Annotated in this window: 58 protein-coding genes and 1 pseudogene (2 of these 59 running past the window's edge); 40 read left to right on the forward strand and 19 right to left on the reverse strand. The window is 64.9% G+C overall.

Annotation, left to right across the window (positions count from 1 at the left end; all coding sequences use genetic code 11):
* Nucleotides 1-338, forward strand: the 3' end of a protein-coding gene (carA, locus tag FNA67_RS15630) for a glutamine-hydrolyzing carbamoyl-phosphate synthase small subunit (RefSeq protein ID WP_049706031.1). It extends 868 nt beyond the left edge of the window; only the last 338 of its 1,206 coding nucleotides appear in the window; the start codon falls outside the window, past its left edge; it ends in the stop codon at nt 336-338.
* 36 nt (nt 339-374) lie between these two features.
* On the opposite strand, the gene FNA67_RS15635 is transcribed toward carA, so the two are convergent.
* Nucleotides 375-1,916, reverse strand: a complete 1,542-nt coding sequence (locus FNA67_RS15635; protein WP_147656808.1) for a glycosyltransferase family 32 protein — start codon at nt 1,914-1,916, stop codon at nt 375-377.
* A 127-nt stretch (nt 1,917-2,043) separates the two neighbouring features.
* Nucleotides 2,044-2,955 (reverse strand): KPN_02809 family neutral zinc metallopeptidase, encoded by a 912-nt coding sequence (gene ypfJ / locus FNA67_RS15640; protein ID WP_049706033.1) that lies wholly within the window; start codon nt 2,953-2,955, stop codon nt 2,044-2,046.
* A 216-nt stretch (nt 2,956-3,171) separates the two neighbouring features.
* Here ypfJ and FNA67_RS15645 point away from each other — a divergent pair, with 216 nt between their 5' ends.
* A complete protein-coding gene (locus FNA67_RS15645; protein ID WP_147656810.1) occupies nt 3,172-5,148 on the forward strand; it encodes a bifunctional 2',3'-cyclic-nucleotide 2'-phosphodiesterase/3'-nucleotidase in 1,977 nt (658 codons plus the stop codon).
* Nucleotides 5,149-5,197: 49 nt separating this feature from the next.
* Here FNA67_RS15645 and FNA67_RS15650 read toward each other — a convergent pair whose 3' ends face one another.
* Nucleotides 5,198-5,638, reverse strand: a complete 441-nt coding sequence (locus tag FNA67_RS15650; RefSeq protein WP_049706035.1) for a MarR family winged helix-turn-helix transcriptional regulator — start codon at nt 5,636-5,638, stop codon at nt 5,198-5,200.
* Nucleotides 5,639-5,766: 128 nt separating this feature from the next.
* Here FNA67_RS15650 and FNA67_RS15655 point away from each other — a divergent pair, with 128 nt between their 5' ends.
* The 3 genes from FNA67_RS15655 (at nt 5,767) to FNA67_RS15665 (ending at nt 8,218) form a co-directional block, all read left to right on the forward strand.
* Entirely contained in the window at nt 5,767-6,198 is a 432-nt protein-coding gene (locus FNA67_RS15655) for an organic hydroperoxide resistance protein (protein ID WP_147656812.1), read from the forward strand.
* A 166-nt stretch (nt 6,199-6,364) separates the two neighbouring features.
* Nucleotides 6,365-7,477 carry a cyclopropane fatty acyl phospholipid synthase gene (gene cfa, locus FNA67_RS15660; protein WP_147656814.1) on the forward strand — a complete coding sequence of 371 codons (1,113 nt, stop codon included), beginning with the start codon at nt 6,365-6,367 and terminating at the stop codon, nt 7,475-7,477.
* A gap of 9 nt (nt 7,478-7,486) precedes the next feature.
* On the forward strand, nt 7,487-8,218 hold the full coding sequence (locus tag FNA67_RS15665) for a ribonuclease T2 family protein (protein WP_053167963.1): 732 nt from the start codon (nt 7,487-7,489) through the stop codon (nt 8,216-8,218).
* 32 nt (nt 8,219-8,250) lie between these two features.
* Here FNA67_RS15665 and FNA67_RS15670 read toward each other — a convergent pair whose 3' ends face one another.
* Nucleotides 8,251-9,429: an MFS transporter gene (locus FNA67_RS15670; protein ID WP_147656816.1), complete on the reverse strand. Its 1,179-nt coding sequence runs from the start codon at nt 9,427-9,429 to the stop codon at nt 8,251-8,253.
* Nucleotides 9,430-9,550: 121 nt separating this feature from the next.
* Between FNA67_RS15670 and FNA67_RS15675 the strand changes: the two genes are divergently transcribed.
* Together FNA67_RS15675 and FNA67_RS15680 are read left to right on the forward strand one after the other, a co-directional pair.
* Nucleotides 9,551-9,934 (forward strand): ArsR/SmtB family transcription factor, encoded by a 384-nt coding sequence (locus FNA67_RS15675; RefSeq protein ID WP_147656818.1) that lies wholly within the window; start codon nt 9,551-9,553, stop codon nt 9,932-9,934.
* A 74-nt stretch (nt 9,935-10,008) separates the two neighbouring features.
* Entirely contained in the window at nt 10,009-10,470 is a 462-nt protein-coding gene (locus FNA67_RS15680; protein WP_049706040.1) for a GNAT family N-acetyltransferase, read from the forward strand.
* Between the two features lie 82 nt (nt 10,471-10,552).
* Here the strand turns inward: FNA67_RS15680 and FNA67_RS15685 are convergent, their stop codons facing one another.
* The gene (locus tag FNA67_RS15685; RefSeq protein ID WP_147656820.1) at nt 10,553-11,389 is read right to left on the reverse strand and encodes an aldo/keto reductase; all 837 of its coding nucleotides are present in this window, start codon (nt 11,387-11,389) and stop codon (nt 10,553-10,555) included.
* Nucleotides 11,390-11,916: 527 nt separating this feature from the next.
* Between FNA67_RS15685 and FNA67_RS22495 the strand changes: the two genes are divergently transcribed.
* Both FNA67_RS22495 and carB read left to right on the forward strand, forming a co-directional pair.
* Nucleotides 11,917-12,258, forward strand: coding sequence for a DUF6968 family protein (locus FNA67_RS22495; RefSeq protein WP_145976771.1), 342 nt, complete (start codon nt 11,917-11,919; stop codon nt 12,256-12,258).
* 147 nt (nt 12,259-12,405) lie between these two features.
* The gene (carB, locus tag FNA67_RS15695; protein WP_049706042.1) at nt 12,406-15,717 is read left to right on the forward strand and encodes a carbamoyl-phosphate synthase large subunit; all 3,312 of its coding nucleotides are present in this window, start codon (nt 12,406-12,408) and stop codon (nt 15,715-15,717) included.
* 49 nt (nt 15,718-15,766) lie between these two features.
* On the opposite strand, the gene FNA67_RS15700 is transcribed toward carB, so the two are convergent.
* Entirely contained in the window at nt 15,767-16,165 is a 399-nt protein-coding gene (locus tag FNA67_RS15700; RefSeq protein WP_147656822.1) for a DUF2442 domain-containing protein, read from the reverse strand.
* Complete coding sequence (locus FNA67_RS15705) at nt 16,152-16,385, reverse strand: DUF4160 domain-containing protein (protein ID WP_147656824.1); 234 nt, start codon at nt 16,383-16,385, stop codon at nt 16,152-16,154. Before FNA67_RS15705 ends, FNA67_RS15700 begins: the two co-directional genes overlap by 14 nt.
* Before the next feature lie 303 nt (nt 16,386-16,688).
* On the opposite strand from FNA67_RS15705, the pseudogene FNA67_RS15710 reads away from it, so the two are divergent.
* Nucleotides 16,689-17,179 (forward strand): annotated as a pseudogene (locus FNA67_RS15710) (CatB-related O-acetyltransferase).
* A gap of 30 nt (nt 17,180-17,209) precedes the next feature.
* Here FNA67_RS15710 and FNA67_RS15715 read toward each other — a convergent pair.
* Nucleotides 17,210-18,826, reverse strand: coding sequence for a GGDEF domain-containing protein (locus FNA67_RS15715; protein WP_147656826.1), 1,617 nt, complete (start codon nt 18,824-18,826; stop codon nt 17,210-17,212).
* Nucleotides 18,827-18,909: 83 nt separating this feature from the next.
* Nucleotides 18,910-19,932, reverse strand: coding sequence for a low-specificity L-threonine aldolase (ltaE, locus tag FNA67_RS15720; RefSeq protein WP_147656828.1), 1,023 nt, complete (start codon nt 19,930-19,932; stop codon nt 18,910-18,912).
* Between the two features lie 478 nt (nt 19,933-20,410).
* On the opposite strand from ltaE, the gene FNA67_RS15725 reads away from it, so the two are divergent.
* The 6 genes from FNA67_RS15725 (at nt 20,411) to corA (ending at nt 25,148) form a co-directional block, all read left to right on the forward strand.
* Nucleotides 20,411-20,623, forward strand: a complete 213-nt coding sequence (locus FNA67_RS15725; protein ID WP_147656831.1) for a cold-shock protein — start codon at nt 20,411-20,413, stop codon at nt 20,621-20,623.
* Between the two features lie 338 nt (nt 20,624-20,961).
* Nucleotides 20,962-21,435, forward strand: coding sequence for a transcription elongation factor GreA (gene greA / locus FNA67_RS15730; protein WP_049706049.1), 474 nt, complete (start codon nt 20,962-20,964; stop codon nt 21,433-21,435).
* A 156-nt stretch (nt 21,436-21,591) separates the two neighbouring features.
* On the forward strand, nt 21,592-22,542 hold the full coding sequence (gene trxB / locus FNA67_RS15735; RefSeq protein ID WP_049706050.1) for a thioredoxin-disulfide reductase: 951 nt from the start codon (nt 21,592-21,594) through the stop codon (nt 22,540-22,542).
* A gap of 12 nt (nt 22,543-22,554) precedes the next feature.
* Nucleotides 22,555-23,448: a LysR family transcriptional regulator gene (locus FNA67_RS15740; protein WP_049706051.1), complete on the forward strand. Its 894-nt coding sequence runs from the start codon at nt 22,555-22,557 to the stop codon at nt 23,446-23,448.
* A complete protein-coding gene (locus tag FNA67_RS15745; RefSeq protein WP_147656833.1) occupies nt 23,448-23,921 on the forward strand; it encodes a hypothetical protein in 474 nt (157 codons plus the stop codon). Before FNA67_RS15740 ends, FNA67_RS15745 begins: the two co-directional genes overlap by 1 nt.
* Nucleotides 23,922-24,155: 234 nt before the next feature.
* Complete coding sequence (gene corA / locus FNA67_RS15750) at nt 24,156-25,148, forward strand: magnesium/cobalt transporter CorA (RefSeq protein ID WP_147656835.1); 993 nt, start codon at nt 24,156-24,158, stop codon at nt 25,146-25,148.
* Here corA and FNA67_RS15755 read toward each other — a convergent pair.
* Nucleotides 25,145-25,783: an outer membrane protein gene (locus FNA67_RS15755; protein ID WP_170267331.1), complete on the reverse strand. Its 639-nt coding sequence runs from the start codon at nt 25,781-25,783 to the stop codon at nt 25,145-25,147. The genes corA and FNA67_RS15755 overlap by 4 nt on opposite strands.
* Before the next feature lie 1,274 nt (nt 25,784-27,057).
* Here FNA67_RS15755 and FNA67_RS15760 point away from each other — a divergent pair.
* Entirely contained in the window at nt 27,058-28,185 is a 1,128-nt protein-coding gene (locus FNA67_RS15760) for a hypothetical protein (RefSeq protein ID WP_147656839.1), read from the forward strand.
* A 34-nt stretch (nt 28,186-28,219) separates the two neighbouring features.
* Here FNA67_RS15760 and FNA67_RS15765 read toward each other — a convergent pair whose 3' ends face one another.
* Entirely contained in the window at nt 28,220-29,422 is a 1,203-nt protein-coding gene (locus FNA67_RS15765) for a pyridoxal phosphate-dependent aminotransferase (RefSeq protein ID WP_147656841.1), read from the reverse strand.
* Nucleotides 29,423-29,515: 93 nt separating this feature from the next.
* A complete protein-coding gene (locus FNA67_RS15770) occupies nt 29,516-29,956 on the reverse strand; it encodes a DUF4864 domain-containing protein (RefSeq protein WP_147656843.1) in 441 nt (146 codons plus the stop codon).
* 205 nt (nt 29,957-30,161) lie between these two features.
* On the opposite strand from FNA67_RS15770, the gene FNA67_RS15775 reads away from it, so the two are divergent.
* From FNA67_RS15775 to FNA67_RS15810, 8 genes are all read left to right on the forward strand, one after another.
* Complete coding sequence (locus FNA67_RS15775; RefSeq protein ID WP_145976772.1) at nt 30,162-30,383, forward strand: hypothetical protein; 222 nt, start codon at nt 30,162-30,164, stop codon at nt 30,381-30,383.
* Between the two features lie 154 nt (nt 30,384-30,537).
* A complete protein-coding gene (locus FNA67_RS15780) occupies nt 30,538-30,975 on the forward strand; it encodes a CBS domain-containing protein (RefSeq protein ID WP_049706059.1) in 438 nt (145 codons plus the stop codon).
* A gap of 205 nt (nt 30,976-31,180) precedes the next feature.
* Nucleotides 31,181-31,867 carry a Spy/CpxP family protein refolding chaperone gene (locus FNA67_RS15785; RefSeq protein ID WP_049706060.1) on the forward strand — a complete coding sequence of 229 codons (687 nt, stop codon included), beginning with the start codon at nt 31,181-31,183 and terminating at the stop codon, nt 31,865-31,867.
* Nucleotides 31,868-32,058: 191 nt separating this feature from the next.
* Nucleotides 32,059-32,955, forward strand: a complete 897-nt coding sequence (locus FNA67_RS15790; protein WP_049706061.1) for a DMT family transporter — start codon at nt 32,059-32,061, stop codon at nt 32,953-32,955.
* Between the two features lie 49 nt (nt 32,956-33,004).
* Nucleotides 33,005-33,718: a response regulator gene (locus FNA67_RS15795; protein ID WP_049706062.1), complete on the forward strand. Its 714-nt coding sequence runs from the start codon at nt 33,005-33,007 to the stop codon at nt 33,716-33,718.
* Complete coding sequence (locus FNA67_RS15800; RefSeq protein WP_049706063.1) at nt 33,715-35,031, forward strand: ATP-binding protein; 1,317 nt, start codon at nt 33,715-33,717, stop codon at nt 35,029-35,031. Before FNA67_RS15795 ends, FNA67_RS15800 begins: the two co-directional genes overlap by 4 nt.
* A gap of 310 nt (nt 35,032-35,341) precedes the next feature.
* Complete coding sequence (locus tag FNA67_RS15805) at nt 35,342-35,947, forward strand: thymidine kinase (protein WP_049706064.1); 606 nt, start codon at nt 35,342-35,344, stop codon at nt 35,945-35,947.
* The gene (locus FNA67_RS15810) at nt 35,937-36,335 is read left to right on the forward strand and encodes an acyl-CoA thioesterase (RefSeq protein WP_147656845.1); all 399 of its coding nucleotides are present in this window, start codon (nt 35,937-35,939) and stop codon (nt 36,333-36,335) included. The genes FNA67_RS15805 and FNA67_RS15810 overlap by 11 nt, the downstream gene beginning before the upstream one ends.
* 110 nt (nt 36,336-36,445) lie before the next feature.
* Here the strand turns inward: FNA67_RS15810 and FNA67_RS22410 are convergent, their stop codons facing one another.
* Together FNA67_RS22410 and FNA67_RS15820 are read right to left on the reverse strand one after the other, a co-directional pair.
* The gene (locus FNA67_RS22410; protein ID WP_147656847.1) at nt 36,446-37,645 is read right to left on the reverse strand and encodes an RNA polymerase sigma factor; all 1,200 of its coding nucleotides are present in this window, start codon (nt 37,643-37,645) and stop codon (nt 36,446-36,448) included.
* Complete coding sequence (locus FNA67_RS15820; RefSeq protein ID WP_049706067.1) at nt 37,645-37,986, reverse strand: YciI family protein; 342 nt, start codon at nt 37,984-37,986, stop codon at nt 37,645-37,647. The genes FNA67_RS22410 and FNA67_RS15820 overlap by 1 nt, the downstream gene beginning before the upstream one ends.
* Nucleotides 37,987-38,219: 233 nt before the next feature.
* Between FNA67_RS15820 and FNA67_RS15825 the strand changes: the two genes are divergently transcribed.
* From FNA67_RS15825 to FNA67_RS15860, 8 genes are all read left to right on the forward strand, one after another.
* Nucleotides 38,220-38,897 carry an SH3 domain-containing protein gene (locus FNA67_RS15825; protein ID WP_053167971.1) on the forward strand — a complete coding sequence of 226 codons (678 nt, stop codon included), beginning with the start codon at nt 38,220-38,222 and terminating at the stop codon, nt 38,895-38,897.
* Nucleotides 38,898-39,037: 140 nt separating this feature from the next.
* A complete protein-coding gene (locus FNA67_RS15830) occupies nt 39,038-39,640 on the forward strand; it encodes a peptidase inhibitor family I36 protein (RefSeq protein ID WP_147656849.1) in 603 nt (200 codons plus the stop codon).
* Between the two features lie 165 nt (nt 39,641-39,805).
* The gene (locus FNA67_RS15835; RefSeq protein WP_147656851.1) at nt 39,806-40,420 is read left to right on the forward strand and encodes an SH3 domain-containing protein; all 615 of its coding nucleotides are present in this window, start codon (nt 39,806-39,808) and stop codon (nt 40,418-40,420) included.
* Between the two features lie 138 nt (nt 40,421-40,558).
* Nucleotides 40,559-41,290: a DUF4328 domain-containing protein gene (locus FNA67_RS15840; RefSeq protein WP_147656853.1), complete on the forward strand. Its 732-nt coding sequence runs from the start codon at nt 40,559-40,561 to the stop codon at nt 41,288-41,290.
* Between the two features lie 120 nt (nt 41,291-41,410).
* Entirely contained in the window at nt 41,411-41,782 is a 372-nt protein-coding gene (locus FNA67_RS15845; protein WP_053167974.1) for an SH3 domain-containing protein, read from the forward strand.
* Between the two features lie 156 nt (nt 41,783-41,938).
* Nucleotides 41,939-42,814, forward strand: coding sequence for an alpha/beta fold hydrolase (locus tag FNA67_RS15850; RefSeq protein ID WP_244616366.1), 876 nt, complete (start codon nt 41,939-41,941; stop codon nt 42,812-42,814).
* Nucleotides 42,815-42,942: 128 nt separating this feature from the next.
* Nucleotides 42,943-43,794, forward strand: coding sequence for an AraC family transcriptional regulator (locus tag FNA67_RS15855; protein ID WP_147656855.1), 852 nt, complete (start codon nt 42,943-42,945; stop codon nt 43,792-43,794).
* Nucleotides 43,791-44,198 (forward strand): DUF1801 domain-containing protein, encoded by a 408-nt coding sequence (locus tag FNA67_RS15860; RefSeq protein ID WP_147656857.1) that lies wholly within the window; start codon nt 43,791-43,793, stop codon nt 44,196-44,198. The genes FNA67_RS15855 and FNA67_RS15860 overlap by 4 nt, the downstream gene beginning before the upstream one ends.
* A gap of 14 nt (nt 44,199-44,212) precedes the next feature.
* Here the strand turns inward: FNA67_RS15860 and FNA67_RS15865 are convergent, their stop codons facing one another.
* Nucleotides 44,213-44,554 carry a DUF2568 domain-containing protein gene (locus FNA67_RS15865; RefSeq protein ID WP_170267332.1) on the reverse strand — a complete coding sequence of 114 codons (342 nt, stop codon included), beginning with the start codon at nt 44,552-44,554 and terminating at the stop codon, nt 44,213-44,215.
* 241 nt (nt 44,555-44,795) lie between these two features.
* Between FNA67_RS15865 and uvrB the strand changes: the two genes are divergently transcribed.
* The 4 genes from uvrB to FNA67_RS15885 all read left to right on the forward strand — a co-directional run bounded on the left by uvrB (nt 44,796) and on the right by FNA67_RS15885 (nt 50,107).
* Nucleotides 44,796-47,432 carry an excinuclease ABC subunit UvrB gene (uvrB, locus tag FNA67_RS15870; RefSeq protein WP_244616367.1) on the forward strand — a complete coding sequence of 879 codons (2,637 nt, stop codon included), beginning with the start codon at nt 44,796-44,798 and terminating at the stop codon, nt 47,430-47,432.
* 731 nt (nt 47,433-48,163) lie between these two features.
* A complete protein-coding gene (locus FNA67_RS15875) occupies nt 48,164-48,577 on the forward strand; it encodes an SH3 domain-containing protein (protein WP_170267333.1) in 414 nt (137 codons plus the stop codon).
* Between the two features lie 95 nt (nt 48,578-48,672).
* A complete protein-coding gene (locus FNA67_RS15880; protein WP_147656864.1) occupies nt 48,673-49,065 on the forward strand; it encodes a hypothetical protein in 393 nt (130 codons plus the stop codon).
* Nucleotides 49,066-49,642: 577 nt separating this feature from the next.
* A complete protein-coding gene (locus FNA67_RS15885) occupies nt 49,643-50,107 on the forward strand; it encodes an SH3 domain-containing protein (RefSeq protein WP_049706077.1) in 465 nt (154 codons plus the stop codon).
* A 3-nt stretch (nt 50,108-50,110) separates the two neighbouring features.
* On the opposite strand, the gene FNA67_RS15890 is transcribed toward FNA67_RS15885, so the two are convergent.
* On the reverse strand, nt 50,111-50,551 hold the full coding sequence (locus FNA67_RS15890) for a hypothetical protein (RefSeq protein WP_049706078.1): 441 nt from the start codon (nt 50,549-50,551) through the stop codon (nt 50,111-50,113).
* 54 nt (nt 50,552-50,605) lie between these two features.
* The gene (locus tag FNA67_RS15895) at nt 50,606-51,493 is read right to left on the reverse strand and encodes a hypothetical protein (protein WP_147656866.1); all 888 of its coding nucleotides are present in this window, start codon (nt 51,491-51,493) and stop codon (nt 50,606-50,608) included.
* Between the two features lie 73 nt (nt 51,494-51,566).
* Here FNA67_RS15895 and FNA67_RS15900 point away from each other — a divergent pair, with 73 nt between their 5' ends.
* Entirely contained in the window at nt 51,567-51,776 is a 210-nt protein-coding gene (locus FNA67_RS15900; protein WP_049706080.1) for a hypothetical protein, read from the forward strand.
* Here the strand turns inward: FNA67_RS15900 and FNA67_RS15905 are convergent.
* A complete protein-coding gene (locus FNA67_RS15905; RefSeq protein WP_170267334.1) occupies nt 51,736-52,674 on the reverse strand; it encodes a DMT family transporter in 939 nt (312 codons plus the stop codon). The two genes, FNA67_RS15900 and FNA67_RS15905, sit on opposite strands and share 41 nt — an antisense overlap.
* A 90-nt stretch (nt 52,675-52,764) precedes the next feature.
* Nucleotides 52,765-53,091, reverse strand: coding sequence for a hypothetical protein (locus FNA67_RS15910; protein WP_049706082.1), 327 nt, complete (start codon nt 53,089-53,091; stop codon nt 52,765-52,767).
* Nucleotides 53,092-53,278: 187 nt separating this feature from the next.
* Here FNA67_RS15910 and FNA67_RS15915 point away from each other — a divergent pair, with 187 nt between their 5' ends.
* Together FNA67_RS15915 and FNA67_RS15920 are read left to right on the forward strand one after the other, a co-directional pair.
* Nucleotides 53,279-54,328 carry a DUF1176 domain-containing protein gene (locus FNA67_RS15915; protein ID WP_147656870.1) on the forward strand — a complete coding sequence of 350 codons (1,050 nt, stop codon included), beginning with the start codon at nt 53,279-53,281 and terminating at the stop codon, nt 54,326-54,328.
* An 87-nt stretch (nt 54,329-54,415) separates the two neighbouring features.
* On the forward strand, nt 54,416-55,063 hold the 5' portion of the coding sequence (locus tag FNA67_RS15920) for an SDR family oxidoreductase (RefSeq protein ID WP_147656872.1). Its footprint extends 126 nt past the window's final position; 648 of the gene's 774 nt are visible here — the first part of the coding sequence; the start codon lies at nt 54,416-54,418; its stop codon lies beyond the right edge, outside the window.

Genomic DNA, 55,063 nt, shown 5'->3' on the forward strand with positions numbered 1-55,063 from the left:
GCGGCAAGACCTCCAAGATGCACCAGGGCCACCACGGCGCCAATCACCCGGTCAAGGACCTGACCACCGGCAAGGTCGAGATCACCTCTATGAACCACGGCTTCGCTGTCGATTCGGACACCCTGCCCGCCGGCGTCTCGCAGACCCATATCTCGCTCTTCGACGGCTCCAATGCCGGTCTAGCGGTCGAAGGCAAGCCGATCTTCTCGGTCCAGTATCACCCCGAGTCGAGCCCCGGCCCGCATGACAGCCACTACCTCTTCACGCGCTTCCTCAATCACGTGCGCGCGCAGAAGGGCATGGAGCAGAAGCCCGAGCATCCCAAAGTCGAAGCCTGATCCAGGCCAACCACGACACCGCCGCCGCCCGAACCCTCACCTGTCGGGCGGCGCCACCTTCACCACGACCTCCGGCATGCCGGCTGCCTCGAAGCCGCAATCGCGCGCCTTGATCGCGAACGCCGCCCCGCCCCGGTGCTTCTTGTAGTCGGCAGCGTAGCGGACACCCGCCGCGACAACCTTGCTGTCCACCATCACGAACGTGTCGCCGATGCCATCCACCGGCACGACGCGGAACACTGCCTGCTCGCTCAGCCGCGTCCGCAGTTCCGGCGTCGATTGCGCCATTCCCCAGGCCGCTCCGGCCTTGTAGAGGAACCGGAAGCCGCCGCCATATCTGTAGCGGAACAGCTCGTCATCTCCCGCGTCCCCCGATGCGGTCACGGCATTGGCCGCAACGATCGGTTGCGGGGCGCCCAGCAGGCGCTCGATCGCGTCGCCTGGAACTTCGGTGACGTTGCCTCCGACAAGCAGCACCTTGTCCGCCGCCTGCGCGCCCGCCTCGAGCAGCCTGTTTTCCGCGTCCTCCCGCGCGCCTCCGAAGATGACCTCGCCGCCGAATTCCGCCACAGAACGCTCGACCTCGGCACGCGCCGCTTTCCCCTGCGCCTCCGACCAGAACCCGAATTCCATGAGGTCACGGGGGTAGCTCAGCGCCTTGAGCGCCGCGGCCAGCGCCGGGCGCAGACCTTCATCGCCATCGAGACGCACGCCGACGAACACCTTGGGCCCGGGCGCAGCCGGTCCGAAGTCCTGCCTGTCATAGATCTCGAGCGGATCGGGAATGGTGGTGGCGGCCAGCTCGGGATAGCGCCGCTTGCGCAGCCACCATTTGATATGCGTGGGGATCTGCAGAGGCGCGGCCAGGTGCGAGGAACGCTTGTGCCAGGGCACCCAGGTCGTCAGCCAGAGGTGCGAGACCAGGGCCTCGCCTTGCTTGCCCTCGACGATCGGCGCCAGATGGCGCACCATCCCGGCGACCTTGGCGTCCTTCCGGGTCTTGAGCCCGCCGTCGCGCAGCGGCGACCAGACGAGCGGCATCAGCAGTACCGGACGCTGCTCCCTGGGCAACCGCAATATCGAGGCCGTCACCAGCGACGGTCCGGTGGAATAGAAGGTCTGCAGCTTGGCGACCTTGGGCATCAAGCCCAGCACCTCGCCCCACCAGGGATGCTCCGGCACCGAACCCATGAAGGCGTTGGTGAAGAGATAGGGCACACCGGCATGCGTGCGATCCGTGCCCATGTGTTCGTCCGGCTCGACGCCTGTGAACGCCTCGTACCGGAGCAGTTCGTCAACCGGCTTGAACGGCTCGACGTCGAGATCCGAATAGATGCCGCCCAGCCGGTTGAGCACCATGTAGCGAAAACTGTCGGCGCGCTGGATGTTGCGCGGATACCCGTCGTAGATCGCCAGCAGTTCCGAATATTCCCGGGCCACGAACTCGCGCATCGTCGCATCGGTCCACAGGCGTATGTCCCAGCCCGGATGCAACGCCTTCCACCGTTCGAAAAACCGACCCATGACCTTGGGCAGGTCTTCCGTCTTCCAGGTGAAATGCACGATTTTGGGGATCATCCGGTCCGTCCGCTCGCTGGTCGCAGCCGCTCCATCACCCGCCACGGACTTCAAATCAACCGGGAAATCGTCACGCAGCCTCAAGCCGCCGCGCCCGAAAGCGTGGCGGCCGGGACTTTAAATATCCTCAGATGCTGCCTGAGAACGTGTCGCAATCGGCCGGGTTGCCCGACTGGATGCCGCGCTTGAGCCATGCCATGCGCTGGGCCGACGTGCCGTGGGTGAAGTTGCGCGACGAAACCGTGCCGCGCGTCAGCGTGTCATCGCCAATGGCGTTAGCCGCGGTGATGGCTTCTTCCACGTCCCCTTGGTCGAGCAGGTTTTCCTGACCGATCCGGTTGGCCCAGACGCCCGCATAGCAGTCCGCCTGCAGTTCGACCCGCACCGAATAGGCATTGGCCTGCGTCTCGGTCATGGTCTGGCGACGCTTGTTGAACTCGGGCAGCACGCCCGTCAGGTTCTGCACGTGGTGCCCCACTTCGTGGGCCAGCACATAGGCTTGCGCGAAATCCCCCGGCGCCCCGAACTGCTGGCGCAACTGGTTGTAGAACGACAGGTCGATATAGACCTTCTGGTCGTTCGGGCAATAGAACGGCCCGCTATTGGCGTCGGCCACCCCGCACCCGGACTGCGTCTGGCTGGTGAACAGCACCACCTTGGGCGGAGTATAGGTGAGGCCGTTGGCCTTGAAGATGTCAGTCCACACCGTCTCGGTGTCCTTGACCACCACCCCCACGAAATCGGCGAGCTGGTCCTGCCCCGCGTCGGGCAGCGGCCGCGACTGCTGGAACGAGGAGCCACCGGTCGACATCGAGCCGTCGATAAGGCTGAGCGGATTGATACCGAGCGCGAGGCATATGATGCCGATCACGATGATCAGGCCGATGCCGCCGACCCCGCCGCCGGCCCGGCCGCTGGTCGGGATCCGGAAGCCTCCGCCCGAACCCAGCCCGCCACCGAATCCGCCTCCCAGGCCACCGCCACCCTGCGATCTGCGGTCCTCGATATTGGAGCTGCGCTCGCGTCCCTGCCACTTCATCCCGTTCTCCTTGTCGAGGCCGGCCGCGATGTTAGCACCTTGCTCGCGCGGCGGTCACGAATTTCCCTTGGACACTCTTGACCATTTGGTCAAAGTGTCGTGGTCTCGTCATGTAAGAACGTCAGAACTCCAAAAAAGTAGCACCGCCTCCCCGTAATACCGGTTGGCGGCGCAATCGTAAGCTTTGCCCGATTTTCAGGGATAGGGAGCATTTCTATGAAGTTTGGAAGCAGTATTTCCCGCCGCGCTTTCCTCGCCGGAACCGCCGCGACGGGTGCCGTCGTCGTCATGCATCCGTTTGCCGCGCTGGCGCAGGCCAACGAGGCGCACCTGCGCCTGATCGAGACGACCGACATCCACGTCGCCGTTTTCCCCTACGATTATTTCGCCGACGCCCCGAACGACACCATGGGCCTGGCGCGCACCGCCACGCTGATCGACGGCATCCGTGCCGAGGCCGGCAACTCCATCCTCATCGACAATGGCGATCTCATCCAGGGCAATCCGCTCGGTGACTATGTCGCCTACGAGCGCGGCCTCGCCGGTGACAAGCTGCACCCCACCATCGCCGCCATGAACACCCTGGGCTACGAGGTCGCCACCTTCGGCAACCACGAGTTCAACTACGGCCTCGAATATCTCGATGCCGCGCGCAAGGGCGCCAACTTCCCGTTCGTGTCCGCCAACCTCGTCAGGGGCGAACTCGGTGCCGATCCGCTGAGCGACACCACCTATATCGATCCCTACCGCATCGTCGAAAAGGACATCGTCGACGGCGCCGGCAACAGCCACAAGATCAAGATCGGCTTCATCGGCTTCCTGCCGCCCCAGATCATGACCTGGGACGCCGGGCACCTGGAAGGCAAGGTCAACACCCGCGACATCGTCGAGACCGCCAAGGCCTACGTGCCCAGGATGAAGGCCGAAGGCGCCGACATCATCGTCGCCCTCTCCCACTCCGGCATCGCCGCCGACGGTGGCCCCAAGGCTGAAAACGCCTCGCTCCAGCTCGCCGCCGTCGATGGCATCGACGTGGTCCTTACCGGCCACCAGCACCTGGTCTTCCCCGGTCCGGACTTCAAGGATCTCGAAGGCGCCGACATCGAAAAGGGCACCCTCGCCGGCAAGCCCGCCGTCATGGCCGGTTTCTGGGGCTCGCACATGGGCCTGATCGACCTGCTGCTGCAGGCCGATGCCGACGGCAAGTGGAAGATCGCCTCCTTCACCTCCGAAGCCCGTCCGATCTACGAGCGCAAGGACGGCAAGGTCGCCGCTCTCGTCGAGAGCGAACAGAAGGTCATCGACTCGGTCCAGTCCGAGCATGACGCCACGCTCGAATATGTCCGCCGTCCGGTCGGCGAGACCGCCGCTCCGCTGCATTCCTACTTCGCGCTGGTCGCCGATGATCCGTCCGTGCAGATCGTGAGCCAGGCCCAGACCTGGTACATCAAGCAGATGCAGAAGGGCACCGCCTGGGACAACCTGCCGGTTCTCTCCGCCGCCGCCCCCTTCAAGGCCGGCGGCCGCGGTGGTCCGGACTACTACACCGACGTCCCCGTCGGCCCGGTCGCCATCAAGAACGTTGCCGACCTCTACCTTTATCCCAACACCATCCAGGCGGTCGTCATCACCGGCGCCGACGTCAAGGAATGGCTGGAGCGTTCGGCCGGCATCTTCAATCAGGTGGCCGCCGGCGGCACCGACCAGCCGCTCATCAACAAGGACTTCCCGTCCTACAATTTCGACGTCATCGATGGGGTGACCTACAAGATCGACCTCACCCAGCCAAGCAAGTACGCTTCGGACGGCAAGAGCGTCACCAATCCTGATGCCAACCGCATCGTCGATCTGATGTTCGAGGGCAAGCCGATCGATCCGGCCCAGAAGTTCGTGGTCGCCACCAACAACTACCGCGCCGGCGGCGGCGGCAACTTCCCCGGCATCAACGGCGAGAAGATCGTCTTCAAGGGTCCCGATACCAATCGTGACATCATCATCCGCTACATCGTGGATCAGAAGACCATCAACCCCAAGGCCGACAGCAACTGGTCGCTCGCGCCGATCCCGAACACCACCGTGCTGTTCGAGACCGGCCCTAAGGCCAAGGACCATCTGGCCGACGTCACCGCCGTCAAGATCGAGTATGCCGGCGAGGGCTCGGAAGGCTTCGGCAGCTACCGCATCACGCTCTGATGACAACCCGGGAAGGCTCCTTCGGGAGCCTTCCTCCTCTGGCCGGCCCTCAGCTCGCTCCCAGCCTTGCCCGTAAGGTATCGAGTTCGGACTTGAGATGCTCGAAGCCGGCATGGTCGAGCCCTGACGCTCCCGCGATCGCCAGCGGAATGGCCAGCGCCTTTCCCCGCATCGCCCGTCCTTCCGGCGTCAAGTGCACGCGCACCATGCGCTCGTCGTCCTCGTCCCGCTTTCGCACGAGCAGGCCGCGCGCCTCGAGCCTTTTGACCAGCGGCGTGATGGTCCCCGAATCCAGATAGAGCTTTTCCCCCAGCGCCTTGACGGTCAGGCCGTCCTCCTCCCACAGCACCAGGAACACCAGGTATTGCGGATAGGTCAGGTCCAGCGCCTCCAGGCGGGGCTTGTAGAACCGCGTGAAGGCATGCCCGGCCGCGTAGATGGCAAAGCACAACTGCTTGTCCAGCGTCAGGGGATCCATCTTCTCGGTCATCGCGCCACCATTCCGGGTTCGGAGGCACTGTGCCACCGCCGGGCGTACTTATCACCCAGTTTTTAATTGCGCACAATTCAATTGCGCACTATGTAAAACTCCGTACTGCCTCACGAAGGACATTAGAGATGATCAAGTCAGCACTTTACACCGCCCACGCCACCTCCACCGGTGGTCGTACCGGCACCAGCCGCACCGATGATGGTCGTCTGGCCGTCACCCTGGATACCCCCAAGGGTCTGGGCGGCAACGACGGTCCGGGCACCAATCCGGAGCAGCTCTTTGCCATGGGCTATTCGGCCTGCTTCATCGGCGCGCTCAAGGCCGTCGGCCGAGCCGAAGGCGTCAAGATTCCGGACGACACGCAGATCCACGCCACCGTTTCCATCGGTGAAAACGCCAATGGCGTTGGCTTCGGCGTCGCGGCAGCCCTTGAGGTAGTGCTTCCCGGTTTCGAGCATGACAAGGCCCAGGCCCTGGTCGAAAAGGCCCATCAGGTCTGCCCCTATTCCAACGCCACCCGCGGCAATATCGAGGTCAAGCTCACGGTCTCCGTCTGATCGTCCGCACACCCTCACTATCCGAAGGCCGGAAGCGATTCCGGCCTTTCGCCGGCCCCAAACCATCTTGCCATCGCCGGCCAAACTTGATCTGGTAACCATTCGTAACCACTGCGTTGCGGCACATACTCCTCGCCTAAGTTCCTCAACAATTTGAAGTTTTTAGATGAGCCAAGAAGCCCAACTCACGTCCCTGCTCGCGCAGGCCGGCATCACTGTGAACGGCCCCAATCCCTGGGACCCGCAGATCAACAACCCTAACCTGTGGAACCGCATTTTCGCGCAGGGCTCGCTCGGCCTGGGCGAAGGCTACATGGACGGCTGGTGGGATGTTGAGGACATGGCGGAGTTCTTCAATCTCGTCCTCCGGGCCAATCTTGAGAACAAGCTGCGCATCACGCCAAACCTCATCTGGCAGCACCTGCAGGCGCGCTTTCTCAACATGCAGACGCTCTCGCGCTCCCAGCGCGTCGCCAAGATGCACTACAACGAGACCGACGCCTACAAGGCCAGTCTCGATGCGCGCATGACCGGCTCATGCGGTTACTGGCCCGAGGGGGTCACCAATGTCGACCAGGCCCAGGAGGCCAAGCTCGACATGGTCTGCCGCAAGGTCGGTCTGAAGCCCGGCCAGACCGTTTTCGATATCGGCTGCGGCTGGGGCGCCTTCATGGGGTTCGCCGCTGAAAGATACGGCGCCCGCTGCGTCGGGGTCACCGTCTCGCCCGATCAGGCCGAATACGGCCGCGCCCGCTACAAGGACCTGCCCGTCGAGTTCCAGGTCAAGGATTACCGCGAGTTCGATGGCAAGGTCGATCACGTGGTCTCCATGGGCATGTTCGAGCATGTGGGGCACAAGAACTACCGCACCTATTTCGAGGTCGCGCGCCGTGCCATCTCCGATGACGGGCTGTTCATGCTCCACACCATCGGCTCGCCCGATTCCAAGGAAACCATCGATCCCTGGCTGGAGAAGTACATCTTCCCCGGCGGCGTGCTTCCGTCCATTACCCAGATCGGCAGGGCCATCGAAAACCTCTTCGTGATGATCGACCTGCACAATATCGGGCCGCACTACGACAAGACCCTGGTCGCCTGGTACGAGAACTTCGACCGCAACTGGAAAAAGCAGCGTAACCCCGAGGAAGAGCGCTTCTACCGGATGTGGAAGTACTACCTTCTCTGCTGCGCCGGCGCCTTCCGCTCCCGCGCCATCCAGGTCTGGCAGTTCGTCCTCTCTACCAACGGCGTGCCGGATGGCTACGTGACCCAGCGTTAGGCCCTCGTATTGCCCATCCCAAAGACCACCCTCGCCATTGCCGGTCTCCTGGCGGTCGCGGCTGCTACCGCCTGGACGACGATGACGCCGGCCGCGTCGCGCTACGTTTTCGCCGCCAGCTGGCAACCCGGCTTCTGCGAGACGCAGCCCGGCAAGCGCGAGTGCCGCAACCAGAAGCGCAACAGCTTCGAGGCCGCCAATTTCACCCTCCACGGCCTCTGGCCGCAGCAATCGGATTATTGCGGCGTACCCCAGTCCCAGGTGAGCGCCGACAAGTCCGGTCGTTGGTCGGCCCTGCCCGCCGTCGAACTCCCCTCGCCACTGCGCGCCAAGCTGGACGAAGCCATGCCCGGCACAGGCTCGAACCTGGAGCGTCACGAATGGACCAAGCACGGCACCTGTTCAGGGCAGGATGCCGCGACATATTATGAAAACGCTCTCTGGGTGCTCGACGGCCTCAACGCCTCGGCGGTCCGCGATCTCTTCGCGTCCAACATCGGCAAGCGGGTGACCCAGGGCCAGATCCGCGCCGCCTTCGATCGTGACTTCGGGTCCGGCGCCGGCGCGCGCGTTCGCGTATCCTGCGACCGGGACGGCGACCGCCGCCTGATCACCGAACTCACCATCGGCCTTGTCGGTGAGGTGCGCCCCGGCGCCGACCTCGGCGCGCTCATCGTTGCCGCCTCGCCAACCGATGGCGGCTGCGACGCCGGCATCGTCGATCCCATTGGCTTCCAGTAACGAAAAGGCCGGGATCGCTCCCGGCCTCTTGTCTATCCCATCCGCACCGCGCTGAGCCGCTGCGGCTCGCGCGTCGCGTAAAGATGGATGGCCAGCGCCACCACGCCCAGGATCGCACCGACCCAGCCCAGGTCCTTGGCCGAAGCCAGGGCCATGTCGGCCCCGCCGATCACCGAACCCAGCGCCACCCCGACATAGATCGCCGAAGCGTTGAGCGAGAGGGAGATCGGAGCCGCTTCCGGCGCCAGGCTCACCAGCCGGCTGCTCTGCGCCGGCGGGAAGCCCCAGCCGATAATGCCCCAGGGCACCATCAGCGCCAACAGGATCCATCCGGCGAGCGGCGATGGCACGAGGTACGCGACGCCCGAGAACACCACCAGTGTCAGGCTGGAGAGAATGATCACCCACCGCACCGTCAGCGCCGCCCCGAACTTGTCGGCCAGCTGTCCCGAGGCGTAGTTCCCGATGGCCGCGCCCAGCCCGAAAGCCAGCAGCACCAGCGGCATGAACGTGAGCGAAAGGCCGATCGCGCTCGAGAGGCTGGCGATATAGGTAAACACCGTGAACGCCGCCGCGATGGCGAAGATCGTCACCAGCAGCGCGCTGCCGATGCCCGGCCGGAAGGCCACCATCAGACGGTCACGCAGCGGCAGCTTGGTACCCGGCAGTCCCGCCGGCAACATCGCCCGTAGCGCGATCGCCACGAACAGCGCCACCAGCCCTACCGCCATGAAGGCGCCGCGCCAGCTCATGGTGTTGGCGATCAGCGCCCCGATAGGCGCTCCCAGCGCCACCGAAAGCGTCGTGCCGCCCACGATGACCGAAATGGCGCGCGTGCGCGTCTCGGGCGTGGAAAGCGTCACCGCCGTCCCCTGCGCGGCCGACGCGAAGAGCCCGGAGGCCGCGGCCATCACGATGCGGGCCAGCAACAGCCCCTCGAAGTTCGGCGAGAAGCTCGCCCCGATATTGGCTGCGGCGAAAACCAGGATCGACCCGACCAGCACGGGCCGGCGGCTGAGGCCTCCCGTGAGCGTGGAAAGCACCGGCGCGCCGATCGCGTAGGCGATGGCGAAGGACAGCACCAGCGTTCCCGCCTGCGACATGGATACTCCGGTCTCTCCCGCAATGGCCGGCAACAGACTGGCGATCACGAAGGCCCCGGTGCCGACTGCGAACGAGCCGAGCGCCAGCCAGATAAGACGAAAATCCATTTTGAGATTCCTTAGTTCAAAGAACGTTGAACAATATGGTTCGATCGAACACAGCGTCAAGCAAAAGTTCAAAGATTCTTGAACAATTGAAAAGCCCGCGCGCCCGGGCTATCTAGAAACCATGACAAGCCTGCCGCACCCCGACGTAGACCAGATTGCGCTCCCCGAAGTGCTCGCCACTCTCGGCGACGAAACGCGCCTGGCGATCATCGCCTATCTGGCGCGCAACGAGGAACAGGCCATGACCTGCGGCCAGTTCTACGGCCTCGGCTCCAAGACTAGCCTCAGCTACCACCTGGCCAAGCTGCGCGAGGCGGGCGTGGTCAGGGTCCAGCCGCAGGGCACCAAGCGCCTCGTCACGCTGCGCCGGGCCGATCTCGACAGCCGCTTTCCGGGCTTCCTCGATTCCATTCTCGCCAGCGTCCGCGACGTGCCCTTCGCCGTCGCCAACGACGAGGTCCTGCTCGGCGAGGAGGCAGCCAAGGCGAGCGACTGGCGCGCCTGAGGCCCCTGTCCCATCTAGCGGCCGGATCGCCGCTCGGCTAGAAGCGTTGTCGAGCCTATCCGAGCGGATTCATCTTGTCTGACATCACCTATCGTCCGGCCACCAGGGCCGATCTCCCCTTCATGGTAGCCTTGATCGCCGAGGACGACGTCAGCGACGTCCCCATGGACGATCCCAACGATCCCTCGGGCCCCGCCTACGCGGCCGGCTTCGATGCCATCGCGGCCGATCCGAACCAGGTGCTGGTTATCGCCGAGCGCGATGGCAAGGCCATCGGCACGCTCCAGATCACCTACCTGCCCGGCATCGCCCGCAAGGGCATGTGGCGCGGCCTCATCGAGAGCGTCCACATCATCCCGCCCGAGCGCAACAAGGGCTATGGCAGCCAGATGATCCGCTGGGCCGTCCAAACCTGCCGCGAGCGCGGTTGCGGCATGGTGCAACTCACCTCCAACAAGAAGCGCGTCGACGCCCACCGCTTCTACCGCACCCTGGGCTTCGACCAGAGCCACGAAGGCTTCAAGCTGTTCCTCTGATCAGCCAGCGCGCCAGCAGCTCAAGTGCCTCCCCCGGGCAGGCCGGGGTCCAGCGACCCCAGCCACCAACGTCCCGTCTGTCCTAGAACAGGAACGCCGCCGTTGCCGGATCGGCGCCCACGCGCCCCTTCGGATCGTCGAGCCCGCGGATGCGCTCCATCTCGCCGGCATCCAGCGTAAAGTCGAACACCTCGATATTCTCCTTCATGCGGTCGGCATGGATCGATTTCGGGATGACGATGAACCCCTCCTGCAGGTGCCAGCGGATGATGACCTGCGCGATCGACTTGCCGTGCTTGTTGGCGATTTCCCCGATCACCGGGTTCTTGAGGTCCGCTCCGCTGCCGAGCGGGCTCCAGCTTTCCACCGCGATATTGTGCTCGCGATAGAACGGCCGGTTCTTGCCCTGCTGGAACGTCGGATGCAGCTCGATCTGGTTGACCACCGGCGTCACCCCCGTTTCACCCACGATCCGCTCGATGTGGTCGGGATTGAAGTTCGAAACCCCGATCGATTTGATGCGGCCCTGCTTCTGCAGGTCGACGAACGTCGTCCACGCTTCCACATACTTGTCCTGGCTCGGCACCGGCCAGTGAATGAGGAACAGGTCGATCTGCTCGATCCCAAGCTTCTTCATCGTCTCGTCGAACGACTTGAGCGCCAGGTCACGCGCATGCCCGCCATTGCGCAGCTTGGAGGTGATGAAAAGCTCGTTCCGCGGCACACCGGCATTACGGATCGCCGCGCCGACGCCTTCCTCGTTGTCGTACCCCTCGGCCGTATCGATCGAGCGGTACCCGGCCTTGATGCCATCGCTCACCACGCGCTCGGTGATAGCCGGATCGACCTGCCACACCCCCAGCCCGATCTGCGGAATCACATTGCCGTCGCGAAGGGTGACCTTGGTTTGCTCAGCCATTGCTGGCCTCCTGTTGTTTTAGCTGCTTAAGCGTCCACGGTGCCGCAGTTGGGGAACTCGTGGACCGAAAATTGGTTCGAATGCCCGTCGTGCCGCCGCCCCGCGTATAACTTATGCCCCTTCAACTCAACGATGCAGAATGCTCCGACAACCAATGGAGCTGCCGTTGAAAAAAGAGGGTTTAAAAGAGCGGCTAATACTGCACGAAGCAGTAGTTGACCTAGGCCTTCATCTTGCCTTGTTACAGGTAAAGGCGTTGCTTAAGAAATACAGTCCGGACCAACCGCGTGTTCCGCCTGGAAACCCACACGGTGGCTAAGGGACTAGTGGACGAGACAACGCCCAAGTAACACGCATTGCTGGCAAATTTGATCCTGCCAGAGCGGATATCTGTGATGCACAGCAGAGAATCGATGAGGAGCTTTGTCGGGTCGCGAAATCTGATATTTGCTGGGGATTGTCCAGCGACCGATGAGCGGCATGCATGAAGAATAACTATATCCCTCCTCTCAGATTTTGAGGCCTGAATGACCACACTTATTCGACAGCTTTTTATTGCGGAAGCAGCTGGAGATATAAAAGTGACAATCTCAATTGAGCCCTCTGAACTGGAGGACGCGGACACCTGGATATGCGGTTATGCTATTACTTGGCCAACGGGAACCAAGCATGGGGTGGCACGAGGTTTTGACGCCATCCAGGCTCTCTATCTTGCCATGCAGCAGATCGCCGTCAATCTCTACGCCAGCCCCTACCACGTGGCCGGCACCCTTCGCTGGGGCAAGCCCGGCACCGGCTACGGCTTCCCTATGCCCCGACCCGGCATCGAGGACCTGATCGGCGAGGACCGCTACAACCAAGTTCCATGACAATGACATGCTGCGGCAGCTTAACTCGCCGCGCCGGGCTTCCCTTCCGCCCGCTTCTCGGCTAGAGAGCAGCCTTAATCTAAAGAATCCGACTGACCAACGCGCGGCAGCGCCGTCTTGCCGCGCGCCCATTTGCGAGAGCCGATCATGCCAAAACGCACCGACATCAAATCCATCATGATCATCGGCGCGGGGCCCATTATTATCGGCCAGGCCTGCGAATTCGACTATTCGGGCACCCAGGCCTGCAAGGCCCTCAAGGAAGAGGGCTACCGCATCATCCTGGTCAACTCCAATCCGGCCACCATCATGACGGACCCGGATCTGGCCGACGCTACCTACATGGAGCCCATCACTCCCGAGGTCGTCGCCAAGATCATCGAGAAGGAACGTCCCGACGCGCTTCTGCCCACCATGGGCGGCCAGACGGCTCTCAACTGCGCCCTTTCCCTCAAGAAGATGGGCGTGCTCGACAAGTTCAACGTCGAGATGATCGGCGCCACCGCCGAGGCCATCGACAAGGCCGAGGACCGCGAGCTCTTCCGCGACGCCATGAAGAAGATCGGGCTTTCCACCCCGCGCTCCATGCTCGCCCACAACATGATCGAGGCGCTCCAGGCCCTCGAGGTCATCGGTCTGCCCGCCATCATCCGCCCGTCCTTTACGCTGGGCGGCACCGGCGGCGGCATCGCCTACAACAAGGAAGAATACCTCACCATCGTCGAGAGCGGCATCGATGCCTCCCCGACCGATGAAGTCCTGATCGAGGAATCCGTCCTCGGTTGGAAGGAATTCGAGATGGAAGTTGTCCGCGATAAGAAGGACAACTGCATTATCGTCTGCTCGATCGAGAACCTCGATCCGATGGGCGTCCATACCGGCGACTCGATCACCGTTGCACCGGCCCTGACCCTCACCGACAAGGAATACCAGATCATGCGCGACGCCTCCCTGGCGGTGCTGCGCGAGATCGGTGTCGAGACGGGGGGCTCCAACGTCCAGTTCGCGATCAACCCGGCCGATGGCCGCATGATCGTCATCGAGATGAACCCGCGCGTGTCGCGCTCCTCGGCCCTTGCCTCCAAGGCCACCGGCTTCCCGATCGCCAAGGTCGCCGCGCGCCTCGCCGTCGGCTATACGCTGGACGAGCTCGAGAACGACATCACCGGCGGCGCCACCCCGGCCTCGTTCGAGCCGACCATCGACTACGTCGTCACCAAGATCCCCCGCTTCGCCTTCGAGAAGTTTCCGGGCTCGGATAACCGCCTCACCACCTCGATGAAGTCGGTTGGCGAAGCCATGGCCATCGGCCGCACCTTCCAGGAATCGCTCCAGAAGGCCCTGCGTTCGCTCGAGACCGGCCTCACGGGCCTCAACGAAATCGGCATCCCGGGCCTGGGCGAAGGCGACGACAAGAACGCCATCCGCGCCGCCCTCGGCACCCCGACGCCCGAGCGTCTGCTGCGTGTCGCCGAAGCCATGCGCCTGGGCGTCTCTAACGAAGACATCCACGAGGCCTGCCGCATCGACATGTGGTTCCTCGAGCAGATGCGCGGCATCATCGACATGGAAGCCAAGGTGCGCCAGTTCGGCCTGCCCGAGGACGCCGCAATCCTGCGCAGCCTTAAGGCCATGGGCTTTTCCGACAAGCGCCTCGCCGAACTCGCCGGCAAGGAAGCTAAGGATGTGCGCGCCCTGCGCCACAGCCTCAAGGTCCTGCCCTCCTACAAACGCATCGACACCTCGGCCGCCGAATTTGCCTCGCCGACCGCCTACATGTACTCGACCTACGAGACCCCGTTCGCCGGCGAAGTCTCCGACGAGTCGCGCCCGTCCGACCGCAAGAAGGTCGTCATCCTCGGCGGCGGCCCCAACCGTATCGGCCAGGGCATCGAGTTCGACTATTGCTGCTGCCATGCCGCCTTCGCCCTCTCGGACGCCGGCTATGAAACCATCATGGTCAACTGCAACCCCGAGACGGTCTCGACCGACTATGACACTTCGGACCGCCTCTACTTCGAGCCGCTGACCGAAGAAGACGTCATCGAAATCCTCGAGCGCGAGAAGACCAACGGCACCCTGCACGGGGTCATCGTCCAGTTCGGTGGCCAGACCCCGCTCAACCTCGCCGAGGCCGTCGAAAAGGCCGGTGTCCGTATCCTGGGCACCCAGCCCTCCTCAATCGACCTGGCGGAAGATCGCGACCTCTTCTCCAAGCTCTTGCGCCAGCTCGAGCTGACCCAGCCCAAGAACGGCATCGCCTATAGCCTCGAACAGGCCCGCATCGTCGCCGAGCGCCTGGGCTATCCGCTGGTCATCCGCCCGTCCTACGTGCTGGGCGGCCGCGCCATGGCCATCGCCCACAATGCCAACGAGTTCGAGGCCTATGTGCAGGACACCCTGACCAGCCTCGTGCCGCCCGATATCCGCGCCAAGTACCCGAACGACAAGACCGGCCAGATCAACTCGGTTCTCTCGGACAACCCGCTGCTGTTCGACGGCTACCTCTCGGGCGCCACCGAAATCGACGTGGATTGCCTTTCGGACGGCAAGGATGTCTTCGTCTGCGGCATCATGGAGCACATCGAGGAAGCCGGCATTCACTCCGGTGACAGCGCCTGCTCGCTCCCGCCCCAGCACCTCTCCGATGAAGTGCTCGCCGAACTCAAGCGCCAGACCCGCGAGATGGCTCTCGCCCTCAAGGTTGGCGGCCTGATGAACGTTCAGTATGCCCTCAAGGACGGCACCATCTACATCCTCGAGGTGAACCCGCGCGCTTCGCGTACCGTGCCGTTCGTGGCCAAGGTTATCGGCGAGCCCATCGCCAAGATCGCCGCCCGCGTCATGGCCGGCGAGACCCTCGAAAGCTTCGCCCTCAAGGAGAAGAAGCTCGATCACGTCGCCATCAAGGAAGCCGTCTTCCCCTTCAACCGCTTCCCGGGCGTCGACACGGTCCTCGGCCCCGAGATGAAGTCGACCGGCGAAGTCATTGGCCTGGACACCGACTACGCCATCGCCTTCGCCAAGAGCCAGCTCGGCTCCGGCTCTAAGGTTCCCAAGGAAGGCACGGTGTTCGTCTCGGTCCGTGACGAGGACAAGGAAGCCATGATCGAGCCGATGCGCCACCTCGAGGCCGCCGGCTTCAAGATCCTGGCCACCGGCGGCACCCAGCGCTACCTGGTCGAAAACGGCATCGCCGCCGAAAAGATCAACAAGGTGCTCGAAGGGCGTCCGCACATCGTGGATTCGATGAAGAACGGCGGCGTGCAGCTGGTGATCAACACCACCGATGGCGCCAAGTCGGTCTCCGACAGCCGCGACATCCGCCGCACGGCCCTGCTCTCGAAGATCCCCTACTACACCACCATCCCCGGAGCGATCGCCGCTGTGGAAGGCATCATCGCCTACCGCGAAGGCAACCTCCAGGTCCGCCCGCTCCAGGATTACTTCGTGGCGTAAGGCTGTCTGAAAATCTCTCTGTCGAAAGGGCGCTTCGGCGCCCTTTCTCTTATGCGCTCTTGCGCGGACGTCCGCCCTTGGCTCCGTTGCTTCTGGCCGCGGCGGCCTTTGCCGCCGACTTCGCGCGACCCGCAACGCCCGCCATGTAGGAGCGCGTACCGAACACGCCCGCCAGCAGCCCCTGCACCGAAATATCGACGTCCAGTTGCTCCCAGTGCAGCCCAAAACCCCGGCCCAACAGTTCGACCTCAGCCAGGTCAGCGGCTTCGGCCCCGGCAAGTCCTTGAACCAGACGCGGCGGAAAGGCGAAAGTCGCACCGTTGCTGAGGTCGACGATCACCCGATCACTCGCCAAGTCGTAGCGCACCGCGACCGCGTGCGGCTGGCCGGCGCTGATCTCGCGCCCTTTGCGTTCGGCCGTTTCGATCTCTTCGTCACTCAGTTCCATGGATTTCGTTCCAGCATTCCAGGAAGGCATCGCGATTGTTTTCGACGATGCGCATCGCTCGCCGCAGATCACCCCGCTTCATGCCATCGGCCCAGATCAGTTCCGGCCCCAGCAGGTCGATCTTCGCCTGCCCATCCCCGAAGACGTGGACATGAGCCGGCTCATGATCGTCCAGGAAGATGATGAAGCGCAGTCCCTCCGCCCGGAAGATCGTGACCATGATAACCTATCGTGATGGGTTTCTCAATCGGTCGCGAATTTTGGCTCATGCTGATAGCGCCGCTCTATTGGGATTTCTTACTCCCCAAAATTTGACTTCCCCACCCCCGCCGCCTAAACACACCGGACCATGAAGTCGGCACACTGTACCACCTCCATCGCGTCCGCCCGCGCCTGACACCCGCCGCGCCGGACGCCTACTGACCGGCCCGCGCCGGCCGCTTTCGGCTGCCCGCCCCCGGTCTCTCCCCCGTACAGTTTCATCCGCGTAGCCTCCTGGCTCGCGCTACTCATGATGCAATCAATGACCAATTTCTTCGAAAGCCCCTTCAAGGGCATCACGCTCGACCGTCAGGTCACCAACCCCAACATCCTCGTCGGCCGCTACAGTTATTATTCCGGCTACTACCACGGCCATGGCTTCGATGACTGTGCCCGCTTCCTGAGGTGCCCCACTTCGCCGGCGCCGCCAATGCCTTTCGCCCGGCGGGTGACACCGTCATCGGCAATGATGTCTGGATCGGCACCGAGGCCATCGTCATGCCCGGCATCAAGATCGGCCACGGCGCCGTCATCGGCACGCGTGCCCTCGTCACCCGCGACGTGGAGCCCTACACCATCGTCGGCGGCAACCCGGCCAAGCCCATTCGCAAGCGCTTCCCGGACGAGGACATCGCCCTCCTCCTCGAAATGGCCTGGTGGGATTGGCCCGACGCCATGCTGGCCGAAGCCATGCCGCTCATGACCGACAGCAATATCGCGGCGCTCCATGAGTTCTGGAAGTTGAATCGCTAAGGCGTTGCAGGGGCGGTCGAAAGATCGCCCCTATGCCCCGCGTCTGCTCCTGGCCGATCGCGGCAGTTCCATCACGGCAGCTTCGTCATTGGCAACCACCCGGTTGCGTCCGGCCGCCTTGGCGGCATAGAGCCGTCGGTCCGCCACCGCCATCAGGTCCGCCGCTGCCTTCCCGCCGTCGCCGATGGCCAATCCAATGCTGACGGTAACCTTGAGGTCCGGCGCCAGCTCGGTCCACTGCAGGCCCTCGACGCCCGCGCGCACCCTTTCGCAAAGCCGTTCGGCGCCGCGCACTGCCTCCTCCCCAGTGAGCAGCAGCGCGAACTCTTCCCCGCCCAGCCGGGCGGCCCAGGCTCCGCTGTGGGCGGTCAGGCCGCGCGCCAGCCGCCGCAGCACCTCGTCACCGACCATGTGCGAAAAGCGATCGTTGATGGCCTTGAAGTGATCGAGGTCGAGCATCGCCACCGCGAACACCTGCCCATCGAGTTGCGCCAGTTCCGCGTCGAACGCCCGCCGGTTGGCGATCCCCGTCAGCCCGTCGCGCATCGCCTGGTTGGCCAGTTCGTCCGCGCGTGCCCGCAGCCGGTCGGTTTCCAGCCGGATTTCGGCGACCTTGGCGCGCCGCTGCGTCGTTTCCCCGGCCTGCTTGACGTAGAGCTTGTGGAAGCGCTTGTGCATCGCCAGCGCCGAGCGAAAGTCCTTCATCGCCTCGTGGACTTCGGCAAGCTTGCCGGCGGCATTGAGCTGATGGTCCGTCTGCGCGCTCCGGTTGGCAAGCCGCAGGGCTTCGCTCGCTGCCTTGGCAGCGTCGGGCAACTGCCCGAGTTGCATGAGCACCATGCTGTGCGTGTAGAGATAGTGGATCTTGAGGCTCACGCCTGGCCGCCCCGGAACCTCCTGCCAGGTCTCCAGGCGCTTCTGCGCGCGCTCCAGGTCCCCGCAATGCGCATACATCTCGGCGACATTGCCCAAGGCCACGCGCAGGCACCAGTTGTTGCCGCTCTCGGTTGCCGAGGCAATGGCGTCCTCGCTCACTTCGATGGCCCGCCCAAGCAGGTCCCGAGCGTGCCCGTCCTTCCCCGCCGCCTCTTCCCCGGCAGCAAGCCGGCCGAGGCAGAAGCCCATGTTGAGCTGGTAAAAGCAGAGCGAGGCCTTGTCGCCGTTCTGCTCGGCGATGCGAATACTCTCCCGGATCACCGGAATACTCAGTTCCGCATGGCCGCAAAGCGCCAGGGCGATTGCCCGCATGCACGAGGCAAACGCCAGTACCGAAAAATCCGCCAGCCGCGCCGCGATCGTGACGGCCTGCTCGGCCGCCTCCGAACCCTCGTCGCTCAGGCCCAGCTCGAACAGCAGGAAGGCCTCGATGGCGGCGGTGGATGCGACGCCCGCTTCATTGCCGGCACGCCGCCACAGCCGCTTGGCCGCCAGCGCGCATTCCAGTCCCTGTTCGGGGTGCCCGAGCAGGGCGCAGCACCAGGCGACCTGCATCAGGCCCGTGGCCATTCCGGTCACTTCGCCCGCGGCCTGGGCGGCCGCGAAGTTGCGCTTGCCCTGCCGGAAAGCGCGATCGATCTGCCCCTGCGCTATGAGTTGCCAACCGTTGGCTGGCGCTTTCCTTCTGCGGGGCGCAAGTTCGGACGGCAAGGACCACACTCAAGTCAGACGAGACGATGATCCCCGCAGCCTAAGCCCCAGGGTCATAACATTTCGTCAAAGCGCGAGAGGCCTTAGTCGAAGAACCTGCCGACTACCGCCAGCGCCCCTTCCACGGCCTCCGCCCCCACGTCCAGATGCGTCACCCAGCGCAGCCGCCGGCCGGCATAGCCATGGGTGACCCCCACCCCGTTGGCCGCCAGGTAGGCATTGAGCTCGCTGGCGATTTCGGGGTCCACGTCCACCCACACCATGTTGGTTTCCACCGGCGCCAGATGCAGCGCCTGGAAGCGCGACAGCCCCTCGGCGAGCACTTTGGCGTTGGCGTGGTCCTCCGCCAGGCGCGCCACGTTGTTCTCGAGCGCATAGAGCCCGGCAGCCGCCAGGATGCCGGCCTGGCGCATGCCGCCGCCCAGCATCTTGCGCAGGCGCCGTGCCTTGGCGATCACCTCGGCCTTGCCCACCAGAACCGAGCCCACCGGCGCTCCCAACCCCTTGGAAAGACACACCGATACCGTGTCGAACGGAGCGGCGATCTCGCTCACCGGTACGCCCAGGGCCACCTTGGCGTTGAAAACCCGCGCGCCGTCGAGATGCGTGGCCAGACCATGGCGTCGTGCCAGGTCCGTGGCCGCCTTGACATAGTCGAGGGGGATCACCCGCCCGCCCAGCGTGTTCTCCAGCGCCAGCAGGCGGGTACGCGCATAGTGCATGTCGTCCGGCTTGATGGCCGCCTCGATATCGGCGAGGGCCAGTGTTCCGTCCGGCTGGTGCGCCAGCGGCTGGGGCTGGATCGAGCCGAGCACGGCCGCCCCGCCCGCCTCGTGCGAATAGCAATGCGCCTCCTGCCCGGCGATATATTCGTCGCCGCGCTCGCAGTGGGCCATCAGCGCCGCCAGGTTCGATTGCGTGCCCGATGGCACGAAGAGCGCCGCATCCTTGCCCAGCATCTCGGCCGCCCGGCCTTCCAGCCGGTTGACCGTCGGATCGTCCCCGAAAACGTCGTCGCCCACTTCGGCGCCATTCATGGCCTCGCGCATCGGCGCGCTCGGACGGGTCACCGTGTCGCTGCGAAAATCATATCGGATCGTGGTCATGAAGGCTCTTTGGCGGCTGGAAAACGAACCCGCGCACCATGCCCCGGGCCGCTTTCCCCCGCAATGCCATGCGCGCAAGACATCATTGATCTGCGTCAAACTGACCGACACTTTTAGTTGCAAAGGCCTCTACGCAACCGGTAAACTAACTAAATATCGGTCGCTGCCCGAAGGCATTCGGGGCTCTCCCGGGCAGGCTCCCCGCCGATAGCGCAATTGGCCGGACTGGTCGCGCGAATAATTTATGCAATATGTGTACAACCGGGCTGGCATGGCGCCGCCCCGGGCGTTTCGTCATTTGGTAAACACATATTGATACTTTGATTATTTCACGCTAGAAAACCGCAATCGAATATTGCGGCCGACCGAACTGGCCTCGCGATTTGCTCGCGCCTGCTGACGTCACTATCCGATAATTCGATAGCTCAGGTCGGGATCATGGGGGTCTCGACCGACGCAGAGACGCAAGGGACTCTACATGGCTACCGGCACTGTAAAATGGTTTAACGGACAAAAGGGTTATGGTTTCATCCAGCCCGATGAAGGTGGGGCCGACGTTTTCGTTCACATTTCCGCTGTTCAGCGGTCCGGCCTCAACGGCTTGGATGAAGGCCAGAAGGTCAACTACGAAATCGTCAAGGACAAGCGGACGGGCAAGTCCGCTGCCGACAACCTGACCCCGGCTCCCTGATCCAAGGGTGAGACAAGGTTTTGGGGAAGGCGCAGCCGCAAGCTGCGCCTTTTCAGCTTTGATGAGCCGTTGCCGGCCCCGGTCACCTTGATCCGGGCAAGCTCGCGCCCCATCTCTTCTTGTGGGCGCCACGCAATCCACAGGGCGAAAATCTTCGGCTTGACCAGTGGTCGCTCTACAGGCACCTTGACGCCAATTCCCCCAACGTTACCGCGATTGATACGCCGAGCGATTTGGCAGGGGAACACCAATGCCCGCGTATGTTGTGCGCGGGCAGTTTACTTTTTTGACCCGCGGACGAGGGGCGAACGCGCCCCGGTCCAGGACGGAGGTATGAAATGGACAAGATCCCGCTGACCATCAACGGTCATGCCGCGCTGACGGAAGAATATCGTCGCCGCACTGCCGAAGATCGTCGCCGTATCATTGATGCCATTTCCGAGGCGCGCGCCCATGGCGACCTTTCGGAAAATGCCGAATATCACGCCGCCAAGGAACAGCAGAGCCTGAACGAAGGCCGCATCCAGGAACTGGAGGCCATGCTGGCGCTCGCCGACGTCATCGACGTGAGCAAGCTTTCCGGTTCGACGATCAAGTTCGGCGCCACGGTCAAGATCGTGGACGAGGACAGCGAAGAAGAGCGCACCTACCAGATCGTGGGCGATGCCGAGGCCGATGCCAGTGCCGGGCGCATTTCCGTTTCGTCTCCCATCGCACGCGCGATGATGGGCAAGGAGGCCGGCGATTCGTTCGAAGTCACCGCCCCAGGTGGTTCGCGCAGCTACGAAATCCTCGAAATCCGCTTCGCCTGACGGCGTGCGGGAGCTTCGCGTTCCCAAAAGCTGTGGCTTTTCGGTGAGTCATTCCACTTGGCTCGCCTGGTGCGGCAGCATTGACCTTGAAACATCCTATGCGGCCCTCTTAACTTAGCAGCGAGAGGGCCGCTTTCATTCTGGAGTGCGTTCGCGATGCACGCGAAAGTCATCATCATCGGGTCGGGTCCGGCCGGGTACACCGCCGCCATCTATGCGGCACGTGCCATGCTGGAGCCCGTGATCATCTCCGGCCTGCAGCCGGGCGGTCAGCTCACCATCACCGCTGATGTCGAGAATTACCCCGGGTTTGCCGACGTCATCCAGGGCCCCTGGCTCATGGAGCAGATGAAGGCGCAGGCTGAACACGTGGGCACGCGCTTCGTGTCGGACGTCATCGTCTCGGTTGATCTTGATCACCGCCCCTTCACGCTCGTGGGCGACAGCGGCACGCGCTACACCTGCGACTCGCTCATCATCGCTACCGGCGCCCAGGCCAAGTGGCTGGGCCTGCCTGCCGAGCAGAAGTTCCAGGGGTTCGGGGTTTCCGCCTGCGCCACCTGTGACGGTTTCTTCTATCGCGACCGCAAGGTCGTGGTGGTCGGCGGCGGCAACACGGCGGTCGAAGAGGCCCTGTTCCTCACCAATTTCGCCTCCAAGGTCACCGTCGTGCATCGTCGCGATGAGTTCCGTGCTGAAAAGATCCTGCAGGATCGCCTGTTCAAGCACCCAAAGATCGAAGTGGTCTGGAACAGCGAGCTCGTCGACATCTCGGGCGCCGCGATGCCGCCCAGCGTGCAGGCGGCCACCATCCGCAATGTTCATACCGGCGAAACCACCACGCTCGAAACCGATGGCGTGTTCGTCGCGATCGGTCATGCTCCGGCAACGTCCATCTTCAATGGCAAGCTCGACATGAAGCCCGGTGGTTATCTCTGGACGGCGCCCGACAGCACCGCCACCAACGTTCCGGGCGTCTTCGCTGCCGGTGACGTCACCGATGACATCTTCCGCCAGGCGGTCACCGCCGCCGGCATGGGCTGCATGGCCGCGCTCGAGGCCGAGCGCTTCCTTGCGGCCAACGAACTCGCAGAAGCTGCCGAGTAACACGGGGAACACATGCTCGATTGGGATAAGCTCCGCATCTTCCACACGGCCGCCGAGTCGGGGAGCTTTACCCATGCCGCTGAAAAGCTGGGTATGAGCCAGTCGGCCGTATCCCGCCAGATTTCGGCGCTCGAGGACGACCTGGGCCTCAAGCTCTTCATCCGCCATGCGCGCGGGCTGGTGCTCACCGAAGTCGGCGAGCAGCTCTTCCGCACCGCCCATCGCATGCACTGGGAGCTCCAGCAGGTCGAAACCCAGATGAGCGAGAGCCAGGACGTGCCCACGGGCCCGCTCCTGGTCACCACCACGGTGGGCTTTGGCTCCACCTGGCTGTCCTCGCGCATCCACGAGTTCCTGCTGCTCTATCCGGGCATCCAGATCGAGATAAAGCTCAACGACGCCGAGCTCGACCTCGCCATGCGCGAGGCGGACGTGGCCATTCGCCTGCACCGCCCCAACCAGTCCGAGATGATCCAGCGCAAGCTCTTCTCGGTGCACAACCACTTCTATGCCTCCAAGTCCTACATCGCCGAACATGGCGAACCCACGGACGTGGCCGACATCGATAATCACCGCATCATTTCGTTCGGCGAGCCGGTGCCCTCGTACCTGGGCGACATCAACTATCTCGAGCGCATGGGCCGCCCGGATTCGAGCCCGCGCCGGGCCGCAGTCAAGGTCAACGCCATCTACGGCATGATGCAGGCCGCCCGCGCCGGCATCGGCATCGCCATGCTGCCCGACTACGTGGTCGAGGGCGAAGATCAGCTCCAAATGGTGCTGCCGGGCATCGAGCTGCCCGCCTACGAGACCTATTTCGTCTACCCGCCCGCGCTCAAGAACTCCAAGCGCGTCGGCGTCTTCCGCGATTTCATCGTGGGCAAGGCCCGCGAGTGGCAGTTCTGATGCGCCGCACGCTCCTTGCCCTGGCGGCTTTCGCCGCCGCGACCCTGCCCGCCCACGCCGTCTCCCTCACCGGCGCTCAGGTTGGGGACATCTTCTGCTACGGCCGACTTTCCGGCGACATGGCCCCGGTCGAGGCCATCCTCACGCCCGAGCTCGGGGCCGCCATTGCCGATGCCGAGTCGCGCAACGACGCCATCCAGAAATCGGCCCCGGACGAGAAGCCCCCGCTAGGCGACGGCATTCCTTGGCAGAGCTTTCAGGATTACGCCCCCCGCTGTTCCGTCGTCGGCATGACTGGCAGCGCCGAGCACCCTGAAGTCGTGCTGTTCTACCAGTTCCCGGACAATCCCGCCGGCAACTGGTCCGACAAGCTCGAACTCACCTTCGTCGACAAGCGCCTGCGCATCAACGACGTCATCTACAAGGATGGCTCGCGCCTCACCCAGGCCCTTCACGACGCCTTCGCGCAGTAACCGTTGCCGCCCTGCGCCGCCCCTTGCGTGCAGCGCACGCAATTGCACCCAAGCCCTTGACTTTCCCGCCCCGCGAGCGCACTTGCCTCCCGATGCCGTTACACACGGCTTCGCTTCAAAGGAACCCATGAGATGAACCCCGACAGTCGAAGTCGATCTTCGATCCCGTTGGCGCATCGGTAGCCCTTGATCGGCTCCACTGCGCTGACGGCGCAGACTATTAGGAGCCAGAAAATGCTGCGCATCTTCACGCGCGAGAGCGATCGCCTCGTACTCTCCACGTACGACGAGAATGATCCGGCCACCCATATCGGCGGAGCGGTCTGGTACGACCTGCTCAACCCCACCCCCGACGAAGACCGGTTCACCGAAGCCTGTCTGGGCGTCTCCATTCCCACCCGCGAGGAAATGGCCGATATCGAGCCCTCCGCCCGCCTCTACAACGAGGCCGGCAGCGAGTTCATGACCATCACCGCCTTCGCCCAGTTCGATAGCGGCGATCCGGCCAAGACCCCGGTCACCTTCATCCTGCGCAACAACCTGCTGGTGACGGTGCGCTACGCCGAGCCGCGCCCCTTCATGCTGTTCGAGGCGCGGGCCCGCAAGGCCAACGGCCGCTCCTACGCCACCGGCGAAGTAGTGATGATCGGCATCCTCGAGGCCTTCATCGATCGCCTTGCCCAGGTGCTCGAAGCTACGGGCGACGAGATCGACACCATCTCGCGCGAAGTCTTCCGCAACAAGGTCAAGAAGCCCACCGTCAAGTCGCGCGACCTGCAGTCGCTCATCGAGCAGATCGGCCGCAAGGGGGATATGCTCACCCTCGCCCGTGAAAGCCTGCTCTCGATCGTGCGCCTCACCTCGTTCCACCAGACCACCGAGATCGGCAATTCCAGGGCCGCCAAGGACATGCGCCAGGAGCTCAAGATCCTCCAGCGCGATGCCTCAGCGCTCTCCGATCACGCCAGCTTCCTCTCCAACAAGATCAATTTCCTGCTTGATGCGACGCTGGGCCTGATCAACCTGGAGCAGAACCAGATCATCAAGATCTTCTCGGTTGCCGCCGTCGTCTTCCTGCCCCCGACCCTGGTCGCCTCGGTCTACGGCATGAATTTCGATTTCATGCCCGAGCTCCACTGGGGCATAGGCTATCCCTGGGCACTCGGGCTCATGGCCTTGTCGGCCGCCCTTCCCTACCTCTTCTTCAAGCGCAAGGGCTGGCTCTAGAAGGCGTAGCTGACGCCCGCCCGGAAGATGTCGAGCGAGGGATTGTCGGCCCGGTGGAGGTAGCCGCCACCGCCGGCCGCGATCAGTCCCGCATCGACCTTGTCGAACCAGATGTGCTGGTACTCGGCGCGGACGCGGATGTTGTCGGTCAACGCCGCTTCCACGCCCGCGCCCGCCACGAGCCCGGTGGTGAAATTGCGGGAGCTGGCATGGCTGTCGAGGTCGCGCTTGTAGAGCTCGCCCACCGCCACGCCCGCCGTCGCGAACACCATGAACCGGTCATAGGTCAGCCCCGCCCGCGCGCGCAGCGTCCCGAACGTGCCGATCTCGATTTCGTTGACGAGCCCGGCGAACTGGGAATCGTTGCCCTTCATGCTGCCGCCGTTGATGTCGGCTTCCCCGCCCAGCACGAAACTGCCGAACTGGGCCTGGTAGCCGGCATGCACGCCGCCATTGAACCCGGAATAGCTGATGTCGCCGTCCACGTTCCAGGGGTCAGTGGGGGACGAAGCCCAGTGATTGGTGCTCATCCCCGAACCGTAGCCGAAATGCGCCCCAACATAGGGACCGCTCCAGTCATAGTCGGTGCTGGCGACCGAGCCGGGCACGTAAAGGGCGGAGATGTCCGCCGCCAAGGCGCCGCATGGCGCGAGACTGACAACGAGCGTTATTGCGAAAACTCTCGGATTCACGTCGGCCCCCATCCTCACGATCTATCGCCATTTGTCTCCCGGTTATGGTTAACGCTCCCTTTCCGGGCCTCACCGCTGCGCCTGGAGACGTCTCCGCGCCCGTTCCACGCCCTCATCGGGCCTCCCGCCCGGCCCAGGATGGCCTCCCGGGCTCGAATCGTCCCCGATTCACCCCACCGCGCGCTCGTCCGGATCACCCCAACCCCTTCAAATCGCCGGACAAACCCCGTCGACCAAAATTTTTTTACTCGATTTTCGACATCACGCTGAAACCGCTTTCAGTCAGCGGGTGTTATAACCCATTGATACACCACGAATTTTAGCGTCACTAAAATGACATAACGACGGCGCATCGCTCGTTATGCAGCCATCGCATAGCTGATCTAACCCGGACCGGGTTGTTGGCCCGTCAACCCCCTCCTATATCCCCGCCTGACAGCACGGTGTTCTCCCTCCCTTGCACCTTGTTGCTGTTTCCTCCCTCGAGAGGTTCTGCCTCTCGACCTCGTGGCTTCGCTCTCCCCTCGAGCGGGGCCACTTTTTTTTCGTGCCTACAAATTGTGCTGCCTACATTTTTGCCTGCATAGAATGCATGGCTGGCGTGCAGTTTGTCGCATTGCTGAACGGCGAGCGCGTAGGCATATTCACATTGTCGCTGAGACGCCGGCCGTATCCTCCTCCCTCGGCCCGCAGATCGCGACACCGGGAAAGTGCCTTATCCTCCTCCCTAGGCACGGACCCACTGGCAGACGGCGTATCCTCCTCCCTCGCCTCTGCCTCCACTTTCGATTTCGGCTTCGGCCCAAGTCATAGGGCTCCACTCCTCGAGTGGAGCCCCTTTTTTTGTTCACCAAAACGATTTGGGCAACCGGTTCACCAGCCCTCACTGCGCCAGATGCATGGCTGCACTGCCAGCTTTGCGTTTGTGCGAACCGCCCCGGGCGGGGATACTCCTCTCAACAACGGTTCGCGGCCACCTCCTCCCGGCCGCCGCCGTCTGGGTCCCGCGCAAGCGGACGCCCTTAAGGCCCTGCCCATCCCCTCGGGCGGGGCCTTTTTCTTTCCCCCCAGGCCGGTCGTTTCTGCCCCCACTAGGCAGAATTTGCCCATTCCTTGCAAAACGCGAAACGCCAGGAAGCCCGGAAATCCGGGACTTTTCGGCTGGCACGCTCCCTGCATCATGGAGTTGAGGACCACGCCCGCAGCCAGGAGGCACCATGACCACGATCAGCGCCGCGCAGTATTCCAACTACTACCTACTCCTGGGCAGCACCGCCTCCGCCAGCAAGACCGCAGCGTCCTCCGGCAGCGCCGATACTGGCACCGGGTCCTCGTCGAACGGGGCGACCAACATCACGCTTTCCAGCGCCGCCCAGTCGGCCCTCTCCACCAAGGACCTGGCCACGGTCGTCGCCGAAACCCGCGAAGCGCTCACCAAGCTCCTCGATGACGCCAAGCTCACTTCGCCGCTCAAGGACGGTAAGCTGGCGCTGGACCTGTCGAGCCTTGATCGGCGCGCGCTCTACGCGGTCGCCTCCAATGCGGAGGGCAAGTTCACCGACGACGAGCGCTCCGCCGCCGCCATCGAGCTTTCGAACCGTCTCGATGCAGCGCTCGCCGGCCCCGCGGCCGTGGCCCGCGTCACCGGCGATCTCGCCAATCTCTACAAGGCCGCCACCGACTTCCTCGATGGCGCTTCGCCCGAGGAAAAGGCCACCGACGCCTGGGCCAAGCAGAAGGCCGCCCTGCTCGAAGCCCAGAAGCAACTCACCGCAGATCCTCAGACCATGCCCGACGTGGCCGATGACCCGGTTGTCGACTATCTCAAGCGCGTCGAGAACGGCCAGGCCGGCCAGGTTCGCGATTTCGGCGATGTCGCCAAGGACGCCCGCGCCGCGCTCGACAAGCAATATGCCGATGCCAAGGCCGCCGGGCAGGAGCTCGTCTTCTCCAAGCTGCGCAAGGTCGGCCAGCAGGTCGACTTCTCAAATTTCGACAGCCGCTCGCTCTCGGCCATCGCGCTCAACAAGGATGATCAGTTCTCGGGCGAGGAGGTCAACGCCGCCAAGACCGAGATGCGCACCCGCTCCGGCCAGGCCCTGCTGGCCAGCTTCAAGAGTGCCTCGAACTCCGGCGACCCCACCGCTTTCGCCACCAATATCATCAGCGCCTTCGCCTCGCTCACTTCCGAGGAACGCCAGGCCGCCGGCTGGACCGACAGCTTCTATGCCGCCGCCGTCTCCAACTACGAGAGTTCGCTAAAGCTCGCCGACATGTTCGCCCAGAGCTCGTCCGGCTCCGCCAACAACAGCGGCCTGAGCGGGTTGGCTTCGCTTCTCGGCTGATCCCGGGAAGGTTGCGGGAGGAAGTCCCCCGCGCCTAGCGTACGCCCGCGCAAAAACCCTGGATCCGCTCCACGGCCTTCTGCAGTTCCGCGTCGGCCGCCGCGTAGCTCAGCCGGAAGTGGCCGGGCAGCCCGAAGGCGCTGCCCTGCACCAGGGCAACGCCCGTTTCCTCGAGCAGCGCCATCACGAAGTCCTCGTCGCTCTCGAGCGCCTTCCCGCCCGCGCTGGTCTTGCCGAGCAGTCCTTCGCAGGAGGGGAACACGTAGAACGCGCCCTGCGGCACCAGGCACGTCACCCCTTCGCTGGCATTGAGCCCGTCGACCACCAGGTCGCGCCGCGCCTGGAACACCTTGAGCCAGTCCTTGAGGAAGTCCTGCGGCCCGTTGAGCGCTTCCACCGCCGCCCATTGCGAGATCGAGGAGGCATTGGTGGTCGATTGACCCTGAAGCTTGGTCATCGCCGCCAGCAGCTCGCGCGGTCCCGTGCAATAGCCGATGCGCCAGCCGGTCATGGCATGCGACTTGGAGACCCCGTTCATGGTCAGCGTGCGCGCCTGCAGCGCCGGTTCGACCTGGGCGATGGTGGCGAACTTGCCCCCGTCATAGACGAGCGGCTCGTAGATATCGTCGGTGAGGATATGCACATGCGGCTGCCCCAGGAGCACCTGCGCCAGGCCGCGCAGTTCCTCGGCCGTATAGGCGGCGCCCGACGGGTTCGAGGGCGTGTTGAGGATCAGCCACTTGGTGCGCGGCGTGATCGCCGCGGCCAGCGCCGCGGGCGTCAGCTTGAAGCCCGTCGAGGCGTCGGCCCGCGCCAGCACCGGCTCGGCTCCGCACAACCGCACGATTTCCGGGTAGCTCACCCAGAACGGCACCGGCACCACCACTTCGTCGCCCGGATTGAGCGTCGCCAGCAGCGCGTTGAAGATGATCTGCTTGCCGCCCGATCCCACGAAGCAGTCAGCGGCCGTGACGTTGAGCCCGTTGTCGCGCCGGAACTTGGCGGCCACCGCCTCCTTGAGCTCGGGAATGCCGTCGACATTGGTGTACTTGGTCTTGCCTTCCGCCATCGCCCGGATCGCGGCGTCCTTGACGTGCTGGGGCGTGTCGAAATCGGGCTCCCCCGCCGACAGGGCGATCACATCGCGCCCTTCCCGCGCCAGTTCGCGCGCTTTCTGGGTGATTGCCACCGTCGCTGACGGTTGCACCCGCATGAGCGCGTCGGAAAGGAACCCCATGATCTTGTCTCCCGGAAAATCCGGTCGACAGTGATAAGGGCAGTCCCGGTTCGAGACAACCAATGTCGAGCTTAGGACACGCGTTTGTCGCGCCTAGATGGCCACGCCCTGCCGGCGCCGCAGCGCCACGCCCTGGACGCGCCAGCCACCATCCTCGTTTTCGAGCTGGTAAAGCGCCTCGTAGATGAGCTGGTCCGGCCCCACGATTCGCACGATCTGCACCACGTGCGTCTCGTCCACCTGCTCGAACTCGCCGAAACTGTGCGAGACCGAGCGCACGATCGCGTCATAGCCCGAGGCCTCTATGGCCGCCACGAATGCGGCCGGATCCTTGAACCGTGCCTGGAAGCCCGCGCCCGCCAGGCTGAGCGCCGTATCCCCGTCCCCGGCCCTGAAGGCCTCTATCTGTCCGGTGATCACCGCCTGCCAGGCCGCTTCCGGCTTGCCGTCATCCGCCGCCATGGCCGGCCAGGCGAGAAACACCAGCGCCATCAAGGTCATCGCGAAATTGACCGGTTTCATGAGCCGTCTCATGGCACCCTCCCTGGGGTTGGCCCGCCACACTTACGCCCTCAAATGGTACCGGAGTTTCCACCTTCGACACAAATTGCGCCCGCATTCGCCATGCATTCAGGCACCGTTGTGTTGCGTACGGAAGCGCCGAACATTGTCTATAACTACGCCGGCCACGCCGAAAAGTTTCAAAGTCTTCTATCTCCTTGCGCTCATCGCGGTTGCCTTGACCTCCGCTTTGGCCATCTACGCCAGCATCGCGCCTCAGAACGCCCTGGCCCTGACCCACGGTATCGATACCCGGGTCGCGGTCTTCATCGTTCCGCTCGGCCTGCTCATGCTGGCCACGATTGGAGAAGTCATCCGCGTTTCGCTGCGTGGCGCCATTCCGGGAGATGACCAGCTCCCGGCGCGGTCGCTGCGTTGGCAGGATGGCTCGGGGGCCTGAACCTTTCCATCAGTCACTGTCTATCGTGACCTCCTTTCGGGGCCGGCCGTTGTGCCGGCCTTTTTTTGTCCGGGGCGCAATCCGACCTAGGGCGTATTGTTCGTTGGAACCAGGCGGTGCAGACTTCCATTCCTCTGGGAGAAGGGAGGCAGCTATGCTCGTCGACAATATCCTTCAGTCCAAGGGAACGGTGGTCTACACCATTCCCTCCTACGCGCGGCTGGTTGAAGCCGTGGATATCCTCAATGCCAACAACATCGGCGCCGTGGTGGTCACAGACCGCTCGGGCTCCGTCATCGGCATCCTTTCCGAACGCGATATCGTGCGCCAGCTGGGCGTCCACGGTCCCGATGCGCTGGAAATGGAAGTCGGCGACTCCATGAGTTCGGCCGTCATCACCTGCACGCGCACCACCGATGTGGCCATGCTGGCCGAGCGCATGACCGAGTTCCGCATCCGGCACATCCCGGTGGTGGAGAACGGCAAACTTCTGGGCATCGTTTCGATCGGCGACGTCGTCAAGCGCAAGATCGAGGAGACCCAACAGGAAGCCGACGCCATGCGCGACTACATCTCCTCGGGCGTGGGCTGAAAGCACCCGCTTTTCCCTGCCCTTCCAGCGCCGTAGCGGCCGGGCCGTACGGCGATAAGGTTGGCTCGCGCCCGCCGGTCCGGACCAACATTACCATCCCTACCAAGCTTTAATGCCACCGAAAGGCCAGTGAGAGCCTGCCTCGTCTACCTTGCCACTCGTTGACCTCCAAAGTCACTGACGAGTCCCATGCAAGGAACCTCTCATGCCTAAACTCCCCGCCCTTACCAAGACCGCTCTGGCCGTTGCCCTCGCCGGCACGCTCGGACTAGCCGCCGTGCCCGCAACCTACGCCCAGGATGCAAAGCCCGGCCACGCCCAGGCCAAGCAGCCCCAGCAGGAGTTGCAGCGTCCCGGCCAGTGGCGCAACCATCAGATGCGCGGCAATCCCGATCGCGGCAATGGCCGCGGCCTGATGGACATCATCGCTTCCCCGCGCGGCGCCGAGGCTCTCGAGATCGCCTTCGTGCGGCTGTCTCACCGCATCGAGCTGACCGACGCCCAGAAGCCCGCCTTCGATGACCTCAAGACCACCGCGCTCGACGCCCAGAAGACCTTCGCCGATGCTGCCAAGGCCGCGCGCGAGACCCTGACCCCAACCGCCGGCAGCACGCCCGACATGGTCGCCATGCTCAAGGCCCGCGTCGCCATCGACACGGCACGCCTGGAAGCCATGAACACCGTCATGCCCAAGCTCGAGACCTTCCTGAACGGCCTCAGCGACACCCAGAAGGCCTCCCTCATGCCCAAGCGCGACAATGTCGGCTGGCAGCGCGGCCCGGGCATGATGGGCGGCAAGAACGGCATGCACGGCCCGCGTGGCCAGATGCCGGCCCAGCCTGGCGCCATGCAGGCCCAGCCCGACGATACTCAGGCCAAGCCCACGACCTGATCCCCAAAGGAGACCGGCGGCCAATCATTGAGTCCCCCACTCGCCCGCCCCGCCGCCGCATCTCCCGAGAAACCCCGGTTGTCCCGCCGGGGTTTCTCTCCTTTTCGGCGCCCCATCCTCCCGCTTGCCGGCCCTCGCGCAAACCGGTACTAACCGCTTCCTCAACGCTCTGCTGAAGCGAACCCATCCCGATGCCGCGCCCGCTCGCCGTCCTGCTCCTGCTCATCACGACATTCCTGTGGGGCATGGCTTTCGTCGCCCAGAAATCCGCCATGGATTCGATGGGCCCGCTCACCTTCGCTGCGGCCCGCTTCGTGCTGGGAGGCCTGGCGATCCTGCCGCTGGCGCTCTGGGAATATTCGCGCCGCGCCCACGACATTTCCCGGCGCGACTGGGGCCTCGTGCTGCTGCTGGCCGTTGCCTTCTTCATGGGCTCCTGGCTCCAGCAATGGGGCCTGACCATGACCACCGTCACCAATGGCGGCTTCCTCACCAGCCTTTATGTGATGTTCGTGCCCCTGATCGGCCTCATCGTCCTGCGCCACTGGCCCCACCCGATCGTCTGGATCTGCATGCCGATGGCGCTAATCGGGGTCTACTATCTCAACGGCGGCGGCCTCGACACCTTCAACGCCGGAGATGCCCTGGTGGTCTCCAGCGCCTTCTTCTGGGCCGTCCAGGTGCTCATGCTCGGCTTCGTCGCCAATCGCACCGGCCTGCCGATCTTCGTGTCGGCCATGTGCTTCATCTTCTCCGGCCTCGTTTCGACCGGCGGCGCCCTCGCCTTCGAGGCGCCCACCTGGTCCGGCCTTGCCGGCGGCTGGGTGCAGATCCTCTATGCCGGCCTGCTCTCCACCGCGGTCGCCTTCACCCTCCAGGCCGTGGGCCAGCGCCACGTGCCGGCGGCCAACGCTGCCATCATCCTGTCGGCCGAAAGCCTCTTCGCCGCGCTGGGTGGCTTCCTCATCCTCGGCGAGCGCCTGCCCGGTCTCGGCTATGCCGGCGCCGCCATGATCTTTGCCGCCATCGTCCTCGTCGAATCCGTTCCGGCCCTCAGACGTCGCGAACCGCTTGCACAAATGCCTTGAGGCAATTCTCCCCCTTATCAAATCCGGCGCTGTGCGCTACCCAAGGAACATGAACACGCCGCATATCCTTGTGGTCGAAGACGACCGGCAAATCCGCGACCTGGTGGCCCAGTTCCTTGAGCTCAATGGTCTTCGTGTTTCCGTTGCCACGAATGGCAAGGAGATGGACAAGGCCCTCAAGGACCAGTCCATCAGCCTGATTGTTCTGGACCGCATGCTGCCCGGCGAGGATGGCCTGACCATCTGCCGCCGCCTGCGCGCCACCTCCGATATCCCCATCATCCTGCTCACCGCCCTCTCGGACGACATCGAGCGCATCATCGGGCTCGAAATGGGCGCCGACGATTACCTGGGCAAGCCCTTCAACCCGCGTGAATTGCTGGCGCGCATCCGCGCCGTGCTGCGCCGCCGCACCAGCGAGCCCGTTGCCGCCAACCGCGCTCCGCGCGGCTACATGTTCGACGGCTGGCAGCTCGACACCCAGGCCCGGCGCCTGCACGATCCTACCGGCGCGCGCATCACCCTCACCTCGGCCGAGTTCGACCTCCTGCAGGTCTTCTGCGAGCAGGCCGGGCGCGTCCTCGGCCGCGAGGAGATCATCGACCTCACCCAGGGTCGCGAGAACGGTTCGTCCGGGCGCAGCGTCGACATTCTCGTCTCGCGCCTGCGCCAGAAGATCGAGAAGGACCCCCGCGACCCGGTGATGCTCCTCACCGTTCGCTCCTCCGGCTACAGCTTCGCCCCCGACGTCTACGAACTATGATCAAGGCTCTCCGATCGCTGTGGCCTAGCGGCATCTCGGGGCAGATCGTCCTGCTGTTGCTGGCCACGGTGGCATTGAGCCAGTTGATCGCCCTGGCGCTCGTCAACCTCTCCGATTCCCGCCATGACCCGGACGAGAACCTGCGCATGCAGGCCCGCTCCATCGCGTCCATCGTTCGCCTGATCTCGGACGCCCCCGCCATAGACGAGCGGCAGGCCATCGTCGTCGCCGCCAATCGCTCCAATCCCGACATCAACCTGCGCATCATCTCCGGCCCCGGCGCCACAATGCCCGAGATCAGCCGCGAACCCGCGCCCGATTTCCTCACCCGCGATCTGGGGCCCGACATCATCGCCGTCACCGATCCGCGCGTCGGAAACGAGCCGCGCACCATCACCATCGCGCTGCCCGATGACATGTATCTGCGCGTCAATCTGCCGTTCAACAGCCCGACGCCGCCGCTGCTCAATCCGCGCACCAACACGCTGATCTTCGCCGCCATCGGCGCCCTGGCCCTCCTCATCTGGGCCACCCAGGTGCTCTCCTCGCGCCTGCGCAACTTCGCCCAGGCCGTGGCCGAGTATTCGCCGGACGGTGACCACGACGCCCTGCCCGAGACTGGTCCGCTCGAACTGCGCACCGTCGCCATCGCCCTCAACCGCATGCGCGACCGCATCGATACCCTGGTCAAGAACCGCACCATGATGCTGACCGCCGTCGGCCACGACCTGCGCACTCCCGTCACGCGCATGCGCCTTCGTGCCGAGTTCATCGAAAACCCCGAGACCCGCGCCGCCATCCTGCGCGATCTCGAACAGATGACCGATATGATCGATGCCGTGCTCTCGCTCCTACGCGACCCCAGCGCCCTGCCCGCGCCCGAGCGCGTCGACCTGGCGTCTTTCCTTCAGGCCTTGGCCGACGACTTCACCGATACCGGCCGACCGGTCGACTATCGCGGCCCCGCCCATGTCACCGCCCGCATCCATGAGGATGCCTTGCGCCGCGCCGTCGCCAACCTCGTCGAGAACGCCCTCCATTTCGGCACCCAGTGCCGCATCACCCTGCGCGCCCTGCCAGACCAGCCCTATGTCATCGAGGTCGACGACAACGGCCCCGGCATTCCCCCCGAGGAACGCGACCAGATGCTCCAGCCCTTCATGCGCGGCGACAGCTCGCGCAGCCAGGCTCACGAGGGATTCGGGCTGGGCCTCGCCATCGCCTCTGTCATCACCCGGGGTCACAGGGGCACGCTGACGCTGGGCGAGAGCGATCTGGGCGGACTACGGGTCACCATCACCCTGCCGCATTGATCCCGCTGGCCCTTGTGGCGCCTCGGCAAAATCTCTGCGCCGTCACATCCCCGTCACCGCCTCGTCACACAACACCAATAGCGTTGCCCTGTCCGAGCCAGCCCCCAACGGCGCGGACCGCCCGGCTCACCCCGCCCTATCTGTGAGCCCTGGCTTCCGGACGCGGCTGCCAACCCCGCGTTCTCATTCGCCGGCCAAGCCGGTCTTTAGGCCGCCCTCGCCCGGCGGTCTTTTTTTGTGCGCTTTCCGATTTTCCCGGTCGCGCCGTCCGATTGCGTGCGGCACAACGGGGCGATCACGGAAGGCGCCCATGGCCAAGCTCTACTTCTCCTACGCCGCGATGAACGCCGGCAAGTCGACGATCCTGCTCCAGGCGTCCTACAACTACCGCGAGCGCGGCATGAACACGATGCTGTTCACCTCCGCTCTCTACGCCGAGGATGGGGTCGGCCTCATCTCCTCGCGCCTTGGGGTCAGCAGCGAAGCCGAGCTCTATACGGGGGAAACCGACCTCTTCACCCGCATCGCCGCCCAGAATCGCGCCACCCCGATCAGTTGCGTTTTCGTGGACGAGGCCCAGTTCCTCACCGCCGACCAGGTCTGGCAACTCGCGCGTGTCGCCGACCGGCTCAGGATCCCCGTCATGTGCTTCGGGCTGCGCACCGATTTCCAGGGCAAGCTGTTCCCCGGCTCGTCCGAGCTCCTGGCCATCGCCGATGTTCTGCGCGAAGTGCGTACCATCTGCCATTGCGGCGCCAAGGCCACCATGGTGGTGCGACAAGACGCCGAGGGACATGCGCTGACCAGCGGCGAACAGGTCTCGATTGAGAAGACGGTCTATGTTTCCCTGTGCCGCCGCCATTGGGAAGAAGAAACCGGCCGATGGCCGCTACCGGGATCCACGCATGACCACTGAACAATCGCCTGAGCCCCACGGGGCGCTCACCATTCGAACCCTTGCCATGCCGGCGGACACCAACGCGGCCGGAGACATCTTCGGCGGCTGGGTGCTCTCGCAGATGGACATTGCCGGCGCCATCGCGGCGGTCGAGCGTGCCGGCGGCCGCGTCGTCACCGTCGCCGTCGAGGCCATGACCTTCATCGCCCCCGTCAAGGTTGGTGACGTGCTCGAGGTCTTCACCCGCGTCGAGCGCATCGGCACCAGTTCGATCACCATCGCCATGGAGGCCTGGGCCCGCCGCAACCGCATCGGCGGCCATGTCAAGGTGACCGACGGCAAGTTCGTCTACGTCGCCATGGGCGAAGACGGCCGCAAACGACAGATCCCCCCACCGGCCCAATAACCCGCGCTCCACCCATCTTCCCCAGCCCAATCCCTCCCCGGCGAAAGCCGGGGTCCAGATTCCGCCGCGCTCCGCAAGAAGACTGGAAGTGGATTGAACCCAGCCCTACCTCACCCGATCTCCCGCAACCTCTGCGCGAGGTACCGCCGCTCCCCCGCCTTCCCGCTCATCTCAAGCGCCCGCTCGATAGCCAGCTTCCCGGCCTGCCGCTCCCCGATCCGCAGCAGCATCTCGCCCCGCGCCAGGTGCATGGGCCCGTGCCCGGCCAACTGCGCCTCGACATCCGCCAATAGCTCCAGCCCGCGCGCCGCCCCGAACCCCTCCATCACCGCCACCGCCCGGTTGAGTCGCACGAACGGGGACGGCTGCACCGCCTCCAGCTGCGCATAGAGCCCCGCCACCACGCGCCAGTCCGCCGGCCGGTCCGCTCGCGCGTGTTCGGCCGCAATGGCCGCCTGCAGGTGATAGGGCCCGCAGAAGCCCTCGCCCTCGATCGCCTCGAGCATGGCGAGCCCCTCGGCGATCTCGTCTCTCGCCCAGAGCTTGCGATCCTGGTCCGCCAGCCGCAGCACCATGCCGTTGGCATCGGCCCGCGCCGCCCGCCGCGCGTGTTGCAGCATCATCAGCGCCAGCAAAGCCCGGGCCTCCCCGCTCCGTGGCGCCACGTCCACCATCGCCCGGCCCAGCCGCAGGGCCTGCTCGCAGAGGTCCTGCCGCACCACCGCATCTTCCTCGCGCGGCGCGTAGCCCTCGGTGAAGATCAGGTAGATGACCGCCAGCGCCCCGGCGATCCGCTCGACCAGTTCCTCCCCTTCCGGTTCGCGGAACGGTATGCGCGCCGCCCGGATCTTGTCCTTGGCCCGCGTCAGACGCGCCGCCATCGTCGGCACGGGCACGAGAAAGAGGCGCGCGATGGTCTCGGTCGAAAGGCCCGCCACGGCCCGCAGCGTCAGCGCCACCTGCGCCTCGCGCGAGAGCGCCGGGTGGCAGCACATGAAGATCAGGCCAAGGCGCTCGTCGGGCAGCATGGCATCGTCCTCGTCCCGGGGTTCGGCGTCCAACCACGCCTGCCGGTGCCGGCGTTCACGCGCCGCTCGCCGCCGCAGCGTGTCCAATCCCTTGCGGCGGGCCGCCGTCATCAGCCAGCCCGCCGCATTTTCCGGTGGTCCCTGCACCCAGGCCCGGCTCGCAGCGGCGAATGCCTCCTGCAGCGCCTCCTCGGCCAGGTCCAGGTCGCCGAACTGCTTGGTCAGCAGCGCCAGCAACCGCGCCCAATGCGCGCGATAGGCCTCTGCCAGCGCCGCTTGCATCACCCCTGATGCTCCACGACCGGTCGCACCTCGACCGTTCCGGGCAACATCTTGGCGTAGCCCAGCGCCTCGTCCAGGTTCGCCGCTTCGATCAGGTAGAAGCCGCCCAGGTGCTCGGTCACCTCCGCGTAGGGGCCGTCCGAAATAAGCGACTTGCCCCCTTCGTTGCGCACCGTCGTCGCGCTCGAAGAATGCGCCAGCTCCTCGCCCGCCACGAAGGCATTCTTCCGGGCCAGTTCCGCCCCGAGCTTTTCGTGCATGGCATACATCTGGCGCCGCTCTTCCTCGCTGGCGTTGACCCAGACACTCTCGTCACCAACCAGCAGCAATAGGTATTTCATCTCTGTTTCCCTCGTCTCTTGAAGCGTCCCGTACCCGGGATCGCGCCTATGACGCCGCCCGGCGCGCGGATTCGACATCGGCTGCGAAATTTCTCGTTCATCGTCGTTCAGCAGCCGTTCATCTAAGCCTGTCTAACTGCGCATCACGAGCGGAAAGCGGCGCGGAACCAAGCATCCTCGCGCCTCGTTCTGTTCCCGGCTAAACAACTGTCGAAAAAGACGAGGAGCGTCCAATGAAACGTCAGACAGCCAAGCTTTTGCGCACCGCGCTGGCTGGCCTAGCGATCGCCGCGGCAGGCGTGTTCACGCTGCTGCCGTCGGTCGCTTCGGCGGCCCCGGCGACCGCCACCAGCAACGTCAACGTGCGGTCCACCCCGGGTGGAGCCGTCGTGGGCGTCCTCGGTTCGGGCGAACGCGTCGACATGCAGCAATGCCAGGGATCCTGGTGCTATATCGAGGGCCGCAACCTCTCCGGCTGGGTTTCGTCCAACTACCTGTCCACCGGCCGTGGCGGCGGCGGTCCCCAGGTCATCGGGCCGGCCAATCCCAACCCGAATTTCGGCATTTCCGTCGGTCCCGGCGGCGTTTCCATCGGTATCGGCCAGCCGCCGGTCCGCCCGATCCCGCCCCGTCCCGGCCCGCGCCCGCCGGCGCCCCGTCCGAGCTTCGGCGAAGTCTGCTTCTACGAGAACCCGGGCATGCGCGGCCGCAGCTTCTGCGCTGAATCGGGCGACCGCATCGCCCAGCTCGGCCGCTGGGACTCCATGATCGGCTCGATCGAGAACAGCGATGGCCTGCAGGTTCGCGTCTGCACCCGTCCGAACTTCCGGGGCGATTGCCGCGTCTACACCACCGACGCCTTCAACCTGGGCCGCTTCGACGGTTCCATCTCCTCGATCCAGGTCTACTAAGGACCGGTTCGGATCGCACCCTTCCAGACGCCGCGCGGCCCCCGCGCGGCGTTTTCGTTTGCCCCGCGTCCATTTCGCACTTGGAACCCCCGCCGCCGCGCGCTAGCCTCCCAACACATTGCTGGTTTGGAGCTTTTAGGATGCATCGTCCCGACAGTCTGTCCCTGACCACCCTGGTGTCCGCCCTGCTGGGCATCATCCTCGCCCTCTTCTCGACCCAGGCCGCCCTTGCCGGCAAGGCCCACCTTTACGGGTCCAACGCCTGGACCAACAATGCCGGCGCCCTGCTGAGCGGACCGGGCTCGCCCTATCATCAGGTCGGCAGTGTCGAGGGCGAGATCCGCGTGCTCGTCGATCGCTGCACCGGCCGCTGGTGCCAGATCAGGGCCGGCAGGCAAGCCGGCTGGTTCCCGCTCGACAGCCTCAATTTCGGCCTGCGTCCGGGCAGCCCGTGGAGCGGCCCGCGCCTCAACTACCCCTCCGGCGGCCCCGGCATGGTGTGCTTCTATTCCGGCGCCAACTTCTCGGGGGCCAGCTTCTGCTCCCCGCCCGGCACCTACGTGCGCGACCTCGCCCTCCTCAATCGCGACAACCAGGTGCGCTCGGTGGAGGTCATCGGCAATACCTCGGCCATCATCTGCCGCGACTTCAAGATGACCAACGGCTGCACGCGTATCATCGAGAGCAAGGGCCGGCTCCCCGAGGGCTTTGGCGGCGCCGTGTCCTCCTACCGCGTCTACTGATTCCACCGCGCCGTCCGGCCCCGCCGGGCGGCTTCCCGTCTTTTCTGAACGAAATCGGCGGGTCTCCTAAACACCCCGTTCAGTGCCGGTTCAGCGGCGCGATGGTTTTTTCTGCCTCAGGAACGGCGACGCCTAAGTCGCTGCCGCAACAGAGGAAACACCATCATGCTGAACAACAAGCTCACCATCGCGGCTGTCGCCGCTGTCGCCCTCGCCGGCTCCACCGCCGCTGCCCTTGCCGCTCCCGCCGTGGCCACCGGCAACGTCAACCTGCGCAACGCGCCTGGCGGCGCCAAGATCGGCGTGCTCTATGCCGGCGAGCAGGTGAACGTGAAGACCTGCCAGGGCTCCTGGTGCTTCGTGCAGCGCCCCGGCCCCGACGGCTGGGTGAGCAAGAACTATCTCGCCATCAAGCAGGGCAAGAAGCAGGTGCCATTCAATTTCGGCGTCACCATCGGCCCGGATGGCCCGCAGGTTTCGATCGGCGTCGGCAATGGCCAGTTCCCCTTCCCGCACCCGCCCGCCGCCGCGCCCCGCGCCTGCTTCTTCGAGCACATCAACTACGGCGGCGCCTCCTTCTGCGAAAACCTGGGCACCAGCGAAACCATCATCGATCCGGCCTGGAACGATCGCATCTCCTCGGTCAAGCTCTATGGCGGCGCCAAGGTCCGCGTCTGCCGCGACATCAACTTCGCCGGTGGCTGCTCGGTCTGGGTGAGTTCCAAGACCAATGTCGGCGGCGCCTGGAACGACGTGATCTCGTCCTACAAAGTCTACTGAGCCCCCACATTTGTTCCCCCGCGAGCAACGCCGTCCCATGGGACGGCGTTCTGCTTTTGGCGGGCTCGACAGCGCACGCGCTTGCTGCCAACAATTTACGCGTAGCCAAGACGCAACAGCGTTACTACGGGGGGAAACATGTCCGACCACCTGCGTCCAGCCTATGCCAGGCCGACCCGGCTCTCGCGCTGGCTGATCTTCTTTCTTGTGCTGAACCTCCTCGCGGCAGCCGTCGCGGTGGTCACCGGCTTCCTCGCCCGCCTGCCTCTCGTCCAGCTCCGCCGCGGCAACGCCTCCGATGCCGTCATCTCCGCCGTGCTCGAAACCGAATTCCGCCACAACCTCGTCAGCGCCATTCACGGCGTCCTCGGCATCGTGGTGGCAGTGCTGTTCCTCACCTGGGTCTACCGCGTCGCGTGCAACGCCCATGCGCTTGCCATCAAGCCGATGCGCTTCACCCCCGGCGCCGCCGTCGGCTGGTACTTCGCCCCCATCTTCAATCTCTTCCGCCCCTACCAGGCCATGTTCGAGATCTGGTCGGTGAGCGCAGACCCGGAAGCGCCCTATCGCAGGCGGCGCACCGACGCGCTGGCGCTCTGGTGGTTCCTGTGGCTGACCACCAACTTCATGTTCAGCGTCGCCATCGCCATCATGGTGTTCTCGCGCAAGGACGATATCGGCGGCCTGCTGGTCGGCAACGTCTTCCGCCTCGGCGGCGACGCGCTCTCCGTTCCCCTTGCCCTGGTCATCATGCGCATCGTCTCCCGCCTCAACCGGCTTCAAGCCGCCTACCGCGACCGCCAGCACAGTCACGCCCAGGAGCACGAGGCCGTTCCGCCGGCCGCCAATACCAACTTCGCCCGCGTCTGAACCCGGCGCCTGTCGCCGGCCTAAACACCGCATTCAGGCCCGGTTCAGCCGGCCCTTGGCAATCTCGTCCTCACAAACAGCGGCCCCGTAACCGCTGCCAGGGACACAGAGGTTACCATCATGAACAAGCACTCGATCTCGACGATCCTCGCCGCTGCCGCCTTCGCGCTGACCTCGGCAGCCGCCTTCGCCGCCCCCGCCGTCGCTACCGGTACCGTCAAGGTTCGCGACGATGCCGGCAACTATGGCAACTGGGTCGACACCCTCCATGCCGGCGAGCACGTCAACGTCACCGGCTGCAATTACGGCTGGTGCTACATCAAGCATCCCGGCCCCGATGGCTGGGTCAAGCAGAGCCGTCTCGATTTCGATTACGGCTACGACGACGCCGAGATCGTGGCCGTGACCCCGGTCGAACCCAGCATCGGCTTCGGCATGAATTTCGGCCCGGGCGGCGACGTTTCCTTCGGCTTCGGTTTCGCCTCCTACTGAGCCCGGTCGCCCGCCCCGGCAAAGCCACTCCCGCTGCCCCGGGAGTGGCTTTTCTTTTCTCCAAAATATTCTTCGTCCATTTGTCGATTACGGCGGGGCCGTCTCGTCGTGTCGGTATCAGGGCCAATTGCCCCGACCGAAAACGAGAGGACGAAAATGCAGATCTCCGCCTTGGCCGCCGTCGCGGTCGCCGCCATGTTCGCCACGCCCGCCTTCGCCGAGGACCGCACCGGCACGCTGCCGGTCAACGGCCTGGAAATGTATTATGAGATCCACGGCGAGGGAGAGCCGCTGGTCCTCATTCACGGCGCCTGGATGAATATCGACACCAACTGGGCCGCGCTCATGCCCACCCTCGCCATGGATCACAAGGTCATTGCCCTGGAGATGCAGGGCCACGGCCGCACCACCGATCGCGACACTCCCATCACCTATGAAGGCATGGCCGATGACGTCGCGGCCGCGCTCGATGCCCTCCAGGTCGAGAAGGCCGACATTTTCGGCTATTCCATGGGCGCCGGCATCGCGCTGCAGCTTGTCATCCGCCATCCCGAAAAGGTCGAGCGGCTCATCGCAGCCTCGGGCGGCTATTCCACCGACGGTCTCGCTGAAGGTTACGACGCAATGGTCGCCACCATGACGCCGGAAATGTTCGTCGGCACCCCGCTCGAGAGCGAGTACAAACGCCTCTCGCCCACCCCCGACCATTTCCGCGATTTCGCCGTCAAGATGATCGCCTTCGAGGCCCCGTTCTCCTGGCCGGAATCCGACATCAAGGCCATCAAGGCGCCCACCCTCCTTATCGGTGGCGACGCCGATATCGTCACGCTCGAGCACCAGGCCTCGCTCTACCGGCTGCTCGGCGGCACCGAGAATGGCGATATCAACGGCCTCTCCACCGCGCAGCTGCTCATCCTGCCGGGTACCAGCCATATCGGGGTCTTCTTCAACCCCCTCAACGTGGAGATCATGAAGCTGGCCGTCCCCGCTTTCCTTTCGGCCGAACTGCCGCCCAAGCCGCCCCAGTTCTAGGCGAATCGAGGCGGGATGGGTTTAGCTCTTCCCGCCTCTCCGTGGCCGTCCGGAGCCGCAGTTCCGCAGGATTTGCCTGTTCACGCCATGCCATGAGTCTTTATGACTTGCAGCACGACGAGGCTCCCATGCGCACCCAGGATAGCTACAACGATCGCCTGAACCGGATGCTCGACTACGTTTACGCCCATCTGGAGGACGACCTGTCCTTCGATCGGCTGGCGGAAGTCGCCTGCCTTTCGCCCTATCACTGGAGCCGCATCTATTCGGCCATGCGGGGCGAAACGATCGTCGCCACTATCCGCAGGCTGCGGCTCCAGCGCGCCGCCGAGCGTCTCTCCAACTCCGATCTCGACATCGAAGCCGTTGCGAAGCGCGCCGGATACGGATCCGCCGACACCTTCGGACGCGCCTTCAGGGAGGCATACGGCGCCAGCCCGGCGGCCTATCGGGCGGGCGGCTCGCACGCCGCCTTCAAGGCCGCCAACGCAGCGGGCGATGCCAATGCCTTCCCCGTGACCATCGAACACCTGCCCGAGCGGCGGTGCGCCGGCATCGATCATGCCGGTTCCTACATGGCCATCGACCATGCCATGGGCAGGCTCTTCGCCGAACTGGTCGCGCGCCAGGCCCTCCCCGCCGCGCCCGCGATGATCGGGGTCTTCTTCGACGATCCCGACCTCGGCCCCGAGGACGCGTTGCGCTCGCGGGCCTGCCTGCCGGTTGCCGGCTCGTTCTCGATCGATCCGCCGCTGGTTGAAACGGTCCTGCGCGGCGGCCCCTACGCGAAGCTGAGCTATACCGGCCCTTATGCCGACATGCGGGGCGCCTATCGCTGGCTCCTGGGTGTCTGGCTGCCCGCCTCCAGTCACGAACCCGCCGATGCGCCGATCTTTGAGGCCTACCTCAACGATCCCCGCCATGTGCCGCCGACCGAGCTGCGAACGGACATCCACCTCCCGCTCAAGTCCGCCCCATGAGCGCCCCGCCCGTTCCCGAGCCCGTTGCGCGGACCATTGCGCGCTACCCCGCGCCCGTTGCGACGCGCCTGATGGAAATTCGCGCGCTCATCTTTGCCGTGGCCGCGCGGACCGAAGGCGTCGGCCCGCTCACCGAAGCCCTCAAATGGGGCGAACCGGCTTACCTGACCGAAGCCAGCAGAAGCGGCACCACGATCCGGCTCGGCGCCACCCGGTCTTCTCCCGACGCCGCCGCCGTGCTGCTCAACTGCCGGACCAGCCTCGTGGAGTCATTCCGCGCCGGCTTCGCCGATGTCTTCGCCTTCGAGGGCAATCGCGCCGTCATCATGCCGATTGCGGGCCCGCTGCCGCAGGCGCCGCTGATCCTGTGCCTGCGCGCCGCGCTGACCTATCGCCGACGCTGACGGCGTCTCTTGTCCTAAGCCTGCCCCCAGGCATGCATCAGCACCAGGTTCGCGGCGGCGACCACGCCCAGCACCACCGCCCATTCCGTGCGGCCCGCCGCCTGAAGTGCCAGCACTGCCAGTGCGAACATCGCCACCTTGAAGACCGTCAGCCACGGCTCGCCCAGCCGCATGCCCGACTTCGGCGCCGCGAAGATGCCCCAGGCCGTCGCGGCCACGACCACCGCCACCACCGCGATCAGCCACTTGAGCCAGCCTGCCTGGTCGAGCCCAAGCGCCCACACCACGAAAGCCGCCAGCATCGCCAATTCCGCAACGAACGCCACCAGCAGGTTGCCCCCCTTCAAGATATCCACGCCTAACCTCCTGTTTCCGTCACGCGCCACCCTGCCACGAACGCTCCGCGCTGCCTCTCCGCCAAGGTCGTATTTCCGACCTGCATTTGTGTTTGGAGGCTCGCGCCCCTGTTCCCTTTCCGTTCCTGGCATGCTAAGCAGGGGCAACCAATCACGCCACTACTGACATTACCTGTCACGAGCCCTATCTATCGTGGGAGCGTCGGAGGAAACTGCCTCCGCGCCAGCAGACGGATCGACCATGGCCTCCGAGAAGAAATCCGCCCGTCCGGGCAAAGCCGAATTTTCCATCGATGACTTCCTGGGCGAGATCGAGAAGGCCGAGGACATGGCCGCGAGCAAGCCGCTGCCGCAGGAACGCCTGCGCAACAAGCGCGCCCTCGACCGCGCCGACCGCGCCGCCGCCGAGGAAGCCGTCGCCCCGAAAACCGCGCTCGAAAAGCGCCGCACCACCCAGTCCAGGCGCGACACCGCCACCGGCATGGCCCTCAAGGCTCCCAAGTCCAAGGCCAACTCCGTTGATCGCCCCACCAACCTGCCCGGCCTCGAGGAAGGCATGCAGGCCGGCTTCAACCACATGCCCTCCGGCGCCGCCCGCGACCGCATGACGGCGCGCGACATCTCCCGCGAAGCCGCCAAGGACCCGGAAGTCCTCGGCAAGCTGCGCGATGCGCTCGATACCGCCAAGGCGAAATCCAAAAAGCGCGGCTCGTCCCTCGAAGGCGCCGCCACCGTCGGCATCAGCGCCACCGTCAAGGCGCTCGAAGACATCATCCTCAACGGCCGCAAGGAAGTGGAAGGCTCCGCCCCCTGGGTGCCTCACCGCCCGGAGCGCCCCGAAAAGCGCGAAGGCGGCATCCCCTTCAAGCTCGTCACCGACTATGAACCGCGCGGCGACCAGCCCACCGCCATTGCTGAGCTCATCGAAGGCATCGAGAACGGCGAGACCGACCAGGTCCTGCTCGGCGTCACCGGCTCGGGCAAGACCTTCACCGCCGCCCAGGTCATCGCCCGCACCAACCGCCCGGCCCTCATCCTCGCCCCCAACAAGACGCTGGCCGCCCAGCTTTACGGCGAGTTCAAGTCCTTCTTCCCCGAGAACGCGGTCGAGTACTTCGTCTCCTACTACGACTATTACCAGCCCGAGGCCTACGTTCCGCGCACCGACACCTATATCGAGAAGGAATCCACCATCAACGAGCAGATCGACCGGATGCGCCACTCGGCCACCCGCGCCCTGCTCGAACGCGACGACGTCATCATCGTCGCCTCGGTGTCCTGCATCTACGGTATCGGCTCGGTCGAAGACTACACGGCCATGACCATCGACGTGCAGAAGGGCGAGAAGATCGACCAGCGCGAGCTCCTCGCCAAGCTGGTCGCCCTCCAGTACAAGCGCGGCGACACCGGCTTCGTGCGCGGCACTTTCCGGGTTCGCGGCGACACCATCGAGCTCTTCCCGGCCCACTATGAAGACGCCGCCTGGCGCATCACCCTCTTCGGCAACGAGGTGGAGGCCATCGCCGAGTTCGATCCCTTGACCGGCAAGAAGTCGTCCGACCTCACCTTCATCCGCGTCTTCGCCAACAGCCACCACGTGACGCCGCGCACGACGATGAACCAGGCCATCAAGCTCATCAAGCAGGAGCTTGCCGCCCGCCTCCAGGAGCTCAACGGCGCCGGCCGCTTCCTCGAAGCCCAGCGCCTTGAGCAGCGCACGCTCTTCGATCTCGAGATGATGGAAGCCACCGGCTCCTGCGCCGGCATCGAGAACTATTCGCGCTACTTCTCCGGTCGTCGCCCCGGCGAGCCGCCGCCGACGCTCTTCGAATACCTGCCCGACAACGCCCTGGTGTTCGTGGACGAATCCCACGTCACCATCGGCCAGCTCGGCGCCATGTATCGTGGCGACCTGCGCCGCAAGGCCACGCTCGCCGAATACGGCTTCCGCCTCCCCTCCTGCATGGACAACCGTCCGCTGCGCTTCGAGGAGTGGAACGCCATGCGCCCGCAATCGGTCTATGTCTCGGCCACGCCCGGCTCGTGGGAGATGGAGCAGACCGGCGGCGTCTTCGCCGAACAGGTCATCCGCCCCACCGGCCTCATCGACCCGCCCGTCGAGATCCGCCCCGCCAAGAGCCAGGTGGACGACGTCGTCGACGAGATCCGCCAGACCTCCAAGAACGGCTATCGCACCCTCGTCACCGTCCTCACCAAGAAGATGGCCGAGGACCTCACCGAATACATGCACGAGCAGGGCATCCGCGTGCGCTACATGCACTCGGACATCGACACCATCGAGCGCATCGAGATCATCCGCGACCTGCGCCTGGGCGCCTTCGACGTGCTGGTCGGCATCAACCTCTTGCGCGAAGGCCTCGACATCCCCGAATGCGGGCTCGTCGCCATCCTCGACGCCGACAAGGAAGGGTTCCTGCGCAGCGAAACCTCGCTCATCCAGACCATCGGCCGCGCCGCGCGTAACGTGGATGGCCGCGTCATCCTCTATGCCGACAACACCACCGGCTCGATGGAACGCGCGCTGGCCGAAACCAATCGCCGCCGCGAAAAGCAGATGGCCTACAACGAGGCCAACGGCATCACCCCGCAATCGGTGCGCTCCAACATCCTCGACATCGTCGATTCCGTCGCCGAGCGCGACCACGTCACCGTTTCCATCGGCAAGGGCAAGGACGGCAAGGAACAGGTCCAGGTCGGCGCCAACCTCGCCGCCGTCATCAAGGACCTCGAAGCCCAGATGCGCGAAGCCGCCACCAACCTCGAATTCGAACGCGCCGCACGCCTGCGCGACGAAATCAAGCGCCTGCGCGAAATGGAACTCGACACCCTCGAAGGCGCCGACCTCGCCGCCGACTGACCCCCGCGCCTTCTCCCCCTTGTGGGGGTGAAGAGCGGCTATCCCGACGAACGCCGGGCGCCAGCAGAACCGGGATAGAACTCAGCCCAACCGCGATCCCCGCCTTCATCCCTCATGGCGACGAAAACAAGCGTCCTTGCCCCCCACTTCACCTCTCCCCCTCGGGGAGAGGTCGGCCGCAGGCCGGGTGAGGGGCCGCCCCAACCACCGGCCCCAGGACCCAAAAGCCCTCCAGGCGCCAGCAGAACCGGGATAGAACTCAACCCGACCGCGAGCCACCGCCTTCATCTCCCCTGGCGACGAAAACAAGCGCCCTCGCCCCCACTTCACCTCGCCCCCTCGGGGAGAGGTCGGCCGCAGGCCGGGTGAGGGGCCGCCCCAACCACCGGCCCCAGGACCCAAAAGCCCTCCAGGAGCCGGCAGAACCGCGATAGAACTCAGCCCAACCGCGATCCCCGCCTTCATCTCACCTGGCGACGAAAACAAGCGCCCTCGCCCCCACTTCACCTCTCTCCCTCGGGGAGAGGTCGGCCGCAGGCCGGGTGAGGGGCCGCCCCAACCACCGGCCCCACGAACCCAAAAGCGCTCCCGCTGGCCTTCACCTCTTCCCTCCCCGTGTGAAGTGAAAAGCGTTTACCCCGGCAAACGCCAAGCCCCGCGGAGCCTTGCGAGCGATGCACACGCCGAGCCATGCCAGCCTCCGGCAGGACCGGGGAAACCCTCTGTCCCGATTGACCGGGAACCAATCCGTCTCTCAAATCCTGATTCCGATCCGCTCCAAGGAGGACGCCATGCGCGCGCCGAAATCCCTGCCGCTCTTCGCCCTGGCCCTGCTGGCCCTGCCCCCGCTCGCGACGCCCGCCCTCGCCGCCGAACCGACCGCCCGCGCCACGGCCATCCTCAACGTCCGCACCGCCCCCGGCTGGACCGCCCCCGTCATGGGCACCCTCGCTAAGAACCAGCAAGTCACCCTCAAATACTGCACGCGCAACGGCGACTGGTGCCAACTCGGCAGTGCGCTAACGCCGGAACTGGCGGGTGGATGGGTAAGGGCCGGCTACCTAGTGGGAATGGCCGCGAAGTCCCGGGTCACGCCGTTCAGGTTTCTGGTGAATCCAGAGTGGGAGCAACCTCTGCCACGCTAGCGGAGTTGCAAGCGGCGGGAGTTCGTCGCTATTGCTGCTTATCCCCTCCCCCACAGCCCACCCCATACTTCCCCTCCACACCAATGGAGGGTCCCATGTCTGCCAACTTCACCAACCAGTTCTTCGCCCGCCTGCAAGCGGCGCGGAATCAGCTTCTGCAACTCGACTGGTGGAGCGAAAAGCTCCCGCCCGAGCAGGTCGTCGATCTCCACGACGTGGTGAGGGTCAACGACGTCCTGCTGCTGGCCAGGAAGCTGGTCTCGCGCGAAAGATCGGCGGCCTTCGTGCAGTTGCTTTCCCCTGATCGCCCCGTCACCGCGGGCGGCGTGCGCCTGGCGGTCAAGCTGGCGCATGGGACGATCAAAACCTTCGTGCAGCGCTACGGCCATTTCGATCGCGATGTGCAGGAATGGGTTCTCCCCGGCGAGCGCACCTATGTCGAAAAGCGCGCGGGCGAGGGTTTTGACGACGATTTCGACTGGCGCTGAGCCGCACTTATCCCCGCGTTTGCCGCCCGCGCTAACATGGTCCCATCCCTCCGCAAGGCGCGGCACTGACGAGGTGTCGGCGGCCGGCGGGCGGATCGGGCGCCAAAAGCGTCCGATGCGTTCGCCGGGTTCTGGGAGACAGGTGGAGCGGGGGTCGCCCCGTTCCCGGCCTAAGTGTGACGTGACCGGCCCGGAGTGCGCTCGCGGGCAACTTGCGTGTACGGGTTTGTAGATCCCTGTCGCGCTGGGGCGAGGCGAGCCTCGCTACTACCAATATACAGATGAGGCAGACCTCGCCCCGGCCCGTCTACCCGAAACCCGCAGCGCTCCGGCGCGTGCGGATTTCGGTGTTGCCTCACGTCCAGTTGAGGCGCCGGCGCGCATCCATGGCGTGCCGTCCACGTTCTCCCGAAGGCGCTTTTCTGGAGATCGCCATGCCTGCCATTGCCTTAAGGGTCGGGCCCTGGCACCTGAACCATCCGTTCAGCTTGCGTTCAGGCGCCACGGCATCCAATGGCGGAAGGAAAGGGTTCTCCTTTCACCAGAAAACGAAACGAGCCTACCGAGGAGACGTCAAATGTCTGCTTTGCGCACCAAGATCCTGGCCGGTGGCCTTGCCGCCCTGGCGCTCGTCGCCACTGCCGGCGCGGCCCTCGCCGCCCCGGCCTATGCGACCAGCAATGTCAATGTCCGCTCCGGCCCCGGCACCGGCTATCGGAGCGTGGATGTCCTCACGCGCGGCCAGCCCGTCGATGTCCAGCAGTGCCGCGGCTCCTGGTGCTTCGTGTCCAAGCCTGGCCCCGATGGCTGGGTGTCGGCCAATTACCTCTCCTCCAGCGGCGGTTATTACCGTCCGCGTCCCCCGCGCCCGCCGGTCTACCCGATCCATCCGCGCCCGCCCTTCTACCCCGATCACGGCTGGGGTGGCCCCAATTGGGGTGGTCCGGGCTGGGGTCACCGCCCGCCGCCGCGCCCGCGTCCGAACCCCGGCGCCAGCTTCTGCATGAATGGCCCGAACGGCTATTTCTGCATGGGGAACTGAGGTCTATTCGACCTTGAGCCGCTCGATGTCGATCCCCTTGGCCACAAGGGGGTCGCGCATCCTGCGGCTCCAGAATTCGTTGAGGCCGTAAATGGCGACCGCGCCCACGGCCAGCGAGATGCCGAAGCCGCGGAACCCGTCCTGGTTGGCGAACACCACCGCCGCCGCCAGGGCCACCGCGCCGATCGCCACCAGCGTCCAGGTCTTGCGCTCGCTTTCGATGCGCAGGTTCCGGGCGCTCGAGAGCAGCACGTCGCGCAGCTCGGTGTCGCTCATCGAGTTGAGTTCAGGGTTGGCGCGCTCGCGCCGGATGGTCTCCATATAGGCTTCCACCCGCCGCTCGGTCAGCGCCTCGCGCTCGTTGGCGCTCCGCCCTCGCATCGCCATGCTGAACACCACGCCTACCGCAATCAGCACCAGCCCGATTTCGAGCAGAACACCCATCGATCGTCACCTCTCGTTTCTTGAAGAAAGAAATGCCCCCTCGCCCGAACGGGTTCAAGGTGCGTTGCCGCGGCTCACGATGGCGTTCTGCCAGCCCACCGCCTGCCCATCATCCATCCGGCGGGCCCACATTTCGGAAATCGCATGGTCGTTGAGCTGCACCATGCCCATGATGGCGTCGTTCCTGCCGTTCCCGGTGATATCCCGGTCATCGAGGAAATAGAGGAACGGGGAACCATCTGTCACCGCCTCGGGCTGTTCGGGCCCGCGCCAGACATAGCCGTTGCCATCGGCACTGGCGATGTTGAGCGCCAGCGCCATCTCGGCGGCGACGAGCGCGCTCACCGCGTGCCCGCTGGCCGCCGTCCCGCTATAGGGCACGGTCCATCCGCTCGCCGGTGCCGCGATCGGCTTCCAGGCAAAGCTCCCCTCGGTCGAGGATTTCGGCTGGAGGCATTCGGCGATGAGGCAATCGGTAGCCGCCGCCTCGTCGTTCGGAATCTCGCGGCGAATGGCATCGCGCAGCCCCGCCAGCTCGCCCTGACGCGGCTGGAAATCGAAGCGCCAGGCCACATGCGGCACGTCCTCGGTGCCCAGGTTGTAGCGATCCACCTCGATGAACGACACCGTCCCCCCGCTCGTCTCGGTCGTCACCTGCCCATAGCGCAGCAGCGTCCGCGACCGCGCCAGCGGCGGCTCCATCGCGTCCACGAACAGCAGCGCCTTCTCGATCGGGCCCATTTGCCCGTCGGACGCGGCGAGCTTGGCCCGCGCATCGCTCTCGACCTTGCCGGCATCGAAATGCGTCCAGCCGGGACGATCGAGGAAGGTCGACAGCGTGAGGTCGAGCATGTTGTCTGCGGTCTGCGCCATGGCAGGCGGGGCGTTGCCCCCCATCGCCACGCCCAGGATGATGACACCGGCATACTTGAGGATACGCATCGCAAGGCCTTTCATTTGCCTGACGCGCCGAGTGTGGCCACATTGCCCGATCTGTCAACGATGGCGAATCGCGATGTATCTTTGGGCCAAGGCCTTTCTCAGACTCGGGCTGGTACTGCTCGCCATCGGTATCCTGCCTGCCGTAATCTTCGCCTACGCCTTCCCGCAGGCCGACCCGCTGATCCCGGCCCTGCTCTCGCTCACGGTGGCGCCTCTCGGCGCTTTCGTGCTGGCGGTATCGGTCATTCTTTTCCTGGTAGCGGTGTTTCGGCGCCGGCGCTGACCGAGCCCCTGAGCCGCTCGCGCGCCATCACCACCAGGCCCGCGGCCGCGATCACCGCCGCGCCGATCAGCGACACAGGGTCGATAAGGTGGCTGAAGATCACGTAGGAGAGGAAGATCGCCCAGGGGAGCGAGAAATAGCTGAACGGCTGCAACACGCTGGCCGGCGCCAGCGACAGCGCCTTGATCATCAGTCCGTGGGCCGCGCAGGTAGTGATCATCACCACGGCCACCATGGCCAGCCCGCGTCCATCCATCGGCGCCCAGTGAAAGACGCCCACGGCCGTCGTCATCACCAGTCCCACTACACCGGTATAGGCCATGCTGGTCGCGGTGGAATCGAGCTTGCCCACCTTGCGCGTCAAGACGATGTAGATGGCATAGAACGAGCACGAGGCGATCGCGTAGACCACGCCCATGTCGAGCGGCAGCCCGCCCGGACGAACGATGATCATGGCGCCGAGGAACCCGACGACCACCGCGCCGAGCCGGAACGGCCCCACCTTCTCGCCGAGCAGCGGAATGGCAAAGAGCGTGACGAGCAACGGATAGACAAGGCTGATGGCCTGGAGTTCGGCCAGCGGTACCGTCTTGAGGGCAAGCGCGAAGAGCCAGATGTCGGCCACCAGCAGCACGCCGCGCAGAATCTGCCAGAGCGGCGCCCGCGACGCGAACGCCTGGCGCAGCGGCCCCTTCCTGACGACGAGGTAGAGCGAAAACGCCGCAAAACCCCAATAGCGCATCATGGCGATCTGGAATGGTGAGTAGTCCTGCACCAGCAGTTTGGAAAACGCATCCTGGATGCCGAACACCACCACCGATATCAACACCAGCGTGATCCCGGCGCTGACATTGTCGCCTGCCGCCGCGCCGCCCGTTCTCGCCGTTTCGCTACTCATTGCAACAAACCCGCCTGGCCACGCGCCGGAACGAAATACCCCGGGCCACTCCGGCCCGGGGCTTATCATGAAATGGAAAAACTGGAAGTCCTACTTGGCCGTTGCGTTCTTGATGGCGCCGGCAATCACCGTGAGCACGCCCCCGCCGATAAGGCTCGTGACGCCTTGACCGGCCAGCGCCCCGATATCCAGGCCCGCCGGGGCGCCGCCCGCCGCCGCGGCATCCGTCGCAGCGCCGACCAACGCATCCAACCCGGGAATGCGTCCCGCCAGCCAGGTCAGAACCAGACCGCCGATGGCCCCGGCGATCGAGTTGCCGGTCGTGCCCAGACTCAAATTCTTGGCAACTCCGCCGACAACGTTGCCGCCGATGCCTCCACCGAGCAGCTGAACAATAATCGCTACAATTGCTTCCATTTTACGTCCCCAAGAGGTCCGAAATAACGGAGCCGCTCGGCCCCGCCTCGCACGGGAAGCTTAGCGACAATGCCTGCGCCGAGGAAGAGCCTAAACAACTGGTAAATACCCAATAGTACCTGAGATTCTTTGGTTTTTGGCTTCCGCAACAACTGCTATCGTTCGCCACCGCAAACAGGGCTTGCACATGCGACTGCTTACTCTCGTCTTGCTCCTCCTTTCCATGACCGCTCCCGCCTTGGCGCAGGAGGAAGGCGCGCAGCGCGCCTTCAAGGACTGGATGACGGCGTGCCGCGACGATGGATACTGCTCCGCCTTCGCCCTCGCGAATCCTCGTGCCAACGGCACTGACGCCGACTATGTCCTGCGTGTCGGCCGCCATGCCGAGCGCAGCTACTGGGAAATTTCCTTCAAGACCGTGGCGACCATGGCTGACGAGTGGAACGACTTCACCGTCACGGTCGATGGCGTTGCCCAGCCTTTCTCGGGCTTCGAGCAGATTGGGGCCTATGCCGAAGCCAACGACTTCTTCCTCCTCGGCGACGGGGCGCAGGCCGTGCTCGACCGCATGGTGCCCGGCAGTCAGGTCTCGATCGCGTTCAGCGACAGGGCCGAAGCCCCTCACACCGTGGCTTTCTCGCTGAGTGGTCTTGCAGCAGCCCTGATCTGGATCGACGAACAGCAGAAGCGGCTCGGCTCCGAGCGTGTCGCCTCTGCCCCGCCTTACGGCCTCACGCCTGCCGGGTCGAGCCAATCCGAGCCCATCGAGATACCGGCCGCGCTGCTCGATCGCCTGCGCGCCGATCCGGAGTGCGAACCGCTCGAAACCCTGGCCAATGGCCGCGACTTCCAGGTTGGCAGGATCGACGCTGAGCACACGCTTTACGTCCTCCCCTGCTGGAGCGGCGCCTACAATTTCGGCTCCAAGGTTTTCGTCATGTCAGGGTCAGAGGGAATAGAAGCGCAGTATTTCCCGGCCTTCTACCCGCACATGGGCATGGTCGCCTCCTCCTACCTGGTCAATGCCAGCTACGACGAGGCCACCCGCACCATGAACAGCTACGCCAAGTCCCGTGGTGCCGGGGATTGCGGCAGTTCAGGCACGTGGACCTGGACCGATTTCGGCTTCGCCCTGACAACGTTCAACTACCGCCAGTGCGAGGACGACATCAGAGAGGACGGAGACCCAGGGGACTTCCCGCTCGTCTATGACGCGGCAACGATGAGCGGTAAGTAATACTTACCCACGCTTCTCCTGAGCGTGCGACATTGCCCGGCAGGGTCCTACCGGCCTATGGTCCGCGCAAAGTCAGCAAGCATTCTCATGTCGAATCAAACCTCAAACCGCCGTGTAGCCCTCGTCACCGGCGCTGCCGATCGCATCGGGGCCACCCTGGCCAGGGCGCTCGCAGCCGACGGACACCAGGTGATCGTGCACTTCCGCTCCTCCCTGGCCGATGCCGAGGCGGTCGTGGCCTCCATTGTCGCGGATGGGGGAGTCGCGGCGGCCGTGCAGGCCGATCTCTGCGTGCGCTCGGAGCGCCGCGAGCTTATTTCGCGCGCCGCTTCGGTCTTCGGTCCGCTGACCGTCCTGATCAACAACGCCTCGCTCTTTGATCCCGACAGCATCAACGATCTTACCGAAGAGCTTTGGGACCGGCACATGGCGGTACACCTGGAGGCACCGGCCTTCCTGTCGCGTGACTTCGCCGCCCAGCTTCCCCAAGGCGTCGCGGGCAATATCGTCAACATCATCGACGAGCGCGTGCTTCACCTCTCGCCGGCCTATTTCAGCTATACGCTCTCCAAGGCCGCGCTGTGGGACATGACGCGCACCCTCGCCCAGTCGCTGGCGCCTGCTATCCGGGTCAATGCCATTGGCCCCGGTCCGATCCTCCCGCACAAGCGCCAGTCCGAGGAAGCCTTCGCCAGCTCGGTGGCGGCCTCCATCCTCGAACGCTCGGCCTCACCA

This window comes from Youhaiella tibetensis, assembly GCF_008000755.1.
GTDB classification, from domain to species: Bacteria; Pseudomonadota; Alphaproteobacteria; order Rhizobiales; family Devosiaceae; genus Paradevosia; species Paradevosia tibetensis.

Excerpts from the sequence above, each read along its gene's own strand:
- FNA67_RS15785 (WP_049706060.1), top strand. The coding sequence starts at position 31,181 with ATGCCTAAACTCCCCGCCCTTACCAAGACCGCTCTGGCCGTTGCCCTC.
- FNA67_RS15790 (WP_049706061.1), top strand. The coding sequence starts at position 32,059 with ATGCCGCGCCCGCTCGCCGTCCTGCTCCTGCTCATCACGACATTCCTG.
- FNA67_RS15795 (WP_049706062.1), top strand. The coding sequence starts at position 33,005 with ATGAACACGCCGCATATCCTTGTGGTCGAAGACGACCGGCAAATCCGC.
- FNA67_RS15740 (WP_049706051.1), top strand. The coding sequence starts at position 22,555 with ATGCTCGATTGGGATAAGCTCCGCATCTTCCACACGGCCGCCGAGTCG.
- FNA67_RS15890 (WP_049706078.1), bottom strand. The coding sequence starts at position 50,551 with ATGGGTGTTCTGCTCGAAATCGGGCTGGTGCTGATTGCGGTAGGCGTG.
- FNA67_RS15800 (WP_049706063.1), top strand. The coding sequence starts at position 33,715 with ATGATCAAGGCTCTCCGATCGCTGTGGCCTAGCGGCATCTCGGGGCAG.
- FNA67_RS15855 (WP_147656855.1), top strand. The coding sequence starts at position 42,943 with ATGCGCACCCAGGATAGCTACAACGATCGCCTGAACCGGATGCTCGAC.
- FNA67_RS15895 (WP_147656866.1), bottom strand. The coding sequence starts at position 51,493 with ATGCGTATCCTCAAGTATGCCGGTGTCATCATCCTGGGCGTGGCGATG.
- FNA67_RS15845 (WP_053167974.1), top strand. The coding sequence starts at position 41,411 with ATGAACAAGCACTCGATCTCGACGATCCTCGCCGCTGCCGCCTTCGCG.
- FNA67_RS15675 (WP_147656818.1), top strand. The coding sequence starts at position 9,551 with ATGACAAGCCTGCCGCACCCCGACGTAGACCAGATTGCGCTCCCCGAA.
- FNA67_RS15635 (WP_147656808.1), bottom strand. The coding sequence starts at position 1,916 with ATGATCCCCAAAATCGTGCATTTCACCTGGAAGACGGAAGACCTGCCC.
- FNA67_RS15650 (WP_049706035.1), bottom strand. The coding sequence starts at position 5,638 with ATGACCGAGAAGATGGATCCCCTGACGCTGGACAAGCAGTTGTGCTTT.
- FNA67_RS15810 (WP_147656845.1), top strand. The coding sequence starts at position 35,937 with ATGACCACTGAACAATCGCCTGAGCCCCACGGGGCGCTCACCATTCGA.
- FNA67_RS15745 (WP_147656833.1), top strand. The coding sequence starts at position 23,448 with ATGCGCCGCACGCTCCTTGCCCTGGCGGCTTTCGCCGCCGCGACCCTG.
- uvrB (WP_244616367.1), top strand. The coding sequence starts at position 44,796 with ATGGCCTCCGAGAAGAAATCCGCCCGTCCGGGCAAAGCCGAATTTTCC.
- FNA67_RS15645 (WP_147656810.1), top strand. The coding sequence starts at position 3,172 with ATGAAGTTTGGAAGCAGTATTTCCCGCCGCGCTTTCCTCGCCGGAACC.
- greA (WP_049706049.1), top strand. The coding sequence starts at position 20,962 with ATGGACAAGATCCCGCTGACCATCAACGGTCATGCCGCGCTGACGGAA.
- corA (WP_147656835.1), top strand. The coding sequence starts at position 24,156 with ATGCTGCGCATCTTCACGCGCGAGAGCGATCGCCTCGTACTCTCCACG.
- FNA67_RS15885 (WP_049706077.1), top strand. The coding sequence starts at position 49,643 with ATGTCTGCTTTGCGCACCAAGATCCTGGCCGGTGGCCTTGCCGCCCTG.
- ltaE (WP_147656828.1), bottom strand. The coding sequence starts at position 19,932 with ATGACCACGATCCGATATGATTTTCGCAGCGACACGGTGACCCGTCCG.
- FNA67_RS15670 (WP_147656816.1), bottom strand. The coding sequence starts at position 9,429 with ATGGATTTTCGTCTTATCTGGCTGGCGCTCGGCTCGTTCGCAGTCGGC.
- FNA67_RS15825 (WP_053167971.1), top strand. The coding sequence starts at position 38,220 with ATGAAACGTCAGACAGCCAAGCTTTTGCGCACCGCGCTGGCTGGCCTA.
- ypfJ (WP_049706033.1), bottom strand. The coding sequence starts at position 2,955 with ATGAAGTGGCAGGGACGCGAGCGCAGCTCCAATATCGAGGACCGCAGA.
- FNA67_RS15915 (WP_147656870.1), top strand. The coding sequence starts at position 53,279 with ATGCGACTGCTTACTCTCGTCTTGCTCCTCCTTTCCATGACCGCTCCC.
- cfa (WP_147656814.1), top strand. The coding sequence starts at position 6,365 with ATGAGCCAAGAAGCCCAACTCACGTCCCTGCTCGCGCAGGCCGGCATC.
- FNA67_RS15765 (WP_147656841.1), bottom strand. The coding sequence starts at position 29,422 with ATGGGGTTCCTTTCCGACGCGCTCATGCGGGTGCAACCGTCAGCGACG.
- FNA67_RS15850 (WP_244616366.1), top strand. The coding sequence starts at position 41,939 with ATGCAGATCTCCGCCTTGGCCGCCGTCGCGGTCGCCGCCATGTTCGCC.
- FNA67_RS15880 (WP_147656864.1), top strand. The coding sequence starts at position 48,673 with ATGTCTGCCAACTTCACCAACCAGTTCTTCGCCCGCCTGCAAGCGGCG.
- FNA67_RS15780 (WP_049706059.1), top strand. The coding sequence starts at position 30,538 with ATGCTCGTCGACAATATCCTTCAGTCCAAGGGAACGGTGGTCTACACC.
- FNA67_RS15830 (WP_147656849.1), top strand. The coding sequence starts at position 39,038 with ATGCATCGTCCCGACAGTCTGTCCCTGACCACCCTGGTGTCCGCCCTG.
- FNA67_RS15910 (WP_049706082.1), bottom strand. The coding sequence starts at position 53,091 with ATGGAAGCAATTGTAGCGATTATTGTTCAGCTGCTCGGTGGAGGCATC.
- FNA67_RS15840 (WP_147656853.1), top strand. The coding sequence starts at position 40,559 with ATGTCCGACCACCTGCGTCCAGCCTATGCCAGGCCGACCCGGCTCTCG.
- FNA67_RS15770 (WP_147656843.1), bottom strand. The coding sequence starts at position 29,956 with ATGAGACGGCTCATGAAACCGGTCAATTTCGCGATGACCTTGATGGCG.
- FNA67_RS15725 (WP_147656831.1), top strand. The coding sequence starts at position 20,411 with ATGGCTACCGGCACTGTAAAATGGTTTAACGGACAAAAGGGTTATGGT.
- FNA67_RS15700 (WP_147656822.1), bottom strand. The coding sequence starts at position 16,165 with ATGGAACTGAGTGACGAAGAGATCGAAACGGCCGAACGCAAAGGGCGC.
- FNA67_RS15905 (WP_170267334.1), bottom strand. The coding sequence starts at position 52,674 with ATGAGTAGCGAAACGGCGAGAACGGGCGGCGCGGCGGCAGGCGACAAT.
- FNA67_RS15685 (WP_147656820.1), bottom strand. The coding sequence starts at position 11,389 with ATGGCTGAGCAAACCAAGGTCACCCTTCGCGACGGCAATGTGATTCCG.
- FNA67_RS15655 (WP_147656812.1), top strand. The coding sequence starts at position 5,767 with ATGATCAAGTCAGCACTTTACACCGCCCACGCCACCTCCACCGGTGGT.
- FNA67_RS15820 (WP_049706067.1), bottom strand. The coding sequence starts at position 37,986 with ATGAAATACCTATTGCTGCTGGTTGGTGACGAGAGTGTCTGGGTCAAC.
- FNA67_RS15705 (WP_147656824.1), bottom strand. The coding sequence starts at position 16,385 with ATGGTCACGATCTTCCGGGCGGAGGGACTGCGCTTCATCATCTTCCTG.
- trxB (WP_049706050.1), top strand. The coding sequence starts at position 21,592 with ATGCACGCGAAAGTCATCATCATCGGGTCGGGTCCGGCCGGGTACACC.
- FNA67_RS22495 (WP_145976771.1), top strand. The coding sequence starts at position 11,917 with ATGACCACACTTATTCGACAGCTTTTTATTGCGGAAGCAGCTGGAGAT.
- FNA67_RS15860 (WP_147656857.1), top strand. The coding sequence starts at position 43,791 with ATGAGCGCCCCGCCCGTTCCCGAGCCCGTTGCGCGGACCATTGCGCGC.
- FNA67_RS15835 (WP_147656851.1), top strand. The coding sequence starts at position 39,806 with ATGCTGAACAACAAGCTCACCATCGCGGCTGTCGCCGCTGTCGCCCTC.
- FNA67_RS15900 (WP_049706080.1), top strand. The coding sequence starts at position 51,567 with ATGTATCTTTGGGCCAAGGCCTTTCTCAGACTCGGGCTGGTACTGCTC.
- carB (WP_049706042.1), top strand. The coding sequence starts at position 12,406 with ATGCCAAAACGCACCGACATCAAATCCATCATGATCATCGGCGCGGGG.
- FNA67_RS15760 (WP_147656839.1), top strand. The coding sequence starts at position 27,058 with ATGACCACGATCAGCGCCGCGCAGTATTCCAACTACTACCTACTCCTG.
- FNA67_RS22410 (WP_147656847.1), bottom strand. The coding sequence starts at position 37,645 with ATGCAAGCGGCGCTGGCAGAGGCCTATCGCGCGCATTGGGCGCGGTTG.
- FNA67_RS15805 (WP_049706064.1), top strand. The coding sequence starts at position 35,342 with ATGGCCAAGCTCTACTTCTCCTACGCCGCGATGAACGCCGGCAAGTCG.